The sequence below is a fragment of the Pseudomonadota bacterium genome (assembly GCA_039818985.1).
Classification (GTDB): Bacteria; Pseudomonadota; Alphaproteobacteria; order Sphingomonadales; family Sphingomonadaceae; genus Alterisphingorhabdus.
In genome coordinates this window covers 1,323,488-1,380,680 of the sequence record JBCBSU010000001.1, presented here as the reverse complement: position 1 = coordinate 1,380,680, position 57,193 = coordinate 1,323,488, and the positions used below count along the sequence as shown (strand labels likewise).

The following is a 57,193-nucleotide window of genomic DNA, read 5'->3' as shown; positions in this document are numbered from 1 at the left end:
CGGTGAAGGCGTTGCGGGAGGAGGGCTATCGCATTGTCCTCGTCAACTCCAATCCGGCGACGATCATGACCGATCCGGATATGGCGGATGCCACCTATATCGAGCCGATCACGCCGGAAATCGTCGCCAAGATTATCGCGCGCGAGCGCGCCGAGCGGCCCGATGAGAAGCTGGTGGTGCTGCCGACCATGGGCGGTCAGACCGCGCTCAACACCGCGCTGGCGCTGGATGAAGACGGCACGCTGGACAGATATGATGTCGAGCTGATCGGTGCCCGCGCCGAGGCCATCGACAAGGCGGAGGATCGCGAGAAATTCCGCGCTGCAATGGACGCCATTGGTCTGGAAAGCCCGAAATCGGGCATCGCCACCAGCATGGATGAGGCCTTTGCAGCGCTGGAGGAGATCGGCCTGCCGGCGATTATCCGCCCCGCCTTCACCATGGGCGGCACCGGCGGCGGCATTGCCTATAATCGCGAGGAATTCGAGCATTATTGCCGCACCGGCATCGATGCCTCGCCGGTCAACCAGATCCTGATTGATGAAAGTCTGTTGGGCTGGAAAGAATATGAGATGGAGGTGGTGCGCGACAAGGCGGACAATGCCATCATCATCTGCTCGATCGAGAATGTCGATCCGATGGGCGTGCACACCGGTGACAGCATCACCGTCGCCCCGGCGCTGACGCTGACCGATAAGGAATATCAGATCATGCGCAACGCCAGCATCGCGGTGCTGCGCGAGATTGGCGTCGAGACCGGCGGCTCCAATGTGCAGTTTGCGGTGAACCCCGAAAATGGCCGTCTGGTGGTGATCGAGATGAACCCGCGCGTCTCGCGTTCCTCCGCGCTGGCGTCCAAAGCCACCGGCTTCCCCATCGCCAAGGTCGCGGCCAAGCTGGCGGTGGGCTATACGCTCGACGAGATCGACAATGACATTACCGGCGTCACCCCGGCGTCGTTCGAGCCGACGATTGACTATGTCGTCACCAAAATCCCGCGCTTTGCCTTTGAGAAGTTCAAGGGCGCGGAGAATAGCCTCTCTACCGCGATGAAATCGGTGGGCGAGGTGATGGCGATTGGCCGCAATATCCAGGAATCGATGCAGAAAGCGCTGCGCGGGCTGGAGACCGGGCTGGACGGCTTTAATCGGGTGCAGCGGCTTGAGGGCGTGCACCGCGATGTGATCGTCGCCGAACTGGCCAAGCCGACGCCCGAGCGGCTGCTGGTGATTGCACAGGCGCTGCGCGAAGGGCTGTCCGAGAGTGAAGTCTGCGAGATCACCCATTATGATCCCTGGTTTGTCGCCCGCATTGCCGAAATTGTCGCTGCCGAGGCTGAGGTGATGGAACATGGCCTGCCGACTGAGGCCGAAGGCTTGCGCGCGCTTAAAGCCATGGGCTTTTCCGACCGGCGACTGGCGACATTGGCGGTGCGTTCGGTGCCAGTGGCGGGTGGTCTGGCGGAAACGCGGGCGCGTTCGCATGGGCTGCTCCATGATGCGCTGCAAGCGATGGCAGGGGCGACCAGCGCCGCCGAAGTGCGCGAGTTGCGGCACAAGCTGGGTGTGCGCCCGGTGTTCAAACGTATCGACACCTGCGCCGCGGAATTTCATGCGCGCACGCCCTATATGTATTCGACCTATGAGACGCCGATTTTCGGTGAACCCGAATGCGAGTCCGAGCCGAGCGACAAGCGCAAGATCGTCATTCTCGGCGGCGGGCCAAACCGGATCGGGCAGGGTATCGAGTTTGACTATTGCTGCTGCCATGCCTGTTTCGCGCTGGCCGATGCCGGTTATGAGACGATCATGGTCAACTGCAACCCGGAGACGGTTTCAACCGATTATGACACCTCGGACCGGCTCTATTTCGAGCCGCTGACCGCCGAAGATGTGCTGGAAATCCTCGAAGTCGAGCGCTCAAACGGCGAGCTGGTCGGTGTCATCGTGCAATTTGGCGGACAGACGCCACTTAATCTGGCGAAAGCGCTGGAAGAGGCGGGCATTCCTATTCTCGGCACCTCGCCCGATGCGATCGATCTTGCTGAAGACCGCGAGCGTTTCGCCAAGCTGGTCAACAAGCTCAAGCTGAAACAGCCCGATAACGGCATTGCCCGTAGCCGCGACGAGGCGCTCGCTGTCGCGGAGAAGATCGGTTATCCGGTGCTGATCCGGCCCAGCTATGTCCTGGGTGGCCGGGCGATGGAGATTGTCGACAGCCCGGCGCAACTGGATGACTATATCGCCACTGCGGTGCAGGTGTCGGGCGATAGTCCAGTGTTGATCGATCAGTATCTGCGCGATGCGGTAGAGGTTGATGTCGATGCGATTTGCGATGGCGAGAGCGTCACCGTCGCCGGGATTATGCAGCATATCGAGGAAGCCGGTGTCCATTCGGGTGACAGCGCCTGCACCTTGCCGCCCTATAGCCTCAGCGATGATCTGATCGCCGAAATGGAGCGGCAGGCGGATGCGCTGGCACATGGCCTGGGCGTGCGCGGGCTGATGAACATCCAGTTCGCCGTCAAAGATGGCACCGTTTATCTGATTGAGGTCAATCCGCGCGCCAGCCGTACCGTACCGTTTGTCGCCAAGGCGATTGGTGCGCCGGTGGCCAAGATTGCCGCGCGGGTGATGGCGGGCGAGAAGCTGGCAAATCTGCCCATCATCGACCGCACTATCGACCATATGGCGGTCAAAGAGGCGGTCTTCCCCTTTGCCCGCTTCCCCGGCGTCGATCCGGTGCTGTCGCCGGAGATGAAATCCACTGGCGAGGTGATGGGCATAGACCGGAGCTTCCCCATAGCCTTTGCCAAGGCGCAGCTCGCGGCCAGCCTGACCTTGCCCGAAAGCGGAACAGTGTTTGTTTCGGTCAAGGACAGTGACAAGCCACATATACTGCCGGCGGTGCGTGAGCTCGAGGCGCTTGGTTTCACCCTGATAGCCACCGGCGGCACGGCGGAGTATCTGCGTGGTGAGGGTGTTGCCGTTGAGCCGGTCAATAAGGTGGCGCAGGGAAGGCCACATATTGTTGACCGGATCAAGGATGGCGGTGTGTGCATGATCTTCAATACAACCGAGGGCTGGCAGAGCCTGAAGGACTCGCAATCGATCCGGGCTTCAGCATTGCAGACCAAGACCCCGAGCTTCACCACTGCCTCGGCCAGTGTCGCCGCAGTAGAGGCAATATCGGCGCTGCGCACCACAAGTCTTGAAGTTAAACCGCTTCAGGCCTATTATGGCTGATCTGAACGAATAATCCCGACAATAAGTTGCGATATTTCGGCGGCTCGCAAGGGCCGCCAGGAGAAACTTTTGTCGCTTTGGACTGAAATAAGGAAAAGCCGCAATGGCAGGACCAGAGAAAATGCCGATGCTGCAGGAAGGCTATGACAAGCTGTCCGCAGAATTGAAGGCGCTGAAGGAAGAACGCCCGCTGATCGTCGACGCGATCGAGGAAGCGCGCGCCCATGGCGACCTATCGGAAAATGCGGAATATCACGCTGCCAAGGAACGTCAGGGCCAGGTCGAGGCCACGATCGGCGATCTGGAGGACAAGCTCAGCCGCGCCCAGATTATCGACCCGACTACGCTTTCGGGCGATAAAATCGTCTTCGGTGCAACGGTGACTCTGCTCGACGAAGACGACAAACCGATCACCTATCAGATTGTCGGCCAGGCCGAAGCCGATGCGCGTCAGGGCCGGATCAGCTATAACAGCCCGATTGGTCGTGCGCTGATCGGTCGTCAGGTCGAGGATGAGGTCGAAGTCAGCGTCCCTGCAGGCGATAAATATTATCTCGTCGAAAAAATCGAGTTTATTTAGGGGCACGCCCTATATTGACGGGCATGGAAAAAGCCCAAAGCAGAGTAGCACGCAGTTCCGGACCTTTTACGCTGGCCTATGTGGCCGCCTGTTCCATTCTCTGGCTGGGGCTGACGCTCACCGGCCTGCAAGACGAAGCAACAGTGCACGCAGGTTTCCTGCCGTCGCGATTTTTTGATAGCGCCGGCTTCGCAGGCTATGATCTCATGGTGCCGGCAGTGCTGACGCCGCTTTCGAGCGCGCTCCTGCATGCCGATTTCACCCATTTGCTGTTCAACATGCTGATATTACTGCTCTGCGGAACCATGGTAGAGCGTGCCATCGGCACTGTCAGGACCATTATATTGACCGTTGCCGGGGCCTATGGTGCGGCACTGGTCCAGGCTTTCGATCCGTTCTCCATAGGCGCGGTAACCATCGGCGCCAGCGGCGCAATCAGTACCCTGATTGCGGCGATGATCCTGCTCAATGTCCGTATCAAGTCAAAACCGATCGGCAATCTGTCGCCTTATCAGAGCCAGTTGGCGCGGCTCGCCCTGATGTGGATCATTATCCAGCTCATGCTAGGTTTTGGCGGCTTTAGTGGCCAGTCAATCGCAGTCGGTGCCCATATTGGTGGTTTTCTGACCGGCCTTGTTCTGACTGCACCGCTATCGCGCAACCAAGTTTGAATCCGGCTATTCAGCCTGCTCGGGCAATTCCGGCTCGAGCAGGCGGTGCAGATGCACCACGACATATTTCATCTCGGCATCATCAACGGTGCGCTGGGCGCAGCCGCGCCAGGCCTCTTCGGCACTGGCATAATCGGGATAGACCCCGACCAGATCCATTTCGTCGAGATCGACGAAATCCAGCCCGCGCGGATCCTTGACCCGGCCCCCCAGAACGAGATGTAATTTGCTCATATATGTCCCTGTTGAATGATCTGTTTGCCAGTGTGACCTGATTAGCGGCCCATGCGTTCGCGTGCTGCGTCTCTGGCCGAATGTGTGGCCTCGCCGGCGCGACGCACAAGATCGCGAAAGTGCAGCTTGGCCTCGTCGACCGACAGGCCTGCATTTTCCAGCCCGGCGCGCCCGGCTTCCTGTGCTGCATGAATGGCATTTTCGGCACCCTGCCTGACCTTGCGGCCAGCATCGCCAATCAGCGATTGCTCGCGTCGGTTGTTCGGCAGCGAAGCACCGATGGCAATACCGATCAGCACAGCGCCCGTCAGGCTGGCGAGCGGGTGTTCGGTTACCGTCTGGCGGATTTTTTCCGAAGTCTCTTCAAAGCGTGTGGTGGCATTTCCGGACATGCCCATTCTCCTTCGCCCAATATCCTTAGTGATGCGTTTACCATAGCACCCAAGAATAAACCGAGCCTTTACGACGGGGGATTTCTTTTCGCCACAAGATTCTTGACCGGACGCCAGGCCAGAGCAACAACACCGAGCGCCGCACCGGCGATCAGTTTGAATTTATGCTTTCTGGCGGTCTCTCCGGCCTTCTGCGCAGCGCTTTTGGCCTTGTCTGCAGCATGCCCTGCCGCCTCCATGGCGAGATTCTCGGGGTGAAACCGCTGTTGCGCCGCTCTAGCCGAGTCACGTAGCTGCGTCTCATTCTGGTCGCGAACAGCCTTTTTCTGCCGCAGGTCACGGCGGGAGAGTTTTTCAGCCATGGCCATCCCCACCCGGCTGTTCTCCGGTATCGCTTTTGTGCCCGGTAACGCCGCCGGTCTCGGCAATCATGTCCGCGGCGTCGCGTACCCGGGCCCGGGCCTGACGCAGTGCCAGCCAGCCGAGCAAGCCCCAAAGTGGTGGTACCGTCAGCAGCGCGATCAACGGTCCGAAATAATAGATCACGGTCATGAAGATGCCGAGCAGCAATGTGATCAGCGCGCAGAGCAGCGTGACCAGACCGACACCGGTAAATATCGCCGCCAGCTTGGCGGCGCGGGTGGTATAGGCCACCCGACCTTTCTGAAAATCCAGCTCAGAATCGAGCCAGGTACGGGCATCCCCATATAGCCCGGTTGCCTGCTCGATCAGTCCGGGCTTCTCGGACGCAGTGCTGTCTGCATTTTCTTGCTGTGACGTTGCATTTGCAGCATGGGCCCCAGCATGCTCTGACACCGGCACTTCGGCTTCCGGTGCCCCGGTGGTGGGCACGGCATTGGCGTCATGTGGCTCCTGCGCCTGTGGTGATGCAGCCTTGTGCGGGGCCCGGCTTTTATCGGTCATATATGCAGGTCAGTCTCTGTCGCCGCCGCCGGATTTGAACAGTCGTGCCAGCACGAAGCCAGCAGCTGCAGCGATGCCGATCGCCAATGCCGGGCTTTTGCGAACAAATTCCCGGGTGTCGTCTGCAAGATCACCAAGATCGCTTTCATCGACTTTTTTCGCCGCGCTGGTGACATTTTCCGACGCTGTGCGCGCCATTTCGCCGAAACGGCTGCCCAGACGCTCCTCCACGACATCAGCGCTGTCACCGATCAGGCCGCCAAGATTGGCGATGGCCTCACTGATCCGGCCCTTGGCATCATTGGCCAATTCGCTGGCCCGCGCCTTGGCGTCTTCTGCAAAATTGCCCTCGGCACCATTGGCCACAGTTGCCGGGACGATCTCCGTCTTGGGGCTGGCCGCCGGCTTTTTGGCGGCCTTGGTTGCAGCGGTGGTTTTGCGTTTACGCGCCGTGGCGCCGCTAGTGGTGCGCTTGGTCGTCGTCGCCTTGCGCGCGGCAGGCTTCTTCTTTGCACTGCTGCTGGTTCTACGGGCGGTGGTTTTTGGTTTGTCGCCTTCCGAACCGCTTGCTGTCTCATCCGTCACTGGCTTGTCCTCCGTCGCCTGGTCTGCCGGGCACATTCCGTCTGTAGAGATTGACTGTGCCCATTGTCCGCCTGCCTGATATTCAATCTGCGCCTCTATAGCATGAAATCAAGCGCTTTCTCATCAATTGCGCATATCCTATCACAAAGGTTGCAATCGGAAGCGCTATGGTGGAGAGGCTCGCCAAAGTCCATCGTTCAGGAGACCGTTATGACTTCCATTATCGATATCCATGCGCGTGAAATTCTCGACAGCCGTGGCAACCCTACAGTCGAGGTCGATGTCCTGCTCGAAGATGGCAGTTTCGGTCGCGCCGCCGTGCCTTCGGGTGCCTCGACTGGCGCCTATGAGGCGGTGGAACTGCGCGATGGCGACAAGGATCGCTATGGCGGCAAGGGTGTTACCAAGGCGGTCGATGCCGTCAATGGCGAGATATTCGACACGCTTGTCGGACTCGACGCCGAGGATCAGCGCGATATCGACATGGCAATGATCGCGCTTGACGGCACTGACAACAAGGCGCGGCTTGGTGCCAATGCGATATTGGGCGTCAGCCTTGCCATGGCGCGCGCCGCTGCTGATGCACGTGGACTGCCACTTTACAGCTATATTGGCGGCGTCGGTGCCCATGTGCTGCCAGTGCCGATGATGAACATCATCAATGGCGGCGAACATGCGGATAACCCGATTGATATCCAGGAATTCATGATCATGCCGGTGGGTGCGGAATCACTGGCTGAAGGGGTGCGCTGGGGTGCCGAGATATTCCACGCATTGAAGAAGAAACTGCACGGCGATGGCCTTGCGACCGGTGTGGGCGATGAAGGTGGCTTTGCCCCGGACATCGCTTCTACACGCGCTGCGCTCGACTATATCGCTGCCGCTGTCGGTGAGGCCGGCTTTACCCTGGGCGATGATATTGTGCTGGCTCTGGATTGTGCCGCGACCGAATTCTATCAGGACGGCATATACAGACTGGCAGGTGAAAATGCCGAACTGAACTCTCAGCAGATGGCGGATTATCTTGCCAGATTATGCGCTGATTATCCGATCCGCTCGATCGAGGACGGCATGGCTGAGGATGACTGGCAGGGCTGGGCCGCGCTGACCGCTGCAGTTGGCGATACGGTGCAGCTGGTCGGTGACGACTTGTTCGTCACCAACACCGAACGCCTGGCGCGCGGTATCGGCGAAGGTGTTGCCAACAGCCTGCTCGTCAAAGTCAATCAAATCGGTACGCTGTCAGAAACGCTCGATGCGGTGCGCATGGCGCATGGCGCACGCTATACCGCGGTTATGTCGCATCGTTCGGGCGAGACCGAGGACTCGACGATTGCCGATCTGGCGGTTGCGACCAATTGCGGTCAGATCAAGACTGGCAGTCTGGCCCGCTCCGACCGCCTTGCCAAATATAACCAGCTTATCCGCATTGAAGAGGAGCTTGGTGTCAGCGCCGCTTATCCCGGTGCTGCGATTTTCGCTCGCTGAATGTCTCCGTCTGCATGTCTTTGACGCGTCAAGCGGCGCATATATCGCATTTTGGCGATTTGGTCCTTGCAACGCGGAATCAATTGTGATTCAGTGGATTGTGATGGTTCATGAGCACTCTCCCGCAGCCACTGTGCGATCCAAGCTTGGGTCTGGCCTGGCGCTATTGTGCCTATTGGGCATCGGTGCCTATGCGGTTCTGGGTCCTACTGGTGTGCTCGCCTGGGGTGACTATCAGCAGCGATTGCAGCAGCGCGAAGTCGAGTTGGCAGCGTTGCTTGCCGAAGAGGCGGCGCTGAAGAACCGCATTGGTCTGCTCGAGCCGGGCAAGGCTGATGCTGATCTGGCTGGTGAGCTGATTCGCAAGAAGCTCAACGTCATCCATCCCGACGAGATTGTCGTCCCACTGAAATAGCTTTGGGGCGGCGCTGTCCGCCTTTGAACCATCTTCCTTTGCCTGCCGGATAAGCCATTGCGCGGCACTTGATTCATGGCATATAGGCGGACACCTTCTCCCCCGGAACAAGGACGCTAAAATGGCGCAATCTTCATCCGAAAAAACCAAATCGGAAAAACCAAAACCGAAAAAACCGGTGCGCTTCAAGGCAAGCAAGGACGAGCTTCTGGAATTCTACCGCCAGATGCTGCTGATCCGGCGGTTCGAGGAGAAGGCAGGCCAGCTATACGGCCTCGGCCTGATTGGCGGTTTCTGTCACCTCTATATAGGCCAGGAAGCGGTTGCGGTTGGCCTGCAATCGGCGATGAACGAGGGCGAGGACAGCGTCATCACCGGCTATCGTGACCATGGCCATATGCTGGCCTATGGCATCGACCCCAAGGTGATCATGGCCGAGCTGACTGGCCGTGCCGCGGGTATTTCCAAGGGTAAGGGTGGATCGATGCACATGTTCAGCGTCGACCAGAAATTCTATGGCGGGCACGGTATTGTCGGAGCGCAGGTATCGCTCGGCACCGGCCTTGGTTTTGCCCATAAATATCGCGATGATGGTGGGGTATGCCTCGCCTATTTCGGCGATGGCGCCGCCAATCAGGGCCAGGTCTATGAAAGCTTCAACATGGCCGAGCTGTGGAAGTTGCCGGTGATTTTCGCGATTGAGAACAATCAATACGCCATGGGCACAAGCGTCAATCGTTCCTCGGCCGAGGACCAGCTTTACCGTCGTGGCGAAAGCTTCCGCATACCGGGACTGCAGATCAATGGCATGGATGTGCTCGAAGTGCGCGGTGCAGCGGAAACCGCGCTGGACTATGTGCGCGGCGGCAATGGTCCGATCTTGCTTGAGCTGAAAACCTATCGCTATCGCGGCCATTCCATGTCCGATCCGGCCAAATATCGCAGCCGCGACGAGGTGCAGTCGGTGCGCGAAAAATCCGACCCGATCGAAGCGGCCAAAGCCGAGCTGATCAAGAAGAAGGTCAAGGAAGAGGATTTGAAGGCGATCGACAAGGAAATCCGCAAGATTGTCAGCGAGGCTGCCGATTTCGCCGAAACTTCGCCCGAGCCGGAGCCGCATGAGCTCTATACCGACGTTCTGGTGGAGCAATATTGATGGCTATCGATCTGAAAATGCCCGCGCTTTCGCCGACAATGGAAGAGGGCACCGTCGCCAAATGGCTGGTCAAGGTAGGCGATATGGTCGAGTCCGGCGATATTCTGGCCGAAATCGAGACCGACAAGGCGACGATGGAATTCGAATCCATCGATGAAGGCGAGATTGTCGAGATACTGGTTGCCGAGGGCACCGATAATGTCGTTGTCGGCACCGTGATTGCGCGTATGGCGGGTGAGGGCGAGGAGACCGCGCCTAGCCAAGCGAGGCCAGCTGCGGAAGCTGTGCCGGTCGAAACCCCGGTGCCAAGCAAACCGGCTGCGCCCGCAGCACCGGTGGCGGCACAGCGCGCCAGCGACCCGGATATCCCCGAGGGCACCGCCATGGTCTCGCTGACCGTGCGCGAAGCATTGCGCGATGCCATGGCCGAGGAAATGCGCAGCGATGACCGCGTCTTCGTCATGGGTGAGGAGGTCGCCGAGTATCAGGGTGCCTATAAGGTCACCCAGGGCCTGCTCGATGAATTTGGCGATCGCCGGGTCATCGATACGCCGATCACCGAATATGGCTTTGCCGGTGTCGGCACTGGTGCCTCAATGGGCGGATTACGACCGATTGTCGAGTTCATGACCTTCAACTTCGCGATGCAGGCCATTGATCACATTGTCAATTCGGCGGCCAAGACCAATTATATGTCGGGCGGCCAGATGCGCTGTCCGGTGGTGTTTCGCGGCCCCAATGGTGCAGCCAGTCGTGTCGCTGCGCAGCACAGTCAGAATTACGGCCCATGGTATGCCAGCGTCCCCGGTCTGATCGTCATTGCCCCCTATGATGCGGCTGACGCCAAGGGCCTGTTAAAGGCCGCAATCCGCACCGAAGATCCCGTGGTTTTTCTGGAAAATGAACTGCTTTACGGGCGTAGCTTCGACGTTCCCGAACTGGATGACTATGTCCTGCCAATCGGCAAGGCGCGGACCATGCGAGCCGGAAGTGATGTCACCATTGTCAGCTATTCCATCGGTGTCGGCGTAGCGCTCGAAGCCGCCGATGCGCTGGCAGGGCAGGGCATCGATGCGGAGGTGATCGATCTCAGGACCTTGCGGCCGCTCGACAAACAGGCGGTGCTGGACAGTCTCGCCAAAACCAACCGCATGGTGGTTGTCGAGGAAGGCTGGCCAACCTGCTCTATCGCCAGCGAAATTGCCGCGATTGCCATGGAAGACGGGTTTGACGACCTCGATGCGCCGATATTGCGCGTCACCAATGAGGATGTGCCCTTGCCCTATGCCGCCAATCTGGAGAAACTGGCACTGGTCGATGCCGAGCGGGTTATCGCCGCGGTGCGCAAGGTATGCTATGTCGACGGCTGATACCGCTGGTCAGGATGCGGTATAGCGGTTGCAGTGCGGATTTTGCACACCGTCATTCTGTATGCCCTGGCTCAGGTTGCGGTCGTCACGGATGGTGAACGCCGCTTCATGTCTGAGTAGCTTGTTCGACACAAAGGCATCGCCGAAAAGTCCCTGATATTCATAAAATATCTCGACATACATGACGGCACTGTTCTGTTCCGCCCTGATTTCCTGTCCTGCCGGACCCATGCCGACAAATTCAGGTGTGTCACGCTCGATCGTGCCTTGCGGGCCATAGGCCGAATCATATTGTTTCACACCAATACAGCGCTGCCAGCGGATCCGTTGCCAGCGACCATTATTGGTGGTCTCGAGACTGGAGAGAATGACGCGACCATTTTCCAGCAAGTTGATATCTTCACCCTGCAGCCGGACCCCGGCGAAGACCGAGTTCACATCCGAGCGATAAATAGTCTTTGACGAGGTGCCGGTAACCGTCTGCCCCATGCGCGAGGCATTATCGGCGAGGCTGAGCGCGGCCTGACCGACATTCATGCTGGTCAGCGCCATATAGGCAACCTCGGTGCCATACATGCCAAGGCCGAGAAAAATGGGCAGGCTATAGGCGAATTCGATCAGCGCCAGACCGCTGCGATTATGGCGAAGGCGTTGCAATACCCCGGTCTTGCCCGGAGTTGCAGTTTTCTTTTTGAATATGGACAGGCTGCTCATCAACAGGGCTCCGTGCTTATATCAGGTGCGGCATCCTGGTCGCCATAGGGCTGGTTCTTCAGAACCGACTCATATTGCATCGATCCCGTTTGCGACTGACCCAGCAGGCCATAAAGCGGGAAGATGCGGGGATATTCCATGGTCACGCGATAGAGAACGATGTCGCGCGGTCCGCCAATACCAGCTTCGCCGACATCGGCATCCCAGGTGCCGTTGCCATTCTCGTCCTCGAAATTCTCACCGGCATCGCATTCACCATTGCCATCATCGTCGATTATGGTCTCGGCGCGGGCGACATCTTCGAAATCATAATAGCTAGTGCGTTCAAAGGTCAGCGATGCACTGCTGTTGATCTTCTGCATCTGCGACGTCACCACCGCATCAATGGAGCTGACGCTGCCCGGCGCGCTTTCCAGCGTCGACGCACGGGCGGCATCGGATACGGCACCGGCCAGTGTCGAGCGCAGGAAGATCGAATAGCCAAGATCGAAAGACCCCATCAGCAACAGCATGAAGGTTGGCGCGATGATGGCGAATTCGACCAGGGTCGTACCGCGTTCATCGCGCTTCAGCCGGCGGAGCAGGGCTGAAGACAAAAGACGTTTGATAGCCATCACTCGGTCAGCCTCAACTCTGCGATCTGCTCGGCAATGGCGGCAAAACGTTGTCCCAGTTCGGTGGCGTTATTGGCCACAAAGGAGCTGTTGGCGCTGGCACACTCAGTGAGATCGGTGGTCAGCGCGGTATTGAATGCAACCACCCACAGCCGGATCCCCTTGGCCTTGATGGCCTTGCACATTTCCTTGTACCGCGTGGTGCGATTGGTAGCATGCGAGGCATAGGCAGCAGAATTGGTGCCAGTGGTGACTCCAGTGATGCGACCATCATGCCGTTCAACACCGTGCGATGCATAGGCGCTGTCGCTCGGGTCCAGAACACCATCGGTCATCCAGATGAGGTGCCGCCCGACATAGCCGCTGTTCGAAGGCGCTTCGTTGACGTTGCTGGAGAATATGCCATCCGGAGACGATAGCCGCGCGCCCCATGTCAGGCCGATATCGTGATAGGTACCGCCATCAGGCGACAGATTTCCGTGATAGGTCTGAAAATCGTTGAGCGTCGTGTACTCTGCCAGCAGCTCCGAATTATAGGGGCAGTTCACCTGCGGAAACGAGGCACTGGTTGACGACGTGGTATTATAGCTGCGGCGGAACACGATCTCCGGCCAATAGGGACGCCACTTAGTTGCATCGCTGGTCGGCGCGCTGTCGATATCCAGGTCATGCAGACCGGCAGGCGAAAATGTGCTGCTGCCGGCGTTGAAGGTGATCGATGACGATCCAACGGTGTCGCGTTCCTCGATGCAGCCGGCCCAGGTGAAGTCATTGCTGGTGCGCCCCGTGGGGTCGCGTACAGGCGTACCGGTCTTGTAGACATCGGTATCATGTATGACTTCCTGGAAGCGGTTCTGCCAGAAGGAACCAAAATCATGGTCCCAGATACATCCGCCATAGCTGGCATCATAACGGCCATAGACCCGGAAGCCCGGCCAGCTGCCGTAAAAACCGGAGCAATTGGATGTGTAACGACTATCCCGGCTACGGAAATATTCCGTCACGTCTTCCTCAACCCAGACGCGTTCCATCGATTCATAGGCATGTTCGTCGACGATATAGCTTGGCGGCAACAGATAGCCGACATTCACCGTCTGCGCATAGGGCACAAAGGCGTAACGGATGCGTGCACCACTGCTGGCAGCAGCCGTATCGATGACACCATAAAAGCCGTCCATCGCATCTTTGAGCGCTTGCATGCGTGATGTCGTGGACAGGCTGCTATAGCTTCGGCCTTCGACCACGCCATGGGTATTGATATAGCCCTGACATTGTGTGGTATCGGCATTTTCCGGGCATGCCATCGAGCCGGTGGTATCCAGCACGAAGGTGATGTCAGAGTTGGAAATCTCCAGCTGTGCGGTACAGGCGACCGAGATGTTCAGATCATCAATGCTGAACATGCTCATGACAACAGTGGGCACTCTGACCGAAGCATTGCCGACAACGGTCGATCCGCCGCTCGGATTGCTTGTGGTGAATGAGCGGTTGGTGGTGTCGAGATAATCGGTCGGGAAGTTGACGTCGAAATAGTCTTCGGCAACGCCCTGGGCGGCGCTTGTATAATCACCGTCAGCCATGGCCTTGCGACCGGCCAGCACACCGGCGTCACATGCCTGTTGCAGGCGGGACTGTACCATATAGGCACGACTCATATCGACGCCGCTACCGATCATAGCGGTCAGCGGAACCAGGCCAGCCGCGACCATGGCCAGTGTGTTACCGGCTTTGCTGCGCCTCAGCCGCCGCAGGATTTCCACGACGCCTCTTGTGCAGAAGTGATTGTTTTTCATGCCTTATTCCACCTGTTTATCGCTCTTGTTCAACGAGCGAGCCAGTCCGCCCTCGACCAACAGGCTGCAGATATAGCGAAAAACTGGTAACCGGTTTCGCAAGAGACAGGGTTATCTTGCGATTAACCTTGATTTCCGGAGAGGTGCGTTGGAAGAGGCGCGGGTGGATAATCCGCTCAAACTGACGCCATGGCATCGCCTTGCTCTGGCCTATGCTCCGTCGGCGCTGCGTTCGCGACAGGAAGCATTGTTTGCCATGGACGCGATCTGCGGCGATATCTGCGACACCACTAGCGAGATGCTGATCGGCCAGATGCGCTATACCTGGTGGCGTGACGTCATGACCGGAACGCCACCCGACCGGCGTTCGGGGCATCCGCTATTGGCACTGATCACGGCAATTGACGATTTCGACTGCGATGCGCTGGTACCGGTCATTGACGCCTGGGAAGGTTATGTCGTCGATGCAGGAGGCGAGGAAGGCGGTGTGCACGCCCGCAACAGGGGCGAAGCAATGGCAAGCGCATTGCGTGCTATAGGTGTGACCGAAGCTTCACCGCTGCTGGACGATTTTTTCGGTTGTTATGCGCTTTGGGATGATATTCGCACTGGCAGATATGATGGTGAAGCAGCGACAACCGCCAAGGCCGCACTGGCCAGTCAGCTGGAACCCGTCACCGACTGGAAGCCGGATCGCAGCTTACGGATGATGGCGATCATCCGCGACATGATCGTGCGCGATGCGCTGCATGGCGGATGGGACAAGCCGGTGCTGCGGCCGTCCATGGCTGCGCGGATGGTGTTTCGCGGCCTGACAGGCTGAATGTCCCCTGCTATCATCTCGCTCAAAGGCACAGGAGGGCGGTGATGAGCAAATATCTGGTCGGCGGGGCAGGGGCGATCATGCTGCTGCTCGCCGGTTTTCTCTATATGCTGGGCAATGCGCAGGAAGAAACCTCTCCCGATGCAGAGCCGCCGCCGCAGGAGACTGCTCCTGCCGATAGCGACCTACCCGACGCTGATACAGCCGATCTGGTTGGTCCGGAGCCGCCAGAAGCCACCGAGATGACACGCGAGGAGCGTCGCTTTGCGCGCTATGACCGGGACTCCGACCGCCGCATCACCCGCAACGAGATGCTCAGCACCCGCAGCAAGGCATTCCGCAAGCTCGATGTAGACGGAAATAACCTGCTGACTTTCGAGGAATGGGCGGTGCGTACCGTGGATCGTTTCGAGGGTGCCGATGCCGATGGCGATAATGAACTGACGCCGGAAGAGTTTGCAACCACCAAGCCGCAACGCCGCAACAGGGCGCAACGATGTAAATGCTGATGACGGTGTCTGGCCTCCGGCTCAGGCCGCTTGTGACAGTCCGCCAAGCCAGTCTTGCAGATCGCGACGGGCGCGCGCGGTATACGCTTCCTTGCGCTCCTTCTTCTTGACCTTGCCCTCGAGCGGCGGGAACAGGCCGAAATTGACATTCATCGGCTGATAGTCGCTGGCATCGGCATCGCCGGTAATATGCGACAGCAGCGCACCGAGCGCCGTGGTCTGTGGCGGTGCGTCAAGTGCGTGTCCCGCCAGGTCAGCTGCAGTCATCCTTGCCGCGACCAGACCGATAGCGGCGCTTTCTACATAGCCTTCACAGCCGGTAATCTGTCCTGCAAAGCGGATATGCGGCGCGGTTTTCAGCCGCAGCGAGCGGTCGAGCAGCGTCGGTGAGTTGATAAAGGTGTTTCGGTGCAACCCGCCGAGCCTTGCAAATTCGGCATTTTCCAGTCCCGGAATGGTGCGGAACAATTCTACCTGTGCGCCATATTTCAGCTTGGTCTGAAAGCCGACCATATTCCACAATGTGCCAAGGCGATTGTCCTGGCGCAGCTGCACCACGGCATAGGGCCAGCGACCGGTGCGTGGATCGTCGAGACCGACTGGCTTCATCGGCCCATAGCGCAGCGTATCGATACCGCGCGCCGCCATGACTTCGATCGGCATGCAGCCCTCGAAATAAGGCGTGTCCTTTTCCCACTGTTTGAAATCGGTCTTCTCGCCATCCATCAGGCCCTGATGGAAGGCCAGATACTGCTCCTTGTCCATCGGACAGTTGATATAGTCCTTGCCATCGCCATCGGCGCTGCCCTTGTCCCAGCGCGACTGTTTCCAGGCAATATTCATATCGATGCTGTGATGGTGAACGATAGGGGCAATGGCATCGAAAAAGGCTAGTGCATCCGATCCGGTGGCGGTGCCAATGCTCTGCGCCAGCGATGCAGCGGTCAGCGGCCCAGTGGCAACAATGGTCGCACCATTGGCGGGAAGCGCATCCACCCGCTCGCGCAATATGGTGATATTCGGATGGTTTATGAGTCGCTTGCTGACTTCTTCTGAGAAAATATCGCGGTCTACGGCGAGCGCGGAACCGGCAGGAACCTTGGCAATTTCCGCCGCTGCCATGATGATCGAGTCGAGTGCACGCATCTCGGCATGGAGCAGACCAACAGCATTGCGCTCGGCATCATCGGAGCGAAAGCTGTTCGAGCAAACCAGTTCGGCCAGACCATCAGTCTGGTGCGCCGGGGTCATGTCCCCCGATCCACGCATCTCCGACAGGCGGACGCGAAAGCCCGCCTGCGCCAGCTGCCATGCCGCCTCGGAACCGGCGAGGCCGCCGCCGATAATGTGAACCTGATGCGATTGTGTCTCTGTCATGCGGCGCATATGGCAATTCGTTGCAAAAACGGCAATGGGGATATGCCCGCTGGTGAGGCTGGACAGCAATGGGGCCCACCCGGTAATGCGGTCCCCGATATCGCGCATCGGGCAGGGAGGCGGCACCGTGAAACAGGCATTGGTGGAGGACAGGCCCTTCCTGATTCTCAGCCTGATCTTTGCCATCGGTTTTCCGCTACTGCGCGACGGTGTCATAGGCGAGGGCCTGCTGATGCTATGGAAAGCCGGTGCAGTCACGATGCTGGCGCTCTATGCCGCGCGTCGCCTGAAAAGCGCCGATGGGTGGCTGTTATGCACAGCGCTTGCGCTGTCGGCACTCGGTGATGCGCTGATTATCATCGAACTGACATGGGGCGCGCTCGCCTTTCTGGCATCGCATGGCGTTGCCATCATCCTCTATGCCCGTAATCGGCGGCAGCAAGTGGCAGCCAGCCAGAGGCTGTTTGCGATTACCCTGTGCATTACCGTGCCATTGCTGTCGCATCTGGTCTCGTTCGGCGGTGGGGGCTGGGGGCTGATTCTCTACAGCTTGGGCCTGGCGCTGATGGCAGGGATGGCCTGGACCAGCCGTTTTCCGCGCTACCAGGTCGGTACCGGTGCTGTGCTGTTCGTCATATCGGATCTGTGCATTTTTGCGCTGATGGGCATCAGCAAGGACGCATGGCTGGTCAATCAGGCGGTGTGGCCGCTTTATTATGCCGGGCAGTTGATGATTGCCACCGGTGTGGTGCGTTTCCTGCGAGTGCGCCCTTATCTCAGCGCCTAGACGAAGCGACAGGGAATTGCGTCAGCTACAGGTTTAATGACGTGTTTCGCCGCTCTCTCGCGCAATCGCTTCTTCGGCTTGGTTTTCCGGCTCTTCATTTTCATCTATCAATGCCGCGCTGACGACATGTTCGTCCTCGGCAACATTGAATATCCTGACACCTGCCGAACCACGGCCGATCACCCTGTAACCACGATCATCAGGGACGTCATCGCCCAGCAAATGCCTGAGGTCGATGGCGATCCGGATCAGCTTGGCCTGGTCGGTGACCAGCATCAGCTGATCTCCATGTCTGACCGGGAAGCTGGCGACCACAGCGCCATTGCGTGCAATATTGTCGATATTGACCACACCCATGCCGCCGCGCTTGATCGTGCGATATTCATAGGCCGAGGATATCTTGCCATAGCCATTGGCGCAGATGGTGAGGATGAACTCTTCTTTCCCGGCCATTTCCGCCATCCGCTCGGCGGATAGCTCGGGCGCGTTCTCATTATCCTTCCACGGTGCCGCTTTCAGATAGGCCTCGCGTTCATCGACAGTGGTGCCGGTGGTGTTGAGAATCGCCAGCGAAACCACCTGGACATCGCCTTTCGGTCCCATGCCCTGCACCCCAATGCCGGTACGGCTCTTGGTTTCACGCGCATCGGTGGCGGCAAAGCGCACCGCCTTGCCGGTGCTGCTGGCAAGGAACACTTCCTGCGTCTCGTTGAGCAGTTGGACGCCGATCAGCCGATCGCCGCTATCTTCGACAAAGCCCATGGCATATTTGCCGTTGGACGGGATGTTGGTGAAGGCATCCATTGAATTGCGCCGCACCATGCCCTGTTCGGTAGCGAAGATGATGTTCAGATCAGCCCATTCATCCTCATCCTCGGGCAGTGGCAGGACATTGGTGATCACCTCAGCGTCATTAAGTGGCAGCATGTTGAGCATTGGCCGTCCTTTGGTCTGCGGCCCGCCTTCGGGCAGCTTCCACACCTTGAGCCGGTAGACCCGGCCATGGTTGGAAAAGAACAGCACCGGATTATGCGTCGAGGTGACGAACATCTCGACCACTGCGTCCTCATCCTTGGTCGCCATGCCAGCGCGACCCTTGCCGCCACGACCCTGGGCACGGAAAGTCGCCAGCGCTGTACGCTTGATATAACCGCCATGGGTGACGGTGACGATCATGTCCTCGCGCTCCATCAGGTCTTCGTCTTCCAGGCCATCCCATGCCGGCGCGATTTCGCTGATACGCGGCGTGGCAAATTCGTCGCGTACCGCTTCCAGCTCCTCGCGCATGACACCGTAGAGCTTGACCCGGTCGGTCAGGATCTCGAGATAGCCTTCGATATCGCTGGCCAGCCCCTTGAGTTCATTGCCGATTTCATCGCGTCCGAGCGCCGTCAGGCGATGCAGTCTCAGGTCGAGAATGGCTTTGACCTGCGCTTCACTGAGGCGGTAGCTGTCGCCCGAAACCTCATCGTCCAGCGCCTCGACCAGCCGGATATAGGGGGCAATCTCGCCCATAGGCCATTTACGGGCGAGCAGTTTCTCGCGTGCCTCGACCGGGCTGGCCGACCCGCGGATGATCCGCACCACCTCGTCGAGATTGGTGACCGCAACCACCAGGCCGAGCAACAGATGCGCCCGTTCGCGCGCCTTGGCGAGTTCGAATTTGGTGCGCCGCGTGATGACCTCTTCGCGGAAACGGATAAAGGCTTCGATAACATCACGCAGGTTGAGGATTTCCGGGCGGCCGCCACGAATGGCCAGCATATTGGCCGGGAAGCTCGACTGGGCAGGGGTGTGGCGCCACAGTTGGTTGAGCACGACATCGGGGGTGGCATCGCGCTTGAGCTCGATAACCACGCGCACCCCGTCACGGCTGGATTCATCGCGAATATCGGCAACACCCTCGACCCGGCTGTCCTTGGCCGCTTCGGCGATTTTCTCGACCAACCCGGCCTTGCCGACCTGGAACGGGATCGAGGTGAGGACGATGGCGCGCTTGTCGCCTCTGCCTTCCTCTATTTCGTGCCGTGCTCGCATCAGGATCGAGCCGCGTCCGGTCTGATAGGCCGAACGTGCCCCGGCCTGACCGAGGATGAGCGGTGCCGTCGGAAAATCCGGCCCTGGCACGATCGCGATCAATTCCTCGGTAGTGATTCCGGGATTGTCGATATAGGCGAGACAGGCAGCAATCACTTCGCCGAGATTGTGCGGCGGAATATTGGTCGCCATGCCGACAGCGATGCCGCCCGCGCCATTGACCAGCAGATTGGGGAAGCGCGCAGGAAGAACCTGTGGTTCTTCCATCGAACCATCGTAATTGGGCGCAAAATTGACGGTATCCTTGTCGAGGTCGTCGAGCAACGTATTGGCGACCTTGGCCAATCGCGCCTCGGTATAGCGCATCGAAGCCGGCTTGTCGGGGTCCATCGAGCCGAAATTGCCCTGGCCGTCGATCAGCGGTACCCGCATCGACCAGTCCTGCGTCATCCGAGCCAGCGCCTCGTAAATCGCGCTGTCGCCATGGGGGTGGTAATTACCCATGACGTCGCCGACAATCTTGGCCGACTTGCGATAGGGCCGTCCGGCGACAAAACCGCCTTCCTTGGAGGCGAAGAGGATGCGCCGGTGCACCGGCTTCAGGCCGTCACGCACATCGGGCAGCGCGCGGCTGACAATGACCGACATTGCATAGTCGAGATAGCTTGCCTTCATCTCATCGACGATGTCGATAGGGGCAATATCGTCCGGGTCCTGGCTGGTCTCTATCTCGCTCACGCTAACTCACTCACATACTTCACAAAACACCATCTCTGGACAGCATTTTCTGCTGCCCATATTGTGTAGAGGATCGGCGCCTGGATGACCAGTAAATCGGCCAATTCTACACCGGTTATCGACAGCTATTTCAGGGGCTGATTTCCTGGCCGTCCCACGCGAAAATCCGGCCGCTATCGGCGGGGCGCAATCCATCGAGCACATCGAGCAACTGTACTGCAGCGCGATCGGTGCTGAACAGCTGTCCTGGCGGAACATTGCCCTGAAAAGGCTGGCTCAGCGCGGTGTCGACGGTGCCGGGATGCAACGCCACGGCAATCGACCGCTCGTTGCGCCGCGACCATTCAATGGCGATGTTGCGGATCAGCATGTTCAGCGCCGCCTTGGAGGCGCGATAGCCGTGCCAGCCACCAAGACGGTTGTCCGATATACTGCCGACCCGGGCGCTGATCGCGGCGAAAATGCATCGTTCCTTGCGTGGCATCAGCGGCAGCATGTGCTTGGCCAGCAGCGCCGGACCTATGGCGTTGACCGCATAGTTGCGCATCAGCCATGCATGATCGAGGTCGCGCAGCGCTTTTTCCGGTCCCTTGTCGCCATCATGCAGAAGCCCGGTTGCACAGAGCACCAACCCTATATTACCGCTGCTTTCCGCAATATGCTGCACAGCAGCCGCAATACTGGCTTCATCCTCGAGATCGATATGGCTGTCACCGGGAGCGCTGCGCGACAGGCGATGGACCGTCGCATATTGGCCTTCCTGCTCCAGCGCATCGGCCAGCGCGCCGCCAATTCCGCTATATGCACCGATAATGACAGCCGACTGGCGGCTTGACGTCATGTCCGGGTAAACCGCAAATTTGTCTCGTCACTGGCGGCAGCATCATACCGATAGCCGTCGCCGTCAAAGTCCTTCAGCGCCGCCGGATCGGTCAGTCGGTTTTCGCAGATATAGCGTGCCATGGTGCCACGCGCGCGCTTGGCGGCAAAGCTGATAAAGCGCGGTCCGTCGGGCCCATCCTGACGGAAATCGACATTGATCACCGGCAATTTCAGATGTTTTTGCCCCGCTTCCACCGCAGCAAAATACTCCTGACTGGCCAGATTGACGATTGCCCGGGCCTCAATTGCTTCGGCATCGGTGGCAATCAGTGGTGCGACATCATCCTGCCAGTAATCGACCAGACGTTTGCGCCTTGGTGCCCAGCGAGTGCCCATTTCCAGCCGATGCGGCCGGATAGTGTCGAGCGGTCGCAGCAAGCCGTACAGGCCCGAAAGGATGCGCAGATGGTCCTGCGCAAAATCGATTGCGGCCTCGTCCATCGTCCCGGCCTCGAACCCGGTATAGACATCGCCATTATACGCATAAATCGCCTGCTTCTCGGGTTGCGAGAAGAAATCCCTGTAGCGGCCATGGTTGAGCGCGATCAGGCTGTCAGAGACCGGCATGATCGATTTCAGCTTGGGCTTGCTGAACCGCGAAAGCGCTTTCGCCAGACGCTCTGTCTTGTCGGCAAGGCGGGGCATTGACGTTTCCGACGTCCCGGCAGGGCTATCGAAATCGAGTGATTTTGCAGGAGAAATGAGTATGATCATGCCGCCTATTTAGGAAAGCGATGCGGCTTACGCCAGAGGGCAGCGACCGGCTATCAACAGAGTGTGATAATACCATGCTATTGTGAGTCCTTGCACAATGCATTTGACGCGGGCAAAATTGTTGCACATGGGGATGTTCAATTGCTGTTCAGTAGAGGTTCTGCATAACCAACAAAACTCGATCCGGTTTTCAGCTAGCCGCATATTGCGCTAATGATTGCCGGAAAAGCACCCATTCAGCATAACGATAAAATACAGTCTCAGGAGGACTTCATGCGTTCACCATCTCTCTTTTCCCTGTCCATGGCCGCCATATTGGCTGGCGCAACAGTGCTGTCGCTCGCTGTGCCGGTTGATGGTGCAACAGCGCAGAATAAGAAAAAGAAAAAATCGGAAAAGCCGGATGTCAGCCGCGAGTTTCTCGAGCCATTCAATGTCGCCAATGAAGCGATTGAAAGCCAGGATATCGCCACGGCCGAAGCAAAGCTGGCCGAGGCAGCACCCAATGCGAGGACCCCGGACGAGCAGTTCTTCCTGGGCAATGCGACAGCGCGACTTGGCGGCCTGAAGCAGGATTCACAGATGCAACGCCGCGGCCTGGAACTAATGGTCGACAGCGGCAAGGCACCGCCCGAAGCGCTCGGCAATTTCAACTATCTTGCTGGCGCCCTGGCGTATGAAGCAAAGGACTATGCCGCTGCAGAGAAGCGTTTCAAGGCCTCGATCGATACCGGCTTTTCGGAAAAGAACGTCAATCTGCTCTATGTCGACTCGGTTTTTCGTCAGAACCGGGTGACCGAGGGTCTGCAGCTGCTGCGTTCGACCATCGACCGTATGAAGGCCGCCGGGCTGGACGTCACCGAGGACTTTTACCGCAGTGGCGTTCGTGCCTCCAATAATGCCGGTATGACCGAAGAAGGCACTTATTGGTCGCAGCAATGGGTGGCGAATTATCCTTCCGAGACCAGCTGGCGCGAGGCGCTCATCCTGTTCCGCCAGAATGCCAGCTTTCCCAACGCCATCAATATCGATCTGATGCGGCTGATGCGCGCCAACAAGTCGCTGGTAAGCGAAGCCGATTATTCGGAATATATCGAAAATGCCGATCCGCGCCGCCTGCCGGGCGAGGTGCTTGCCGTAATTCAGGAAGGCAGCGCAAAAGGCGATATTTCCACCAGCAATCCGTTTTTCAGCGAAAATCTGAGCATGGCGCAGGAGCGTGTTGCCGATGACCGCAGCTCACTCGATTCAAGCGCGGCCGAAGCAAAGACGTCAAGCAACCCGGTCGTCGCTATCGGCACCGCTGATGCCTATCTTGGCTATGGCGAATATGCCAAGGCGGCCGAACTCTACACCATGGCACTGGGAAAACCCGGTGCTGACGCGGATCTGGTCAACACCCGGTTGGGCATCGCCAATGCAATGCAGGGCAATTACGCGGCAGCCAAGGACAGCTTTGCCAAGGTCAATGATGTGCGCAAACCGCTGGCCGATTTCTGGATGATCTGGATCGACCAGCAAGGCAGCTAAGCCGCAAGGCAATCGCGCAGCAATCGTTTAAAAAGCCGGAGAGGGGCCTTTGCCTTCTCCGGCTTTTCCTATTGTCTATCGGATATGACGCGCCAGCGCTGCGGTTATCCGGTTTCGAGCGGTACGCCGGGCAGGTTTTTCGCGGTGCGGATGGTTAGCGACGTTTTTACACTGGCGACATTGGGCGCTGGTGTCAGTCGCGATGTAAGAAACTCCTGAAAACTCTGAAGATCATGTGATACGATTTTGAGGATAAAGTCGATTTCGCCGTTGAGCATATGGCATTCCCGAACTTCGGGCAGGCCCATAATATGGTCCTCAAACTCCTTCAACGCGCTTTCGGCCTGGCTTTTCAGGCTGACCATGGCGAACACGGTGATGGCAAAGCCCAGCGCTGCCGGATTCACGTCGGCATGGTAGCCGTTGATGATCTTGGCTTCTTCCAGCGCGCGCACGCGGCGCAAACATGGCGGGGCGGTCAACCCGACACGTTCCGCCAGTTCGACATTGGTGATACGCCCCTGCGCCTGCAGTTCGGCCAGAAGCTTGCGATCAATCTCGTCCAAATTTGCCAACGTCATTCCCTGGTTCCCCGCAATAATCCGGTTTGACCGTCTAGCTTAACCATAATTATATTATTTAATAGCGCAATTGTCCCACTTTGCAACGACAGCAATTGTTACGTTTAATTTTTGCTAACCTTTGCTATTTTCCTTCATCGCAAACCTTTCTGTGGCGAAGAGCAAAAGTGGCCGATAACCTCTATTATGATGATCGACTGGCGACAGCGATATCGGGACCTGTTCCCGAAGCATCGCTGGCGGCGGTGCAATATCGTCAGATTATCGACCTTCTGGCAGATGCGGCTCCGGCGAACGATGAGGCCGAAGCGACGCAATTGCGGCAGCGTCACAAAGGGCGCTATTTCTCCGAAACTGATTTCGCCGCCGCACTGGTACGACTCAACGCCCTGGCCGGGAAAATGTCGCCATCGGCACAGGCCTCGGCGCTGGGCGAGTCGGCAAGGCCGTTGAAGTCGACGCCGCTGGTGCGTTTTCTGCTGGCACAGCCTGAAGCCGTGCGCGACGCTACAATGTCCAAAACGCGGCTATCGGCGGCGCAATGGCTCGAGGTGCTGCAAACCATGTCACCCGAGCAACGCGCCTGGCTGGATAGCCATGCCGGCTTTGGCGACTCTGCCGGACGCGATGACGAGGCAGATATCCGAACCGGAAACGACAGCGATGAGGCACCGTTTATCGCGCTGCCGCGTAAGGACGATGCTAGCCAGGCACTGATTGATGACAGTGTGGCACCGGCACCAGCGGCGACCGCCGATATTGGCGGGATTGTCGAGCGTATCGCCCATTTTACTGCGCAGCGCGATGCCGGGGCAGCGCCACATCTGCCGCTGGAAGAGTTCGAAACTCCAGCACTGGCAGTGGTCTCGGAGATCTGCTTTATCAGCGATGCCGGTGGTCTGGTGACCTCGACCGATCCTGATATGGAGGCCATTGGCTGTGGCCTGCCATTGTTCATCGAGGCTGAGGATAGCGGCTGTGGTTGCAACACCGACACCGCAGCGCTGGCGCGGCAATATCGCCCAATAGTGGGTGGCCGTTATAATCATCGCGGTGCGCCGGCACTGGCGGGCGCGTGGCGGATCGATGCGTGGCCGCGATTTGCCGATACTGACCAGCATTTCATCGGTTATTGTGGTCTCCTGACCCGGCTCGATACCGCTGATTCCCCGGTTGAGCCTGGACAGGATGGGCCAGAAGTGGCTGACGACGCGTCCGAGGCGACGGCGCTGGCAGAGCAGGACTATCGCCAGCTGGCGCATGAATTGCGCACCCCGGCAGGCGCGCTGAAAGGCTTTGCCGAGATTCTCCAGTCGCAACTCTTCGGACCCGTTGCTGCACCCTATCGCGATATGGCACAGGCGATCATCGAAGATACCGATCTGGTGCTGGAAGGTCTCGACGGATTACAGGCAGCACCAGCGGATCAGGCCGAATTATAAACACCCTGCGTGCTTCCTCTCTTGCCAGCCTCATATCCAAGACGATAATGGTCTGTCGTGAGAGACGCACAGACTATCGCAAACGCCCCTGGGCAATCGCCCTGGTCCATTCCGCAATGTCCGGAAAATGTTGATTATGTCGATTGGGGGCCAGATTTTGGCCGACGCTTCGTCGTCACCGTCGACACTGAAGAGGATTTTGACTGGAATAAACCGATCAGCGATTCCGGCTTTGGGCTGGAAAGCACGGCGCTGATCGAGCGGTTTCAGGCATTTTGCCGCAATCAGGGCGTCATCCCTATCTATATGGTCGACTATCCGATCATCACACATGCGCCGACGGCGGAATTTCTCAAAAGCCATGTCGCTACGGGGGAGGCCAGTGTCGGCATACAACTCCATCCCTGGGTCAACCCGCCCATCGAAGAACAGGTCAATGAGATAAACAGCTTCGCCGGCAACCTTCCGCCCGAGCTGGAACGCGCCAAGCTGCTGACTCTGACCGAGGCGATTGACAAGGCGATTGGTGTGGCCCCGATCATCTATCGTGCCGGACGCTATGGCACCGGCGCGCATACCGCCGGATTTCTCAAAGAGGCCGGGGTGATTTTCGATAGTTCGGTACGTTCAGGCTTCGATTACAGCGCCAAGGGGGGGCCCGATTATTCACGCCACCCATTGGCGCCTTATTGGCTCGACCGTCAGGCGCTGCTCGCCGAACTGCCTCTGACGACGACATTTTGGGGGCTGCTGCGTAAACAATCAAAGCTGCTTTATCCGATGATGCGGCATACACCTTTGGCGCGGTCGCTGCTGTCGCGCACCGGCATGCTCGAACGGATTGCCCTAACGCCAGAGGGCATCGGCATCGAAGAGGCGATCCGTGCCATCGATATCGCCATTGACGATGGCCTGCCATTGCTCAATTTCTCCTTCCACTCACCGTCGCTGCAGCCGGGGCATACGCCCTATGTGCGCTCCGAAGCGCATGTCGATCGGCTCTATGACTGGTGGCGCCGGGTTCTGGCTTATTGTGCCCAGCGCAATATCCGTGCGGCGTCGCTCGATGATTTGTCCGGGGGATTGCGTAAAGCGCAATAATCGCCATCACTGCGTTTGCCGCTTGCCAACGGGCCGGGCTTTCGGCTATCGGCATCGCCTCGGATGGGCCTGTAGCTCAGTTGGTTAGAGCTGGCCGCTCATAACGGCTAGGTCGGGGGTTCGAGTCCCTCCGGGCCCACCAGCCTTCGCTTCCTGTACAAGCTTCAGCTGGCTAGCCAGCCATTAGCTGACGTTGGAAGGAAAGGCTGTCCGCCGAAACCGTGGTTGAGGCGGACGCGATAGCCGCTAACGCAAGTGGCAAAAAAGCATTGCTTTCCCTGTCCGATGGACTAGGGGCAGCTACGGAAAATGTCGGGGAGTGGCGCAGCCTGGTAGCGCACCTGTTTTGGGTACAGGGGGTCGCTGGTTCGAATCCAGTCTCCCCGACCATTTTCTTCAATCCTGCAATATCGCTATTCGCCGCTTCGCGTCGCTGGTTCCGGTGCATCACCGCCGAGCGATTCGATCTCTATCGCCATCGCCTTGTCAGCGGCCTCTTCCAGGCTATCGGCCTGCCGTTCCATCTTTTCCTCTTCGCTGAGCGCTTCACCCGTCTCATCGACAGGGGCATCTGCCTCGCTGCATCCAGTAAGGGGGGGCAGCGCCAGCAGCGCAGCCACCACAGGCAAAGCTATCTGTCGACTCATGGTTTTACCGGCCTTGCCGCAATATCGGCGTCGCTATTGGCGATAATCGACAGCACTGTCACCCAGGCAGCGACATTTTGTTGCAGCGCGGCCGGGTCTATCTTGTCGAGCGTGTCATCGGGCGTATGATGCAGGTCGAAATAATCGGTACCATCCTGTTGCAGATCGATGGCGTTGACGCCCAGCGCCACCAGCGGCCCGTTATCGGGTCCGCCGCCTGCGGTGATGGTCGACATGCCAATCCCCAGCGGTGCCAGCGCATTGCCAATCTCGGTTTTCAGGGCATCATTGCCTTCGGGAAGTTTGAATTCCACGCGCCAGATGCGTTCGGCGCCAAAGTCCGACTCCATCGCTATGGCATGGCCTTGCGCGCCATATTTTTCGGCATAGGCACGGCCACCATAGATGCCGACTTCTTCCGAGCCGAACCAGACGATTCTTATCGTGCGCTTGGGCTGGCCTGCCTCTTTTACCAGCTTCGCCGCAGCGGTGGTGATCGCCACGCCAGCGCCGTCGTCAATAGCGCCGGTGCCGAGATCCCAGCTGTCGAGGTGGCCGCCTATCACGATAATCGGTGCATCGGGATCGCTGCCGGGAATCTCGGCAATGACATTCCCCGACTCCATCTCGCCCAATGTGCGCGGTGTCAGTTTCAGTTTCACCGTAACCGGCTTGCCGCGGGCGATGACCCGTTCGAGATTCTCCGCATCGGGAATGGAGATTGCGGCCGCGGGTATCGGGTTGCCATTGCGGAAATTGGTGCCGCCGGTGTGCGGATTACGGTGATAATCGGTGCCGACCGAACGGATGATGATTGCCGCCGCACCTTTTTCCGAAGCAATTCGCGGCCCGATAAAGCGTGCGCCGCCAAAGGCACCATAGCTGGAACCATCCATGGTTTTGGTCATCTTATGACTGACAAAGGCGATTTTGCCTTCAAGGCTGCCATCGGGTGCGGCGGTGAGGTCGGCCAGGGTCGGGAAATAGGCGATCTCCGCTTCGAGCCCGCCCTCGCCGGTGCTGGCGCTGTTGCCCAGTGCGGTGATGTGCATTTTGTGCGGAAAGGGAGCGGTAATATAGGCTTCTTCCTCGCCACGCACCCAGACCGGCAGGGTGAATGGTTCGACCCGGATGTTCGCAAAACCCAATTTGGCCAGCTTTTCGACGGCCCAGGCGCGCGCCCGTGCCTCATCTTCTGTTCCCGCGAGGCGATGGCCGACTTCGGTGGTCAGCCCTTCGATAATATCATAGGCGGTGTCGTCCTCAAGCGCGGCGGCCTGCAAGGCGGCGGGGTCATGTTGTGCCAGTGCGGGTGAGGCGATGGTAATAGCCCCGATCAGTGCGGCGAATCCGGTCGTCATATGTGTCATGATGCAATGTGTTTAGAGCGCACCCCGATTTTTGCCAATGGCTCCCTTGCGGCCACCCAATGGCTCGGCTAGGCACCACGTCGATATCCCCATAATTGCAGTAACAGGACACTCCGCAATGGCCGTACAATATAGCTATGTGATGAAGGGTCTGACCAAGACCTATCCCGGCGCCAACAAACCGACGCTGAACGATATTCACCTGCAATTCCTGCCCGATGCCAAGATCGGCATTGTTGGCCCCAATGGCGCGGGTAAATCGACGCTGATGAAGATCATGGCCGGGCTCGACACCGAATTTCAGGGCGAGGCCTGGGCAGGAGAGGGCATTCGTGTCGGCTATCTGGCGCAGGAACCGGAACTGGACAACAGCAAGACTGTCAAAGAAAATGTCATGGACGGTGTGCGGCCCGTTGCCGATCTGGTTGACCGGTTCAACGAGATTAGTGGCCTGATGGCCGATCCGCCCGAAGATGCCGACTTTGACGCGCTCATGGCCGAAATGGGCGATCTACAGGAAAAGATCGACGCGGTTGATGGCTGGACGCTCGATAACCAGCTGGAAATCGCCATGGAAGCCCTGCGCTGTCCGCCGGGCGATGCTTCGGTGGAAAACCTCTCCGGTGGTGAGCGCCGCCGTGTGGCGCTGTGCCGACTGTTGCTGGAAAAACCGGAAATCCTGCTGCTCGACGAGCCGACCAACCATCTCGATGCAGAGAGCGTCTCCTGGCTGGAGAATCATCTGGTCGAATATAAGGGCAATGTCATCATGGTCACCCATGATCGCTACTTCCTCGACAATGTAGTGAAATGGGTACTCGAGCTCGATCGCGGCCGTTATTTTGCCTATGAGTCCAACTATTCGGGCTATCTGGAGAAAAAGGCCAAGCGGCTTGAGCAGGAAGCGCGCGAGGACAAGGGACGCCAGAAAGCGATCAATGAAGAGCTGGACTGGATCCGCAAAAACCCCAAAGGCCGCCAGACCAAATCCAAGGCGCGTATCAAGAGCTTCGACCAACTGGTCGAGGCGCAGGAAAATCGTGATCCGGGCAAGGCGCAAATTCTTATCCAAACGCCCGAACGTCTGGGCGGCAAGGTGATCGAGGCCAAGGGCTTGACCAAGGCCTATGGCGACAAGCTGTTGTTTGAGAATCTCGAATTCACCCTGCCACCGGGCGGGATTGTCGGCGTGATCGGCCCCAATGGCGCGGGTAAATCGACATTGTTCAAGCTGATTACCGGGCAGGAACAGCCCGATAGCGGCGAGATTGAGGTCGGCTCCACAGTCAAGCTCGGCTATGTCGACCAGAGCCGCGATGACCTCGATGCCAGCAAGAATGTCTGGGAAGAGATTTCCGACGGGCTCGATTATTTCCAGCTTGGCAAGCACGAGGTGCAGACCCGCGCCTATGTCGGCGCGTTCAACTTCAAGGGTACCGACCAGCAGAAGAAAGTCGGCCAGCTATCGGGCGGTGAACGCAACCGGGTGCATATGGCCAAGATGCTCAAGGAAGGCGGCAATGTGCTGCTGCTCGACGAGCCGACCAACGACCTCGACGTCGAAACGCTGCGCGCGCTCGAAGATGCTCTCGAAAGCTTCGCCGGCTGCGCCGTGGTGATCTCGCACGACCGTTTCTTCCTCGACCGCCTGGCGACGCATATCCTGGCGTTTGAGGGTGACAGCCATGTCGAATGGTTTGAAGGCAATTTCGAGAGCTATGAGGAAGACAAGCGGCGGCGTCTGGGTGATGCCGCGGATCGGCCTACGCGATTGGCGTATAAGAAGTTGACGCGGTAAAACTCAGCGACCCGGCACGAACAGCTCATCGCCGTCCATCTCTATCAATCCGAATTTGTTGCCGGCAGGATCAAAAAACAGGCCCAGTGCCGCGATGCCCGGAACCTCGAAGCGGCCTTTTTCGATAGAACCGCCTGCCGCCACAATCTCTTCCACTGTGGCGGCAATATCGGGCACGCCGATATAGAACAGCTTTTCCGCCGGATCCGAACGGAAAGTCCCTTGCAGTGATACCGCATTGCCAGGGGCGAACGGCGCAGAGCCCTTGCAGTCCCAGCCGAAAACGTCGGCATAGAATGTACGTAGCGCCTGCTCGTCAGGGCCAGCAATATCGAAAAACATGATTGGTGCAGCAGTCATGGCCTCGCTCCATGGTGTTTTGCCCTGCTTATCATGAGGGCGTGGGATATGCACCCAAGTCCAGTATGACTGTCTCTGAATTGACGCATTGATGGCATAGAGGCGCGTGCGATGAGCGATTTTGCGCCTGTGCTGTTCGATCCTGCCGATCCGCCCGAGGATGTGTGGCGGGATGCAGACCCAGCCATTACCTCCTTTTTTCAGCAGGCGGCTGTCCTTCCTCTGGCCGAGCGTATCGCGAATACCGGAGGCATAGACCTGTGCGCCCTCCGCCACGGTCCGCACCTTCTCCCCGTCACCATCAGCCATGGCGGTATGGGTGGCAGCTATGTGGTGCAGCCGCACAGTGCCTATGTCGGTTATGCCAAGGATGAGTTGCATGAGGCCGGGCTGGGCATGGCGGCACCGTTGGTGGGTGCCGGGTTGAGCGCGATTGGCGGGTTGCTGCGCGCGGCGAATATCAATCGGGTGGCGATGCTCGATAATTTCCTGTTCGCCACCAATTTGCACGGGGGTTGGCAAGGGGAGGGGATTGCCGCGATGCGTGAGGCGGTGCTGGCGCATTATCCCGACCATATGCTGGCGATCCGCAGTGTCGATGACTGGTCCTCGCCTGCGCTCTATCAGGTGCTGTGCGATGATGGCTGGTTGATGATACCGTCGCGGCAAATCTGGGTGATTGATGATGTCGCGGCGCAGTGGCGTCCGCGCAGCCACACCAAGAGCGACCGGCGCAAATTCCGTAAATCGGGGCTGGTGGCGGAGGGCATCAGCGCCATGACGGCCAGTGACGCGGAACGGATCGCAGCGCTGTACAAGGCGCTGTATCTCGACAAATATTCTATGCTCAATCCGCAATTTACGCCTGAATGGATCAAGCTGCTTTCGGATAGCAAACTGGTCGATTTTCAGGTGGTGCGTGATGGCGAAGGGAGCATTATGGGCATCGCCGGATGCTTTGCCCGCGGCGATGTGCTGACGGTGCCGGTGCTCGGCTATGATATGACCGCCCCGCGCGAGGCTGCGCTCTATCGCATCGCCAGCCTGTTATTCGGCGATTATGCGATGGAACATGGCCTGCGGCTCAATTGTTCGGCCGGGGCGGGCAGCTTCAAAGCCGCCCGCGGCGCGCGATCACATATCGAATATATGGCCTGCTACATCGCGCATCTGCCAAAGCCGCGGCAAATGGCAATGCGCGCCATGGCGTGGGGGATGGGTGAAATTGCCATGCCGGCGCTGGTCAAACGGGGGTTATGATCAAAAATCCCTCTCCCGCTGGCGGCAGAGGAGAGGTTAGTTCAATCGTTTCACATAAATTTGGCCATTGGCGTCACGGCGGGTTTTGAAATTGGGGACTTCCTCGAACATGTCCGACAGCCGCGAAAAGCCGTAATTGCGTACGTCGAAGCTAGAGCGGTTGCCGGCAATCTTGCCGACGGCACTGAGGCTGGCATAACCTTCGGAGTCACGTTTGCTCGCCTGATAGGCATCGATCAGCAAGTGCAGAAGATCCTCATCTACACCTTTGCCGGCATCCTTGCCATTGTCCTGTTCGGCCTTCTCCGCACGGATCAGGGCATTAACGTCGATAAAGCGGGTACAGGCCTGTTTGAAGGCCTCGGGCGTCTTCTGACCGCCAAAGCCATAGACTGGTATGCCCTCCTGGCGGATGCGCATGGCCAGTGGCATGAAATCGCTGTCCGAGCTCATAATGCCGAAGCCGTCGATCCGGCCATGGAACAGCATATCCATGGCATCTATGGTCATTTTCATATCGGTAGCGTTCTTGCCCTTGGTAATGTCAAATTGCTGCTGCGGCTCGATGCCATAGCGATGCACCAGGTCGACCCAGCCCTTGAGGCTCTGCTTGCGCCAATTGCCATAGGCGCGGCGAATATTGACCGTCCCCAGTTCCGCCAGCACCGTCAGCACAGGATCAATACCGGCAGGTGAGGCGTTATCGGCGTCGATCAGCAGCGCAACATTGGGATTATCATTCTGGTTGTTCGGCATATCCGGTCTTTCGGTTAATGGGGTCAGGGCACCATCCAGTGGCCGTGCCACCTGCTATCAGCATCATGGATGAATTGTGCCCGGCGATGGCCGGTATGGGCAAGATAGAGCCATTCCATCCGGTTGATGGTCGCCAACAGCAGGGCAAAGTTATTGCGGCCATGCTCGCTGCGTTGCTGCGTTGGCTCAATACCCTCCAGGTCCGCAGGCAGTCCCGATGATGGCGTTTCGGTAAGGCTGCCTGGAGCCGGATCTGCGAGGTAACAGCGCCGCGCGAACAGGCTCGCCTTTTCCCAAGCACAATCGGGGCGCGGACCCTGTTGTTCGATTCTTGCATTGCCATGCATGCGGATCTGGATTTTCGCCCTGGCGTCATAAGCAAGGATCGAAATCGGCGAGCCATCACTAATCATATCCACCTTGGCAGCACGGGCATCGGTGTGAAAGCGCAACAGACGCTCTGCACTATCGGCCTCGCGCAACACCATGATACGCTGATGCGGCTGTCCTTCACGATCGACATTACCAATGGTCAGTTGATGGAAGCCATGGCGGCGATCCTTGGCGCCGCGGTGCAATCGTTGCCAGCAATCACTCACAATTGCATCGAGATTATCGGTATAGCCGCTGTTACTCATAGGCAGGGACATTGCCAGCGCTGGGTTGGGTTGCAAGTGATACTGCAATAATCGCCAGCATCGCCGCGACAAAGCCGGGAATGATCTCATAAATGCCGCCAAGCCCGTAAAAATCACTATCCCAGCCCATGCCAATCCAGCCGATCACCACCAACGCCCCGGTCACCAGCCCGGCAACCGCACCGACGCCAGTCATACGCGGCCAGCATAGTGACAAAAGAATGAGTGGTCCAAAGGCACCACCAAAGCCGGCCCAGGCGTTGGCGACCAGGCCGAGCACTTGGCTTTCTGGATCGAGAGCGATCAATCCCGCGGCAATCGCCACCGCTGCCACAGCCAAACGGCCGACCGTTACCAGTTCGCCCTCACTGGCATCACGACGCAGAAAACGGCGGTAAAAATCCTCGGTGAGGGAAGAAGACGACACCAGTAGCTGTGAGGAAATGGTGCTCATAATCGCCGCCAGCAGCGCTGCCAACAGGAAGCCGGTGATCAAAGGGTGAAACAACATATCGGCAAGCAGGATGAATATGGTCTCCGGATCGTCGAGCGTCAGGCTATTGGCGTTGACATAGGCACGGCCTGCCAGTGCGACGCCGATAGCACCGACCAGCGATACTCCCATCCAGCCCATACCGATTGCGCGCGCAGTGGGCAGATCATCGACACTGCGCAGTGCCATGAAGCGGACGATGATATGCGGCTGACCGAAATAACCCAGACCCCAGGCAGTGGCGGAGAGAAAGCCTGCCAGTGTCAGCCCTTCGGTGAGGCTGAGCGGGCTCGGGTCGATGGCGGCCAAAAGCGCTTCGGTCTCGCCCCATCCGCCGAGATTGATCACAGCAACCACCGGCATCAGGGCCAGCGCCACCACCATGATGCAGCCTTGGACGAAATCGGTCAGGCTGACCGCGAGAAAACCGCCGAACATGGTATAGGCAAGCACCACACCCGCCGTCAGCCAGACACCGACAAGATAATCCTGACCAAAGGCGCTGGCGAAAAGCTTGCCGCCGCCAACCAGCCCGGCAGCGGTATAGACGGTGAAAAAGACAATGATGACAATCGCCGAGATGGTGCGCAGCAATAGCGCCTTGTCGGGAAAGCGACGACCGAGAAATTGCGGGATGGTGAGGCTGTTGCCAAGCGCTTCGGTCTGTTGCCTGAGCCTCGGTGCTACGATGATCCAGTTGGCCAGCGCCCCGACGAACAGCCCGATGCCGATCCATGCTTCGACCAGCCCGCTGACATAAAGCGCGCCAGGCAGGCCGAGCAACAGCCATCCCGACATGTCGGACGCCCCGGCAGACAGTGCCGCAACAGCAGGAGACAATTGCCGCCCGCCGAGCATATAGCCTTCGATATCGCTGGTCGATTTTCTCCAGGCATAAAGACCGATGCCCAGCATGGCGATGAAATAGAGGGCGAGAGTAACGAGCGTTCCGGTTTCCATGGCGGCGGGGCCTAGACGATATGGCCTATGCGATCAATGATAGCGCGGGGAATGATAGCCGCGACCAATTGGCTTGCGGCGGTTGCTACCATTGCATCGCCAAGCTTGTATCGCTATCTGCATCCCCATGAACGACATGTCCGCAAAACCCGAACAAGCACCGCGTCCACCACGCGTCCGCAAGCCCGAATGGATCCGGGTGAAAGCGCCTGTGAGCAAGGGATTCCACGAGACCCGCAAGCTGATGCGCGATCTCAACCTCAACACCGTGTGTGAAGAGGCAGCGTGCCCCAATATCGGTGAATGCTGGACCAAGAAACATGCCACGGTTATGATCCTCGGCGATGTCTGCACCCGGGCCTGTGCCTTTTGCAACGTCAAGACCGGTATGCCGCGTCCGGTCGATCCGATGGAACCGGAAAATCTTGCGGTCGCAGCGGCCAAGATGGGCTTGCAGCATATTGTTGTCACTTCGGTCGATCGCGATGATCTGCCCGATGGTGGTGCCAGCCAGTTCGTCAAGGTGATCGAGGCACTGCGTCGCAACACGCCGGACACCACCATTGAGATTCTCACGCCCGATTTTCGCAACAAATCGGAAGCCGCGGTAGAGGCAATCGTCACCGCGCGGCCCGATGTTTATAACCATAATCTGGAAACGGTACCGCGTCTCTATCCGACCATTCGCCCTGGCGCGCGCTATTACGCTTCGATCCGTCTGCTCGAGCAGGTCAAGCGCCATGATCCGTCGATCTTCACCAAATCGGGTATCATGCTGGGACTGGGTGAGGAACGGCTCGAAGTGCATCAGGTGATGGACGACATGCGCTCGGCCGATATCGATTTCATGACTATGGGTCAGTATCTGCAACCGACGCCGAAACATGCCAAGGTCGCCGATTTCGTCACCCCCAAGGCCTTTGACGCCTATGCCGCCATTGCCCGGGCCAAGGGTTTCTTGCTGGTGGCCTCAAGCCCGTTGACCCGTTCCAGCTATCATGCCGGTGACGATTTCGAACGGCTGCGCAAGGCACGCGAGGAGCAGCTTGCCAAACAGGCTGCCCAGCGCTGAGCCTGATGCCCAGTCATAGCGAAACCCGCTATCTGCCCTATACGCCGCAACAGGTTTACGATCTGGTGGCCGATGTCGATTCCTATGAGGAATTCCTGCCATGGGTTGTCGGTACGCGCATCCGCTCGGACAGCGAGACTGAGATGGTCGCGGATATGATTGTCGGCTTCAAACAGCTGCGTGAGAAGTTCACCTCACATGTCACCAAAAAGCCGGGTGAGGCTATTATTGTCGAATATCTCGACGGGCCATTGCGCAATCTGGAAAATCGCTGGCTATTCCATCCGCATGGCAACGATCGGTGCCGGGTCGACTTTTACGTCGCCTTCAACTTTCACAATCGCTTTTTCGAGCGACTGGCGGGGCAGTATTTCGACAAGGCGTTCCGCAAGATGGTTGCCGCTTTCGAGACGCGTGCCGATGCGCTTTATGGCAGGAAAAGCTCCAGCGCGCACAACGCCGCCTGACGACGAATTTCATCACGGCTCAGATCTTCACCGAAACGCTTGAGTTCGGCTACCACTTTTTCCGGGTCATCCCCTTTTTTGATGCACGCAAAAACCACAGTGCCGACAGGTTTCTTCTCGGTGCCGCCGCCGGGGCCGGCAACACCGGTGATCGAAACCGCAATATCCGCTCCCGATTTCGCCAAGGCACCCTTGGCCATGGCCCAGGCCACGGCGATCGAAACTGCGCCAAAGGCATCGATGATATCGGGGCTGACCTCCAGTTCCTCGGTCTTGGCGGCGTTGGAATAGGTGACATAACCGCGCTCGAATACGTCCGAGCTGCCCGGCCATTCGGTCAGCGCCGCCGAAACCAGCCCGCCGGTGCAACTTTCGGCCACAGCAATGCGCCGACCCGCTTCGCGGTTGCCGTCCAGCACTTGCTGGGCGATGCTGGCAATGTCATCGGGCACCAATGCAGCCATGGCCGATCAGTCACCGGCAGCTGTGATTGGGCAAATCTTCAGCGGAGACTCTTTATCGCCCGAAATCTCGACAAGGGCAACGATCAGCGACGCACTCTGCTGCGGTGACATGGCCTTTAGCGAGGTATAAATCCGGTTGATCGAACCACAGCTTTCGGGCTTGATATCACCGGCAATCTGCTGGCCCAGAACCCCATCGAGAAGTGGCATAAGCTGGTCATAGCCAAGGCTGCGCAATTCTGCAGGCATTTCGGTCCCGCCGATTACCATGAATGTATCGAGCGCAGTCGGAAAGGCTTCGCGCGCCGCCGGTACGAGCACGGTATCGACATGGCTGGAAGATGTCGCCAGTTCCGCACCGGCAGGCAAATGCGGCTGGCACAGATCACTGACTGAACGGATGATGCCAGGCATCACCGCAATCATCAGCGCCTCTGCCTGTTCGACGGTCGCGCAGCTTGCTGCGTTGTCCTGCGCCAGAGCTGCCTGGTGCGAAGCCAGTGCCGACAGGGCCAGTGCTCCAGCGAAAAATTTTCTTGCCATTTTTACCATGATTTCTGTCCTACTCTTCAGTTTGCTGACACTATAAGCGCGCTGGCCTGTGCGGCAATCCCTTCGCGCCGTCCGGTAAAGCCCAGCGCCTCGGTTGTCGTGGCCTTGATGCTTACCGTATCGATCGAAAGCCCCAATATCTCTGCAACCCGGCTGCGCATGGTCTCGCGATGCGGCTTCACCTTGGGTGCCTCGCATATCAGCGTAATATCGACATTGCCGATTTTATAGCCCGCACGGCGCACCTGCACCGCAGCATGCTCGAGAAAGCGGTCAGACGAGGCGCCGGCCCATCGTGGGTCATTATCCGGGAAATGGTCGCCAATATCTCCTATAGCCAAGGCACCGAGCAGCGCGTCGGTCAGTGCATGCAGCCCGACATCGGCATCGCTATGGCCTTTTAGCCCGGCATTATGGCCAATTTTGACACCACATAGCCAGATATGATCCCCGGGCTCGAAACGGTGAACATCATAGCCATTGCCGATGCGGATCACGGGAAGGGGGCTAGCCGTCTTGCTCTCCATTATCTCTCCATCCCTGATAAAATCCTCGGCGAAGGTGATTTTGCCAAGCCGTTCATCACCTTCCACAGCGGCGACATTATGTCCCGCTTGCTGAACCATGCGTGCATCATCTGTTGGCACGGCGTCAGCTTCATCTGACCAGTCTTTATGCGCCTCGGCCAGAATTCCGAAGCGAAATGCCTGCGGCGTCTGCACTCTGACAAAAGCATCACGGTCAACCGCCTCGCCGAGCAATGCCCCGGCATTTTCCGTCATGCTGTCGACCATGGGCAGCACCGGAACCGCACCAGCATGATCTTCCAGCGCAGCGAGCAGACGATCAATCACTCCGTGTGACAGGCCGGGACGGGCAGCATCATGCACCAGCACCAGGCTGTTGGCATCGATGCCGGTCTTGGCCAGCGCCGCCACCCCATTGGCGACGGATGCCATGCGACTGTCGCCGCCCATGGTGATGGTGATGCGCGGATCATGGGGCAGAATGTCGCCCGCCTGCTGTTCCTGCCCGGCACCGATGACCACCACAAGATGCTGCAAGTCGTTATGCGCCAACAGGCTTTCAACGCTGTGCGCCAGCAGCGGTTGGCCGCGATAGTCGCGATATTGCTTGGGGCTGTCGCCGCCTGCGCGCGATCCGCTCCCGGCGGCAACAATGATGGCCTGAAACTCGCTCACAACATCATGCCCCATGACAAATCGATTGGCGCTTGTCCATGCGGCAGATTGCGGGATAGCTGCGCGAACGCCCATTGTCGCGCCGCAGACTTGCGGAATTGGGGAATTGCGGCTATCGGCTGCCTAAATTTTCATCACCCCATAGTCGAGTAAAATGCATGGCGCTCGCCCCGATCAAAATCGGTAATCATGAAATTGCCTGTCCGGTGATCCTGGCGCCGATGACGGGTGTTACCGATCGTCCGTTCCGCACTCTGGTGCGGCGTTTCGGCTCGGGTCTCAACGTCACCGAGATGATCGCCAGCGAAGCGATGATCCGCGAAACCCGGCAATCGCTGCAAAAGGCGGCCTGGGCACCGTCCGAAGAGCCGGTATCGATGCAGCTCGCCGGTTGTGCTCCTGAGCGCATGGCCGAAGCGGCCAGGCTCAACGAGGATCGTGGCGCGGCGATTATCGACATCAATATGGGCTGTCCGGTGAAAAAGGTGGTCAATGGCGATGCCGGTTCGGCGCTGATGCGCGACCTTCCGCTCGCGGCATCATTGATCAAGGCTACGGTTGATGCTGTCGATGTCCCGGTTACGGTGAAGATGCGTATGGGCTGGTGCCATGACAGCCTCAACGCGCCTGAACTGGCGCATATTGCCGAGGATCTGGGCGCCAAGATGATCACCGTGCATGGCCGCACGCGCAACCAGATGTACAAGGGGCATGCCGACTGGGCCTTTATCCGCAAGGTCAAGGATGCGGTGTCGATCCCGGTCATTGTCAATGGCGATATCTGCTCGATCGAGGATGCCGAAACCGCACTGGACCAAAGCGGCGCCGATGGCGTGATGATCGGTCGCGGTGCCTATGGCAAGCCTTGGCTGCTGGGGCAGGTGATGCACTGGTTCAACCAGTCGGGCGGGGATCGCACCCGCTTGCCCGATCCCGATCTGGCGACGCAATATCATGTCATTGTCGAGCATTATCGCGCCATGCTGGCGCTATATGGCGAGAATGTCGGTGTCCGCGTCGCGCGCAAGCATCTCGGCTGGTACACCAAGGGCCTGACTGGCTCTGCCGACTTCCGCAATGCGGTCAACCGTATGGAAGACCCGGAACAGGTCATCGACAGTCTGACCGCTTTTTACGAACCCTGGCTGGAACAGCGGCAGGCCGCTTGAGCCGCATGGTGGCCTGGCGTGCCTGACAGGATCGGCATTATCGACAGGAACGATACGCCTAGCCTCGCGGACACCGCTGCGGCGTTGCCGGTATCGATATTGCTGATCGCGCCCGATGGCATGATTGCCGATGCCAATGCGGCGGCGGAGACCCTTCTTGCCGCCAGTCGGTCGACGCTGGCGCGCCATGCACTCTCCGCCATATTGCATTTCGCCGATCCGCGGCTGGCACTGGCGCTGGATAATGCCGATGCGGATATCACCGTGCGCGATGCATCCTGCCGGATCAGTGGCATCGAAAAGCGTTTCAGTATCGACATGTCCCTGTCGCCCATGGCCGAATGGCCGGGTTGGCGGGTAGCGGCGATGATCCCCTCCTATGCACCCGATGGCATTGCTTCCTATAGTGATGCCGATGACGGTGCTGCGGCGTTGCGCGGGCCGGAGATATTGGCACATGAGATCAAGAACCCGCTGGCCGGGATACGTGGCGCCGCGCAGCTTCTGGCGCGCCAACAGCGAGGCAGGGATGATAATGGCGAAGGCGATCTGGTGGCACTGATAGCGCATGAGGTGGACCGCATCGCCGAACTGATCGACCGGATGCAGTTTCGTGGTCGTGCTGTTGTCGGTCAGACCGGACCGGTCAACGTCCATGAGGTACTCGACCGTGTGAAGATGCTTTGCCTTGCCGAACATGACCGGCAGATCAGGATTGTCGAACATTATGATCCCTCGCTACCTGAAATCATGGCTTCGGTGCCGGTGCTGACCCAGATTGTGCATAATCTGGTGTCCAACGCCGCCGATGCCTGCCTCAATCAGGATAATCCGGTGATCACGCTGAGCAGCCATTTCGCTCCCGGCCTGCGCATCGAAAGCCGCCGCGAGGGCAAGATGATCCGCTTGCCAGTGGAGATCCGGGTGACCGATAATGGCCCCGGTGTCGCTGACAGCATCGCGCCGCATCTGTTTACCCCCTTTGCTACCAGCAAGGTCAACGGGCAGGGGCTCGGGCTGGCATTGGTACGCCAGATGGTGACACAGATGCAGGGCCGCATTGTCTATCGCCGTGACGAGGACAAGGGAGAAACCCAGTTCCGCCTGTTCTTTGCCGCGGCGGACCAGAAGGGGCGGAACACATGACCCGCATATTGCTAGCCGAGGATGATCGCACCATCGCCCATGTGCTGACCGCGGCGCTGACCGCCGAGGGGTGGGAGGTCGATGTTGTGCAGCGTCGTGACGAACGCGACAGCCAGCTTGGCATGCATGATTATGCGCTGCTGATTACCGATGTCCTGCTCGAAGATGGTGACAGCCTCGATAGCCTTGCCAAGCTGTCGCAGCGGCTCGAACCGGAAATCCCGGTGATTGTGATGTCGGCGCAGAACACCCTCGATACCGCCGTGCGCGCCAGCGACCTCGATGCCTTTGAATATTTTCCCAAGCCGTTCGACCTCGAGGCACTGATTGCCTCAGCACAAAAAGCAGTGTCGTCGCAAAAGGCCAGGGCTAACAATGCCGCGGGTGCAGGGGAGGCGCTTGCCGAGACTTCCGAAGGCATGCAGATCATCGGTCGCAGCACCGCAATGCAGCATGTCTATCGCGCCATTGGCAAGGTACTGAAAAACGACCTTTCGGTTCTGCTGCTTGGCGAATCCGGCACCGGTAAGGAGCTGGTGGCAGAAGCGATCCACTATGCTGGCCACCGCAAACAGGGGCCGTTTGTCCCCGTCAATGTCGCTGCAATCCCGTCCGAGCTGATCGAGTCGGTACTGTTCGGTCATGAGAGGGGCGCCTTTACCGGCGCTGTAGAGCGTCAGATCGGCATGTTCGAGCAGGCCCATGGCGGCACCCTGTTTCTCGATGAAATTGGCGATATGTCGATGGCGGCACAAACGCGCCTGCTGCGCGCACTGCAGGAGGGGTATATCGTCCGTATTGGCGGCCACGAGCAGATTCGCATCAATGTCAGGATTATCGCCGCGACGCACCAGGATTTCGAGGCCCTGATAGCGGCGGGGCAATTCCGCGAAGATCTGTATTACCGGATCAATGTGTTGCCAATCACGCTGCCGCCGCTGCGGCAAAGGCGCGAGGATATACCCGATCTGGTGCGGCATTTTGCCGGCAGAGCCATGCATCAGGGGCTAGATGAAAAGCGCTTTACCAAGGGCGCTATTGCCGCGTTGCAGACGCCAGAGTGGCGCGGCAATGTCCGCGAACTGAGAAATGCGGTGATGCGGATTATCGCCATGACCAGTGGCGACACGGTGACGCAATCCATGGTCACCGAGCTGCTGGGGCCGGCCAGTGCGGCCAGCGATGACAATGCCGCATTCGAGGCGGCAGTGGATCTATTGCTGCAGCGCATCTCTGGGGATGATGGCGATATTTATGCGTCGGCCCTTTCCCTGTTGGAGAAACCACTATTGCAAAGGGTGATGAGCCGCGCCGGACACAATCAGATCCAGGCGGCGCAATTGCTCGGTATCAATCGCAACACGCTGAGGAAGAAGCTGAAGCAGCACGGCCTTTTGCCAGAGACTGCACGACAAGGCGACAAATAACGTCGACAAACTGTCCATATCCACTGACATTTGTGTTTTACTGGCAACACTAGTGCTGTATTGCATCACTAATGGCGTCGACGAGCATATTCCCCTCCATTGCCGGCTGGTTCCGCACTGCAGATAATGTTTCCAGTGCCGATAGTGACCGGCGCTACGCCTATGCCGAATGGGGCATGACGGCGTTGCTGCTCACAATGCTGGCTATTACCGTCCGGATATTGACTGCAGAGGATGCGGCCGACAGGGTATTGCCTGCAATCTGGGCATCCAGCCTGCTTCTTGCCAATCTGTTCCCGGCAATGATGATATTGGTGCTGCTGGCGCGGCGCTTTGCCAAGCGGCGCGCGGAAAGGGCGATTGCCGGTTCGTCGGGCCTTTACCATACCAGGCTTGTCGGTTTGTTCGCGATTGTCGCTGCTGTACCGACTTTGCTGGTGGTGTTCTTCGCCTCGCTATTGTTCCAATATGGTGTCGAATTCTGGTATTCCGACCGCGCCCGCAACGTGCTGGAAAACGCCAATGAACTGGCGCTGGGCTATAATGATCAGAGCGCGCGCGATGTGCGCAATGAGAGTCTCGCCATGGCCGAGGATCTCAGCGGCTATCTGCGCCAGACAACCGTCGACAACCCCGAATTCGCCGAGGCCTATTCCTATCAGGTCGTGGTACGAAAGTTCAACGAATCCGCGATATTGGAGCGCGGCGATGATGGTGTCTTGCGCACTGCGGTGATCGTCGATCCCAATGACCGCAATCTGGCGTCACGAGTGACTGCCGAGATGCTGGGTGAGCTGCGCGCGGGCAATGATGTCGCACTCGCCTTCACCGATGACCGGATCGAGGCGGTGACCATGCTCGATGGTGCCGGCGATGTGTTCCTTTATGCCTCACGTGCCTCAAGCCAGCTGGCTCTGAGCCAGTGGGAGAGAGCACGTGCCGTGCTCAACGATTATGACGCGCTTTCGGGACGAACCCGCTCGCTGCAATTGCGCTTCAATGTGGCGTTGTATCTGGTGTCGCTGCTGTTGCTGGCGATTGCACTCTGGGTCGCGGTCAAATTCGCAGACCGGATGGTGGCGCCGCTGAGCGATCTGGTAGGAGCCTCGCGCGAGGTAAGCCGCGGCAATTTCGCTGCGCGTGTCAGCGATACCGAGGCGCGCGACGAGGTCAGCATGCTCGGCCGCGCATTTAACAGCATGACCGAGAAGCTGGACGAGCAGCGCCAGGCGCTGGTTCGCGCCAATCATCAACTCGATGAGCGTCGGGTGTTCATGCAGACGGTTGTCGAGTCGGTCAGCGCCGGGATCATCTCGGTCGATGATGAAGGGATTGTGCGGCTGATGAACAGTTCGGCACAGGAGCTGCTGATTGATCAGGGACAGAGCTTTATCGACCGGCCATTATCCGAAATCGCACCCTTTCTTGCCGATGTTGCCGAGAGCGAACAGGGCCGTGCGGTGGTGCAGTTCCGTCGTGGCAATGATCTGCTGACGCTGGCAGCCCGCAGCAGTCCGGGCGGGGTAGGGCAGGTCATCACCTTTGATGACATCACCCAGCAACTGCTTGACCAGCGTCAGGCGGCCTGGTCCGATGTCGCGCGGCGCATTGCGCATGAGATCAAGAACCCGCTGACACCGATCCAGCTTGCTTCGGAACGCCTGAAACGCCGCTTTGGCGAGCGTATCGGCGATGATATGGATACCTTCAACCAGCTTACCGAGACGATCATTCGCCAGGTTGGTGACCTGCGGAATATGGTCGATGAATTCTCTTCCTTTGCGCGCATGCCAAAACCGGTTTTCCGTGAGGAGAATCTGATCGATCTGGTACGCCAGGCCGTATTCATGCAGCGTGTCGCCCATTCGGGGATAACTTTCACGACCGAGCATGATGTTGAAGAGTGCCTGTTCTCCTGCGACCGGCGGCAAATATCGCAGGCGATCATCAACCTGCTGAAAAATGCGGTTGAGGCCATTGAGGCAAAGCATGAAGCCGAAGGGCGTAATGAAGAAAATGCCAGCGGCACCATAATGGTCGAAATCCGGTCGGATGACACAAATGTCGACATCGTCATCAGCGATGATGGCATCGGGCTGCCCGAAGATCATGACCATTTGATCGAACCTTATGTGACGACCCGCGACAAAGGCACCGGCCTTGGTCTCGCGATCGTCAAGAAAATTGTCGAGGAACATTTCGGCAGCATCGCCTTTGCCACATCTGCAATGGGCGGCGCCGAGGTACGGCTGCACTTCGACACCAGCATTACCCAAGATCCAGTGAGCGAATAAGATGGCCCTCGATATACTGATTGTCGATGATGAGAGAGATATCCGTGAACTCGTAGCCGGTGTGCTCGAGGATGAAGGCTATAGCTGCCGCACCGCCGCCGATAGCGATTCTGCGCTGCAAGCGATTGATGAACGCCGGCCATCATTGCTGTTGCTCGATGTCTGGCTCAAGGGCAGCCGCCTGGACGGGCTGGAAATACTCGACGCGGTAAAGGAACGCGATCCGGAACTGCCGGTGCTGATCTTTTCCGGCCATGGCAATATCGATACAGCGGTATCGGCCGTATCGCGCGGTGCCATCGACTTTATCGAAAAGCCGTTCGAGGCGGAGCGGCTGATCCATCTGGTCGCACGCGCCACTGAAACCGACAGGTTGCGGCGCGAAAATGCCCGTTTGCGGCGCAAGCTCGGTATTGCCGAGGAGCTGAATGGCAATTCCACGGCAATAAACGGAGTGCGGGCGACGCTGAAAAAAGTGTCGACCACCGGCAGCCGGCTGCTGATCACCGGCCCGGCAGGGGTGGGCAAAGAGGTCGCGGCGCGGCTGCTGCACAGCTGGAGCCCCCGCGCCGATGCCGCCTTTGTGTCCATCAGCTCGGCGCGAATGACGCCCGAAGGGTTTGAGGAACAGCTTTTCGGCCTGGAAGATAATGGCAAGCTGATGCGCACCGGCCTGCTGGAAAGTGCGCATGGCGGCACCCTTTTCCTCGATGAGGTCGCCGATATGCCGCTGTCGACCCAGGCCAAGATTTTGCGGGTGCTTACCGATCAGAGCTTTATGCGCGTCGGCGGCACACGGCAGATAAAGGTCGATGTCCGCTTTGTTTCGGCAACCGCACGCGACCTCAACACCGAAATTCGCGAGGGGCGGTTCCGTGAAGACCTGTTCTACCGACTCAATGTCGTACCTGTAGCCATTCCGCCGCTGAGCGAACGGCGCGACGATATTCCCGCACTGGTTGAGCATTATCTCACCCGCTTGGCGGTGGAGCATGGCATCGCATCGCCCAATATCAGCAGCGAAGCCATGGCGGCACTGCAGAGCTATGACTGGCCGGGCAATGTCCGCCAGCTGCGCAACCTGGTCGAGCGCATGGTGATCCTGGCACCGCAAGGCGAGGTGGCGCAGATAGAGCTCGACATGCTGCCAACCGAAATCGTGCAGGGCGAGAGCGATCAGGGCCTGGGTGTATCGACGCTCACAGGGGTGCCGTTGCGCGAGGCGCGCGAGAATTTCGAGCGCGAATATCTCAAGGTACAGATTCGCCGCTTTTCGGGAAATATTTCAAAAACTGCGACATTTATCGGCATGGAACGCTCGGCGCTGCACCGCAAGCTGAAGCTGCTCGGCCTCAACGAACGCAAATCATAGACGACTATTCTGCTCCGGCGCGGGATTACGCTTGTGCAATGACTAGGTCCGTGATTATTGTTTGCTCTGGCGCTATTATGTGTCGGCACAAAGAAAACAAAGACCGGGGGTCAGATGACCGAAAAGGCAAAATCCTTACAGGATCTCTTCCTGAATTCACTGCGTAAAAGCCGCACACCAGTCACCATGTTTCTGGTCAAAGGTGTCAAACTGCAGGGCGTTGTCACATGGTTCGACAATTTCTCGATCCTGCTTCGCCGTGACGGGCAGTCGCAACTGGTGTATAAACACGCAATCTCGACGATCATGCCATCGCAACCGATGGATCTTGAGGTGTTTTACAACTATTCTGCCGAGACCAAGAGCAAGAACCGCAATCTGCAGGACATTTTCCTGACGGCGGTCCAGTCATCAGAAACCCCGGTGACGATGTTCCTTGTCAATGGTGTCATGCTGCAGGGCAATGTCGCCGCTTATGACCTTTTCTGCATGTTGCTGCAGCGCGATGGCATGGCGCAGCTGGCCTATAAGCATGCGGTGTCGACTGTACAGCCAGGTGGTCCGATCGATCTGACGGGTGAGTGGGAAGAGTCCCCTGCAGATGACTGACAGTAAAGTATTTTGTGAGTAACAGTTTTACCCCCACAGATGAACGTGAAGGCATTAGCCGCGGCGCGCGTGCGATCATCATCTATCCCGATATCGGCAACCACCCGGGCATAAGCCACCAAGAGCGCCTGGCCGAAGCGAAGGGGCTTGCAGAGGCGATTGCCATCAATGTCGTCGATATCAAGGCCTATAGCCTGCGTACCATCCGGCCCGCAACGCTGCTCGGCAAGGGCCAGCTTGATGAACTGGCAACGATGATCGCAGCGCACGAAGCCGAACTGCTGATTGTCGATGGCGCGCTGAGCGCAATCCAGCAACGCAATCTGGAGACCGAATTGGCGGTCAAGGTGATCGACCGGACCGGACTGATCCTCGAGGTATTCGGCGAACGCGCCGTAACCCAGGAGGGCCGGCTACAGGTCGAGTTGGCCCATCTCGACTATCAGGCGGGCCGTCTGGTGCGCAGCTGGACCCACCTTGAACGGCAACGCGGCGGCTATGGCTTTCTTGGTGGCCCGGGCGAGACCCAGATCGAGTCCGACCGCCGCATGCTCAATGAGCGTCGCGCCCGCTTGCGGCGCGAATTGCGCGAAGTTACCCGGACGCGTGGATTGCAGCGCAGCCGCCGCCAACGTCAGGGCTGGCCGCTAATTGCACTGGTGGGCTATACCAATGCCGGCAAGTCGACATTGTTCAACCGGCTGACCGACAGCGATGTCATGGCGCAGGACATGCTGTTCGCGACCCTCGACCCCACAATGCGTGCGGTCGAACTGCCGGGCATAGCAAAGTCTATTCTGTCCGACACGGTGGGGTTCGTCTCGGATCTTCCGACCCAGCTTATCGCCGCCTTTCGTGCCACGCTGGAAGAGGTATTGGCCGCCGATCTCATATTGCATGTACGCGATATCGCCGACCCGTTCAGCGCCGAACAGAAATCGGATGTCGAGGCGGTGCTGGCCGAAATTGGCGTAGTGCTACGCGGCAGAGAAGCGGGTGAGGGGACACCGGTTATCGAGGTGTGGAACAAGGCCGATCTGCTGGATATTGATGACCGGTCAGATATCGAATTGGCGATGCAGCAATCGCCTTATCCGGCGGTATTGGCCTCTGCGATGCAGGGGGAGGGTCTGGATCAGTTACGTGACGTCATGGCGGTAATGCTGCGCAGTGACGAAACTGTGGATACCGTTCGGATTCCGCTGAGTGACGGGCGCCAGATCGCCTGGCTGCACCAGCACGGCCATGTGCTGAACAGTGCGGAGCAGGGCGATTATTGCGATATCACTGTCGGCATGGCAGCGCCGGACTGGGCTCGCTTCTGGCGCATGCATCGCGCTGCTATGTCGGCTTTACCTCCGCACGCTTGACCGCCTGCCACAGGGCTTCCTGTGCTTCGAGCGACAGCGATTCAAACTCGCCCTTAGCTTCGGCCTCCATTGCCCTGAAACGTCGCTCGAACTTGCGATTGGCATCGCGCAGCGCGGTTTCGGGATCGACACCGTAATGGCGCACCAGATTAACCGCCGCGAAGAGCAGGTCACCAGCCTCTTCATGCTGTTCCTGCGGACTGTCGGCAGCGGCAAGCTCAGCGGTTTCTTCGGTCAGTTTATCGGAACAGCTCTCGGCATCGGGCCAGTCGAAACCGGTGCGCGCGGCCCGTTTCTGCAGTTTCTCGGCACGCATCAGCGCTGGTTGCGCCTGTGCGACGCCATCCAGCGCACTGGATAGGCCCTTGTCGCTGCGCTCGCGCTTCTTGATGTCTTCCCAATCCCATTGTTCGGCCGACTGATCCCCGTAAACATGCGGGTGACGCGCAATCATCTTGGCGCAGATGCCTTCTATCACCTGTTGCAGCGTGAAATGACCAGCCTCGCTGGCCATCTGGCTATGAAACACGACCTGAAGCAGCAGATCGCCCAGTTCGCCGCACAGGTCATCCATGTCCTTGCGATCAATCGCATCGGCAACCTCATAGGCTTCTTCGACCGTATAGGGCGCGATGCTGGCGAAATCCTGTTCGAGATCCCAGGGACAACCATCAATGGGATCACGCAATTGCTGCATGATGCGTGCCAGCGGTCTGATATCTGCGGAAACCGGTGCTGCGGGTTGTGAAAGGGGCTTGGTCTGCTCTGGCATCAGTGAATCCGATAATATATATTATGTTAAATTATGGATGGCATGATCCGGGGTAATGATCCATGGACCGTCCGACGCTTTCTCGTTCCCCGTTCGCGGTTCACTGCTGCTTCCTCCGACAAAGCTGCGATAAGCCGACACGGCGAGAAAAGCCGCGCCAAAAATCAGCACCCATATCGCAGCCATCTTTACTGCCTGACCAAGCGGTAACCGATAAGCCAGTAACGCGCTGCCCACCAGGACCAGTACGCCGACGCTGTGCACCAGATAGATACCATCCCATTCGCTCATAGCTCTGCCTTCCAGCCATCATAACCGACAATGGCGCGATTGCCGACTTCGGCGCACAGGCTACGATAGTCCATCGACTTGTCGAGATGAGTCAGCACCGCATGGCCGACAGCGGCGCGCTCGGCCAGATCCAGCGCCATGCCGAGATGTGCATGGGTCGGATGCGGTTCGCGGCGCAGGCAATCGGTGATGAGATAATCACAGCCTTTGTAGAACTGGACCATCTCTTCGGTTATAGCAGAAAAGTCGGTGGCATAGCCGACACTCTTGCCAGACTGTGACACCCGAAACCCCGTCGATTGCACCGGCCCATGTGGCTGATCGATAGCGGCAATTTCTACGCCGGGGAAGATGCTGACCGCATGGTCGCGCCCGGTTTTGCCGATCACCGCCATATCGGCGACGGTAACATAGCCATCCTCACCTGCAAAAATATAGCCGAAGCGGCGCTGCAGCGCATCGGCGGTATAGGGTCGACCAAAACCATGTAGCGGCTTGCCCTTGCGGCGATAGGTAAAGGGTCGAAGATCATCGATGCCGTGGCAATGATCGGCATGATCATGCGTCCACAGCACATGGCTGAGATCGCTAATGCCATGCGCAAGACATTGGTTACGCAGATCGGGCGCGGTATCGATCAGCAGGCCGATGGTCTCATCCGCCGAGGTTTCGATGGCGATATGCAGCGATACACGGCTGCGGCGGTTCTTTGGTTCATTCGGGTCGCAATCGCCCCAGTCATTGCCGATCCGCGGCACTCCGGCGGATGTGCCGCAACCGAGCAACGTCAGCTTCACGGACGCGCCTTGGTGAACAGCGCATAGAAATTCTGCGCTGTGGTTTCGAACAGCGCCTCGGGCTCTTCATTGCGCAACCCGGCGAGAAATTCGCCGGTATTGCGGACAAAGGCGGGTTCACCGCGCTTGCCGCGATGCGGCACCGGCGCCAGAAACGGCGCATCGGTCTCTATCAGCAACTTGTGTGATGGAATATCCTTGGCTACCTGCTGCAATTCACGGGCATTTTTGAAGGTCACAATGCCCGACAGCGACAGTGGAATATCCCATGCCAGCATCTGGTCGGCGAATTCCTTGCCGGCGGTGAAGCAGTGAATGAGGCAGGGGAACAGCCCCTTTTCACGCTCCTCGGCCAGGATCGCGGTCATATCGTCTTCGGCATCGCGCATATGTATGATCATCGGCAGTCCGGTCTCGCGCGCTGCAGCGATATGCAGGCGCATGCTGTCCTGCTGCCGCCCGCGATCGCTATGATCATAATAATAGTCCAGCCCGGTTTCACCGATGCCGACAACCCGCGGATGTTCCGAGGCTGCGATAAGCCGCTCCAGCGCCAGATCGGCATGATCATCAGCCTCGTGTGGATGGATGCCGACACTGGCCCAGACATCATCCTCACGCTCGGCGGTGGCGATGACGTCATCCCATTCGCTTTCGCGCGTCGAGATATTGAGCATGGCGGTGACCCCTGCTCCCCGCGCCCGCGCCAGCAATTCAGGCTGGTCTTCGGCCATGCCCTTATAGTTGAGATGACAATGCGAATCGACGAGCATCAGCCAGTATCCCCTGCTTCCTCGGCACCATCCGGCATTTCCAGTCGCGGAAAAATCGGCACTGGTTTGTCGAGGGTAAATTCGCCTGATGCGAGCGCCGCATACCAGCTTTCATCACCAAGGGCTGCAAAGTCGCGCTGATCAGCAGCAATACCCATCTGCTCAAGCAGCCTTTCTGCCGCCTCAGGTACCACCGGCTGAATGCAGATGGCCAGGTCGCGGATAGCGCGGAACAATGTCATCAGCACCATGCCCATGCGCTCCGGGTCGGTCTTTTTCAGCGCCCAGGGAGCCTGTTCATCAACATATTGGTTGCAGGCAAAGACCCCGCGACGCCAGGCATCGATAGCACCGGACAGATCGAATTGCGTAAAGGCTTGCGGGAAAGCCTTTTGCGTCGCCTCGGCGATGGTGGTCGCCAGTTCGGCATCGGCTGTATCGGCGACATAGTCCGTCACCAACCTGCCATCGAGATTCTTGTAGATCATCGAAAGCGTACGCTGCGCCAGATTGCCAAAGCTGTTGGCCAGATCAGCATTTGTCCGAGTAACAATCGCTTCTGCGGAATAGCTGCCATCTTTTCCGAAGACGACATCGGCGAGCAGAAAATAGCGCAGTTGGTCAACCCCGAAACTCTCAGCCAGCACCAAAGGGTCGACAACATTGCCCAGCGATTTCGACATTTTCTCACCGCGATTCAGCAGGAAGCCATGGCCGAAAACACGTTTTGGCAGCGGCAGACCCGCGCTCATCAGGAAAGCCGGCCAATAGACGCTGTGAAAGCGGACAATATCCTTGCCGATAATATGATTGATATCGCCATTTTCGGTCCAATAACGGGTGAAATCACCGCCGGTATAGGGGTAGCCGAGGCCGGTAAGATAATTGGTCAGCGCATCGACCCAGACATACATGACATGATTGTCGCTTCCAGGCACCTTCACGCCCCAGTCGAAACTCGTACGCGATACGCTGAGGTCTCTCAACCCGCCCTCGACAAAGCGGATCATCTCGTTGCGGCGATTGTCCGGCTGCAGAAATTCGGGATGATCGCGATAGAGATCGAGCAATGGCTGCTGATATTCTGACAGTCGGAAAAACCAGCTCTCCTCGGCGGTCCATTCGACCGGGGTGCCCTGTGGCGACAGCTTAACCGATTTGCCATCGGCATCTTCGTCTTCGATCAGTTCGCTTTCATCATAATAGGCCTCGTCGCGAACCGAATACCAGCCTTCATAACGGTCAAGATAAAGATCCCCATTGGCTTCCATCGCCTTCCAGATAGCCTGGCTGGCATCATGATGCGCCGCATCGGTGGTTCGCTGGAAAACATCATAAGAGATATTGAGCTTGTCGCACATATCCCTGAAAAGCTGGCTCATTGTATCGGCAAGCTGGCGCGGCGCAACACCCTGCTCCGCAGCTTTCTGCGCCATTTTCAGGCCATGCTCATCGGTTCCGGTCTGGAACCGGACATCGCGTCCGCGCAATCTCTGGAAGCGGGCAATGGCATCGGTCGCAATCGCCTCATAGGCATGGCCGATATGCGGCGGGCCATTGGGATAGCTGATCGCCGTCATGATGTAGAAAGGGTCCGACATGCCTCTTGCTTTCGCGCGTTACTGAATAAGCTGGTCAGCCGTCTCTAGTGGCAGCGACCGAGGCCAGCAAGCCGCCGATACGAAAAACCAGCGCCTGCGGATCATAATTATAACGCGGAAGCTCGGATGCAAGCTGCTCAATCTCGCTGCGTGCGCTGATACACGCCATGCGCTGTGCGCCCTTGCTGCGGCGCGCATGATCGGCAAGGATTTTCGGCAGGCGAGACAGAAATGCGCCGACGCGATCGACCGCCCCCTTCCCCGCCAACAGCGAGGCCAAGGTCAGGCGGTGGCGATGATCGTGATCCCCTTGATCGAGAATGGCATGCACTGCCTCAACCAAAGTCGCGACATCGGCATCGAGCAACCCGTTGATCCGTCCCGGAATGCCGCCAGCAGTATCAAGCAGGGCACGCGTCTGTTCGGCCGGTAGGTCAGGCTGCATCAGCGCTATCACCTGTTGCATTTGCTCGGGCGGTAGCGGATGGAATCGCATCATCAGGCAGCGCGAGCGGATGGTCGGCAGCAACCGGCCCGGACTGTGCGAGATTAGCAGGAAAACGGTATTCCTCGGCGGTTCTTCGAGCGACTTGAGCAGTGCATTGGCGGCATTGCGCTCGAGATCATCGACTGCATCGATGATGATCACCCGCTGGTCAGAGAGGCTAGGCCGGGTAACAAAACGCCGCTGCAGTGCCCGCACTTGGTCAATGCGGATGTTGCGACGGCATTCATAGACCTGTCCCTTTTCCTGCTTTTTGCGCTCGGTGTCGTTCTTCGCTTCGCGCTCGAGTTCGTGACAGTCGGGATGCGTTTTGGCATCAATCATTTGCCGCTGCGGTCCCGGCAATATATCGGTGTCAAACAGATCGGATTCTGGCGGCGCATTGGAGCCCAGCAATTGCGTCGCTGCATGGCGGGCAAAGAGATGCTTGCCCAGCCCCTGTGGTCCGGCAAGGATCCAGCCATGATGCATCTTGCCACTGCGGATAGCAGCGAGAAACTGGCGCTGGTTGGCATGATGTCCGATCAGTGGTGTCATGACGTCACATACCCGCGATCGTGCAATCCGGCCACTATGGCAGTATGCACATTTTCGGCGCTGTCAGCCGCATCGATCACCAGAAAACGCTCTGGTTCATTAGCAGCAAAGCGGGCAAAGGCTTCACTGACCTGGCGGTGAAAATCGGCATCACGGCGCTGAAACCGGTCATGGTCGCTGCCATCGCGCTGCTGGATGCGCGCAACAGCTTCGTGCTGGGAAATCTGCAGCAATATGGTGATATCGGGCATCAGCCCCTCACTGCCTATGCTGTGCAGCTGCATGATATCGCCATCATCCAGGCCCTGCCCTGCGCTCTGATAGGCGCGCGAACTGTCGACAAAGCGATCACATAATAGCCATTGCCCTGAAGCCATTGCCGGGCGGATCACCCGGGCGACATGATCGGCGCGCGCTGCGGCGAATAGCAGCGCCTCGCTGCGCGTGTTCCAGCGAGCATCAGCGCCGGACAGCAACAACTCGCGTATCGCTTCGGCTGCTGCCGTACCGCCGGGCTCACGGGTCACGACATGCGCGATATCAGCCATATCAAGATGCTCCGCCAGCAACCTGATCTGAGTCGATTTTCCTGCCCCTTCCCCGCCTTCGAACGCAATGAAGGGTGCGGCGCTGGTCACGCGCCGAACAATGCGGCCAGACCGTTCCAGATCCGCGCGAATATGCCCGCTTCTTCTACCGTTTCACCGGCAACAAGTGGCAGGGTCTGAGGATCCCCATCCTCTGGCGTGACAATCAGAGAGGCAATGCGATCACCGGCCTTGAACGGCGCCTTGATGGGCCCGTCATAGACAATCTTCATGCTATAGTCCGAGCCGCTGCGCGGCAGTGTCACCGCCAGATTGCGCGGTGCTACCAGCGATACGTTGCGCTCACTGCCAAGCTGCACCTCGGCATTGCCGACAATATCGCCGGCAGCAAAAAGCGTGTCCGATTTCCAGGCGCGGAAGCCCCAGTTGAGCAGCTGGACTGACTCGGCAATGCGGCCATTATAGGAATCCAGCCCTGCAACCACCATCATCAGGCGGCGGCCATTTTGTTCAGCGGTGCCGGCAAAGCCATAGCCGGCCTCTTCGGTATGGCCGGTTTTCAGTCCATCCGCGCCGCGTACCTTGCCAATCAACGGGTTGCGATTGCCCTGGGTAATGCCGTTCCAGCTAAATTCTTCCTGACCGTAAAAATCGCCATAAAGCTTGGGGAAATCACGTACCGTACGTGTACCGAGCTTCGCCAGATCGCGCGCCGTGACCTGGGTGCGCCCCTCATCGGGCCAGCCATTGCTGTTGCCGAAACGGCTGTTTGTCATGCCGATTCTGGCGGCGGCGTCGTTCATCATGTCGACAAAGGCACTTTCCGTGCCGGCAATTCCTTCTGCAAGCACGACGCACGCATCATTGCCAGACAGGGTGATAATGCCATGCAGCAAATCACCCACAGAGACCGATTGCCCTGCCTGAAGGAACATGGTCGAGCCCTGATTATTCCATTTCTGCCAGGTGCTGTCCTGCACCACAAATTCATCTTCCAGCGATATCTCGCCCTTTTCGATCATGTCGAAGGCGACATAGACCGTCATCATCTTGGCCATGGATGCCGGCGGAATCTTGCGATCGGCATCCTTATCGAGCAGGACGGCGCCCGATGACAGGTCGCTGAGATAGGCAATCGGAGCATCGCTGTCATATTGTGGCGAAGCGGCAAAGGCGGTACCAAAGAGCAACGCGCAAGACGCAGTGGTCAGCGAGAATGTACGGATCATGTTCATAATGGTTCAGAGACTCGGAAAAAGACTATCGGTCGGAGCGCAAAATTCGTGCATCCGAATAGCCATTTTGCCGCGCCCGTTGCAACCCGCTTTGCGCTTCAGTCGACGTCTTGTAGGGGCCGTAACGCACCCGCCACACACGACCATCCCGGCTTTGCGTCACCCTGGCGCCCAGCTGCTTTGCCAATGCATCGGCACGGGCCTTGGAACCGAAGGCCGCCACCTGCACGACAAAGCCGGTCGGCAAGGTTGTGCGTGCCGGGCCGGTCCAGTTTTCCGGGCGCTCAAGAAGCTGTTGGCCTCGTTTCTGGCCCTCGCCTTCGACGATGAAACGCCCGCTTCTGCTGCCACTTGCTGCCGGGGCTGCTGCTGGTGCCGGAGCCGGGGCAGCGGCCTGACGTGTTGCAGGCATTACCGGCCTGGGCAGCGGTTGCAGCTTCTTGCGCAATACGGTGAGCAGCCCTTCTGATGTCGGCGGCCGCTCAAAGGCCGGGCGGCCGCTACGCAACAGCGCACGGTCGCTCTCCGGCGGTGACACCCGCCGTACCCGGACACCTGCCACACCCTGTTCGGTAATGCCCAACTGATCAGCGGCGCCGCGCGACAGGTCTATCAACCGGTCATTGGCAAAAGGCCCGCGATCATTGACCCGCACGACGATGGTGCGTCCGGTATCCAGTGCCGTTACCTCGACATAGCTTGGCAGGGGCAAGGTCTTGTGCGCCGCGCTGATCGCTGCGGGTACGAATCTCTCGCCATTGGCCGTAGGGTTACCGGCCAGTTCTGCGCCATACCAGCTGGCATAGCCGACCTCGTCATAGTCGGTCACATCCTCGGGGATATATTGCTTGCCGCCAACATTATAAGGCTCGCCAATCTTTACCGGAATATCGCTCACCCCTGCCGACGGCGAAGCTATGGGCGGCGCCGGTTCGAGGCCATCGGGTGTCGAAGCACAGCCGGGAAGCAGGAAAACTGCGCTGAAAACCGCTATCTTCCCGGCCAGCAACGACGGCGTTGCGAATGCCCTAACTTGCGATTTCATCGGCCAGTAACCCCACTGATAATGCATAAAAATTCGAACAATTATAATCCAGAATAGCGCGATAATTGCCGGTGAGCAAATAGGCTGTCCTGCCCCGGCCATCGGGTTCCAACAAGGTCGCGAGAACATTATCGCCAAGCTGGCGCGCCGATATTGGCGCGACGCCCAGCCTGCGCCATTCACGGATAGTTTTCCACTCGCTGTGCCGGGCGAACACACGCGGGCAGCGCTGCGGCACGGTGCGGTTGGCAATGGCGTCGCGATCGAGGCTCGACGGCACCGCCACCGCCATCCCCCAGCGTTCGCCACGGCGCCATCCGGCATTGGAGAGATAGTTGGCGATCGACACCATTGCATCGGCCTCGCTGTTCCAGATATCGGCCTCACCATCACCATTGCCATCGGCGGCGAGCCGAAGATAGACCGAGGGCAGGAATTGCGGCTTGCCCATAGCGCCTGCAAAACTACCGGTCAGCCGGTCGCGGGGGACTCCCCGATCAATCATCTTCATCGCCGCGACAAATTCCTGCGAGAATAATGTACGCCTGCGACCTTCATAAGCGAGCGAGGCGAGCACACTGGGAATATCGAAATTGCCGGTATAGCCACCATAGTTGGATTCCTTGCCGTAAATGGCGAGGATGATCCCTGGTGGCACCCCGGTTTCGCGTTCGATACGATCGAAAATTGGCCGCAACTGGCGGTATTTTGACTGGCCCTGCGCCCGCTTGCCGATAATCGCCCGCTGCTCGTCCGATCCGGTAAAGGGCGGGATACGCCGATTGGGCCCTCCCCCCCCGCCTCGTGCGCGACGCTCTATGCGCAGTGCCGATTCGCTCAACCGCAACGTCGGTGCCACCCGGTCCAGCGTCACCTGTGATACGCCTTCCGCTCGCGCCTGTTGCAAGAGCTCAGGCAGATATTCGGAAAAACTGGTTGTGTTTTGCGCCGATGAGGTGGT

Annotated in this window: 56 protein-coding genes and 2 tRNA genes (2 of these 58 cut by a window edge); 26 read left to right on the top strand and 32 right to left on the bottom strand. The window is 58.6% G+C overall.

Features of this window, described 5'->3' with window-relative positions:
* The 3 genes from carB to AAFX04_06560 form a co-directional block, all read left to right on the top strand.
* Positions 1–3,245: the 3' portion of a carbamoyl-phosphate synthase large subunit gene (gene carB / locus AAFX04_06570; protein MEO1045084.1), read on the top strand. Its footprint begins 97 nt before the window's first position; only the last 3,245 of its 3,342 coding nucleotides appear in the window; its start codon lies beyond the left edge, outside the window; its stop codon occupies positions 3,243–3,245.
* 103 nt (positions 3,246–3,348) lie between these two features.
* Positions 3,349–3,825 (top strand): transcription elongation factor GreA, encoded by a 477-nt coding sequence (gene greA / locus AAFX04_06565; GenBank protein ID MEO1045083.1) that lies wholly within the window; start codon positions 3,349–3,351, stop codon positions 3,823–3,825.
* Positions 3,826–3,848: 23 nt separating this feature from the next.
* Positions 3,849–4,496, top strand: a complete 648-nt coding sequence (locus AAFX04_06560; protein MEO1045082.1) for a rhomboid family intramembrane serine protease — start codon at positions 3,849–3,851, stop codon at positions 4,494–4,496.
* A 6-nt stretch (positions 4,497–4,502) separates the two neighbouring features.
* Here the strand turns inward: AAFX04_06560 and AAFX04_06555 are convergent, their stop codons facing one another.
* The 5 genes from AAFX04_06555 to AAFX04_06535 all read right to left on the bottom strand — a co-directional run bounded on the left by AAFX04_06555 (position 4,503) and on the right by AAFX04_06535 (position 6,631).
* Entirely contained in the window at positions 4,503–4,730 is a 228-nt protein-coding gene (locus tag AAFX04_06555; GenBank protein MEO1045081.1) for a DUF4170 domain-containing protein, read from the bottom strand.
* 41 nt (positions 4,731–4,771) lie between these two features.
* Positions 4,772–5,122: a hypothetical protein gene (locus AAFX04_06550; protein ID MEO1045080.1), complete on the bottom strand. Its 351-nt coding sequence runs from the start codon at positions 5,120–5,122 to the stop codon at positions 4,772–4,774.
* Between the two features lie 68 nt (positions 5,123–5,190).
* A complete protein-coding gene (locus AAFX04_06545; GenBank protein ID MEO1045079.1) occupies positions 5,191–5,484 on the bottom strand; it encodes a hypothetical protein in 294 nt (97 codons plus the stop codon).
* Positions 5,477–6,046: a hypothetical protein gene (locus tag AAFX04_06540; protein ID MEO1045078.1), complete on the bottom strand. Its 570-nt coding sequence runs from the start codon at positions 6,044–6,046 to the stop codon at positions 5,477–5,479. The genes AAFX04_06545 and AAFX04_06540 overlap by 8 nt, the downstream gene beginning before the upstream one ends.
* Before the next feature lie 9 nt (positions 6,047–6,055).
* Positions 6,056–6,631, bottom strand: coding sequence for a hypothetical protein (locus tag AAFX04_06535; GenBank protein ID MEO1045077.1), 576 nt, complete (start codon positions 6,629–6,631; stop codon positions 6,056–6,058).
* A gap of 210 nt (positions 6,632–6,841) precedes the next feature.
* Here AAFX04_06535 and eno point away from each other — a divergent pair, with 210 nt between their 5' ends.
* The 4 genes from eno (at position 6,842) to AAFX04_06515 (ending at position 11,060) form a co-directional block, all read left to right on the top strand.
* Positions 6,842–8,119: a phosphopyruvate hydratase gene (eno, locus tag AAFX04_06530; GenBank protein MEO1045076.1), complete on the top strand. Its 1,278-nt coding sequence runs from the start codon at positions 6,842–6,844 to the stop codon at positions 8,117–8,119.
* A gap of 103 nt (positions 8,120–8,222) precedes the next feature.
* Positions 8,223–8,534 (top strand): septum formation initiator family protein, encoded by a 312-nt coding sequence (locus AAFX04_06525; GenBank protein ID MEO1045075.1) that lies wholly within the window; start codon positions 8,223–8,225, stop codon positions 8,532–8,534.
* A gap of 121 nt (positions 8,535–8,655) precedes the next feature.
* On the top strand, positions 8,656–9,690 hold the full coding sequence (gene pdhA / locus AAFX04_06520) for a pyruvate dehydrogenase (acetyl-transferring) E1 component subunit alpha (protein MEO1045074.1): 1,035 nt from the start codon (positions 8,656–8,658) through the stop codon (positions 9,688–9,690).
* The gene (locus tag AAFX04_06515) at positions 9,690–11,060 is read left to right on the top strand and encodes a pyruvate dehydrogenase complex E1 component subunit beta (GenBank protein MEO1045073.1); all 1,371 of its coding nucleotides are present in this window, start codon (positions 9,690–9,692) and stop codon (positions 11,058–11,060) included. The genes pdhA and AAFX04_06515 overlap by 1 nt, the downstream gene beginning before the upstream one ends.
* A 9-nt stretch (positions 11,061–11,069) precedes the next feature.
* On the opposite strand, the gene AAFX04_06510 is transcribed toward AAFX04_06515, so the two are convergent.
* The 3 genes from AAFX04_06510 to AAFX04_06500 are packed head-to-tail and all read right to left on the bottom strand — an operon-like array spanning position 11,070 to position 14,181.
* On the bottom strand, positions 11,070–11,774 hold the full coding sequence (locus AAFX04_06510) for a pilus assembly protein TadE (GenBank protein ID MEO1045072.1): 705 nt from the start codon (positions 11,772–11,774) through the stop codon (positions 11,070–11,072).
* Positions 11,774–12,388, bottom strand: coding sequence for a TadE family protein (locus tag AAFX04_06505; protein ID MEO1045071.1), 615 nt, complete (start codon positions 12,386–12,388; stop codon positions 11,774–11,776). The genes AAFX04_06510 and AAFX04_06505 overlap by 1 nt, the downstream gene beginning before the upstream one ends.
* On the bottom strand, positions 12,388–14,181 hold the full coding sequence (locus tag AAFX04_06500; GenBank protein ID MEO1045070.1) for a TadE/TadG family type IV pilus assembly protein: 1,794 nt from the start codon (positions 14,179–14,181) through the stop codon (positions 12,388–12,390). Before AAFX04_06500 ends, AAFX04_06505 begins: the two co-directional genes overlap by 1 nt.
* A gap of 148 nt (positions 14,182–14,329) precedes the next feature.
* Between AAFX04_06500 and AAFX04_06495 the strand changes: the two genes are divergently transcribed.
* Positions 14,330–15,004: a hypothetical protein gene (locus AAFX04_06495; GenBank protein ID MEO1045069.1), complete on the top strand. Its 675-nt coding sequence runs from the start codon at positions 14,330–14,332 to the stop codon at positions 15,002–15,004.
* A gap of 44 nt (positions 15,005–15,048) precedes the next feature.
* Positions 15,049–15,513, top strand: a complete 465-nt coding sequence (locus tag AAFX04_06490; GenBank protein ID MEO1045068.1) for an EF-hand domain-containing protein — start codon at positions 15,049–15,051, stop codon at positions 15,511–15,513.
* Between the two features lie 21 nt (positions 15,514–15,534).
* Here AAFX04_06490 and trmFO read toward each other — a convergent pair whose 3' ends face one another.
* Complete coding sequence (gene trmFO / locus AAFX04_06485; protein MEO1045067.1) at positions 15,535–16,890, bottom strand: methylenetetrahydrofolate--tRNA-(uracil(54)-C(5))-methyltransferase (FADH(2)-oxidizing) TrmFO; 1,356 nt, start codon at positions 16,888–16,890, stop codon at positions 15,535–15,537.
* Between the two features lie 127 nt (positions 16,891–17,017).
* Here trmFO and AAFX04_06480 point away from each other — a divergent pair, with 127 nt between their 5' ends.
* Positions 17,018–17,677, top strand: a complete 660-nt coding sequence (locus AAFX04_06480) for a lysoplasmalogenase family protein (protein ID MEO1045066.1) — start codon at positions 17,018–17,020, stop codon at positions 17,675–17,677.
* 33 nt (positions 17,678–17,710) lie between these two features.
* On the opposite strand, the gene gyrA is transcribed toward AAFX04_06480, so the two are convergent.
* The 3 genes from gyrA to yaaA all read right to left on the bottom strand — a co-directional run bounded on the left by gyrA (position 17,711) and on the right by yaaA (position 22,048).
* On the bottom strand, positions 17,711–20,452 hold the full coding sequence (gene gyrA / locus AAFX04_06475) for a DNA gyrase subunit A (GenBank protein ID MEO1045065.1): 2,742 nt from the start codon (positions 20,450–20,452) through the stop codon (positions 17,711–17,713).
* A 130-nt stretch (positions 20,453–20,582) separates the two neighbouring features.
* Entirely contained in the window at positions 20,583–21,293 is a 711-nt protein-coding gene (locus AAFX04_06470) for an SDR family NAD(P)-dependent oxidoreductase (GenBank protein ID MEO1045064.1), read from the bottom strand.
* Entirely contained in the window at positions 21,290–22,048 is a 759-nt protein-coding gene (gene yaaA / locus AAFX04_06465; GenBank protein ID MEO1045063.1) for a peroxide stress protein YaaA, read from the bottom strand. The genes AAFX04_06470 and yaaA overlap by 4 nt, the downstream gene beginning before the upstream one ends.
* A gap of 273 nt (positions 22,049–22,321) precedes the next feature.
* On the opposite strand from yaaA, the gene AAFX04_06460 reads away from it, so the two are divergent.
* Positions 22,322–23,578, top strand: coding sequence for a hypothetical protein (locus AAFX04_06460; protein MEO1045062.1), 1,257 nt, complete (start codon positions 22,322–22,324; stop codon positions 23,576–23,578).
* A 104-nt stretch (positions 23,579–23,682) separates the two neighbouring features.
* On the opposite strand, the gene AAFX04_06455 is transcribed toward AAFX04_06460, so the two are convergent.
* Complete coding sequence (locus AAFX04_06455) at positions 23,683–24,153, bottom strand: Lrp/AsnC family transcriptional regulator (protein ID MEO1045061.1); 471 nt, start codon at positions 24,151–24,153, stop codon at positions 23,683–23,685.
* Positions 24,154–24,326: 173 nt separating this feature from the next.
* Between AAFX04_06455 and AAFX04_06450 the strand changes: the two genes are divergently transcribed.
* From AAFX04_06450 to AAFX04_06435, 4 genes are all read left to right on the top strand, one after another.
* Positions 24,327–25,601: a hypothetical protein gene (locus AAFX04_06450; GenBank protein MEO1045060.1), complete on the top strand. Its 1,275-nt coding sequence runs from the start codon at positions 24,327–24,329 to the stop codon at positions 25,599–25,601.
* Positions 25,602–25,658: 57 nt separating this feature from the next.
* A complete protein-coding gene (locus AAFX04_06445) occupies positions 25,659–26,702 on the top strand; it encodes a polysaccharide deacetylase family protein (GenBank protein MEO1045059.1) in 1,044 nt (347 codons plus the stop codon).
* A 65-nt stretch (positions 26,703–26,767) separates the two neighbouring features.
* Positions 26,768–26,844 (top strand) — tRNA-Ile (locus AAFX04_06440).
* 171 nt (positions 26,845–27,015) lie between these two features.
* A tRNA-Pro gene (locus AAFX04_06435) sits at positions 27,016–27,092 on the top strand.
* Between the two features lie 23 nt (positions 27,093–27,115).
* On the opposite strand, the gene AAFX04_06430 is transcribed toward AAFX04_06435, so the two are convergent.
* On the bottom strand, positions 27,116–27,349 hold the full coding sequence (locus AAFX04_06430) for a hypothetical protein (GenBank protein ID MEO1045058.1): 234 nt from the start codon (positions 27,347–27,349) through the stop codon (positions 27,116–27,118).
* Positions 27,346–28,710 carry a M20/M25/M40 family metallo-hydrolase gene (locus AAFX04_06425; protein ID MEO1045057.1) on the bottom strand — a complete coding sequence of 455 codons (1,365 nt, stop codon included), beginning with the start codon at positions 28,708–28,710 and terminating at the stop codon, positions 27,346–27,348. The genes AAFX04_06430 and AAFX04_06425 overlap by 4 nt, the downstream gene beginning before the upstream one ends.
* Before the next feature lie 127 nt (positions 28,711–28,837).
* Here AAFX04_06425 and ettA point away from each other — a divergent pair, with 127 nt between their 5' ends.
* On the top strand, positions 28,838–30,517 hold the full coding sequence (ettA, locus tag AAFX04_06420) for an energy-dependent translational throttle protein EttA (GenBank protein MEO1045056.1): 1,680 nt from the start codon (positions 28,838–28,840) through the stop codon (positions 30,515–30,517).
* Between the two features lie 3 nt (positions 30,518–30,520).
* On the opposite strand, the gene AAFX04_06415 is transcribed toward ettA, so the two are convergent.
* Positions 30,521–30,877, bottom strand: coding sequence for a VOC family protein (locus AAFX04_06415; GenBank protein ID MEO1045055.1), 357 nt, complete (start codon positions 30,875–30,877; stop codon positions 30,521–30,523).
* A 111-nt stretch (positions 30,878–30,988) separates the two neighbouring features.
* Here AAFX04_06415 and AAFX04_06410 point away from each other — a divergent pair, with 111 nt between their 5' ends.
* Positions 30,989–32,137: a hypothetical protein gene (locus AAFX04_06410; protein MEO1045054.1), complete on the top strand. Its 1,149-nt coding sequence runs from the start codon at positions 30,989–30,991 to the stop codon at positions 32,135–32,137.
* A gap of 36 nt (positions 32,138–32,173) precedes the next feature.
* Here AAFX04_06410 and AAFX04_06405 read toward each other — a convergent pair whose 3' ends face one another.
* The 3 genes from AAFX04_06405 to putP are packed head-to-tail and all read right to left on the bottom strand — an operon-like array spanning position 32,174 to position 34,984.
* Positions 32,174–32,893 carry an NYN domain-containing protein gene (locus tag AAFX04_06405; protein MEO1045053.1) on the bottom strand — a complete coding sequence of 240 codons (720 nt, stop codon included), beginning with the start codon at positions 32,891–32,893 and terminating at the stop codon, positions 32,174–32,176.
* A gap of 23 nt (positions 32,894–32,916) precedes the next feature.
* Positions 32,917–33,543, bottom strand: coding sequence for a pyridoxamine 5'-phosphate oxidase family protein (locus tag AAFX04_06400; protein MEO1045052.1), 627 nt, complete (start codon positions 33,541–33,543; stop codon positions 32,917–32,919).
* Entirely contained in the window at positions 33,524–34,984 is a 1,461-nt protein-coding gene (putP, locus tag AAFX04_06395; protein ID MEO1045051.1) for a sodium/proline symporter PutP, read from the bottom strand. The genes AAFX04_06400 and putP overlap by 20 nt, the downstream gene beginning before the upstream one ends.
* Positions 34,985–35,111: 127 nt before the next feature.
* On the opposite strand from putP, the gene lipA reads away from it, so the two are divergent.
* Positions 35,112–36,056, top strand: coding sequence for a lipoyl synthase (lipA, locus tag AAFX04_06390; protein MEO1045050.1), 945 nt, complete (start codon positions 35,112–35,114; stop codon positions 36,054–36,056).
* A gap of 5 nt (positions 36,057–36,061) precedes the next feature.
* Complete coding sequence (locus AAFX04_06385) at positions 36,062–36,523, top strand: type II toxin-antitoxin system RatA family toxin (GenBank protein ID MEO1045049.1); 462 nt, start codon at positions 36,062–36,064, stop codon at positions 36,521–36,523.
* Here the strand turns inward: AAFX04_06385 and AAFX04_06380 are convergent.
* Genes AAFX04_06380 through AAFX04_06370 form a run of 3 tightly spaced genes read right to left on the bottom strand, consistent with a single transcriptional unit; the run spans position 36,484 to position 38,756 of the window.
* Positions 36,484–36,987 carry a CinA family protein gene (locus AAFX04_06380; GenBank protein ID MEO1045048.1) on the bottom strand — a complete coding sequence of 168 codons (504 nt, stop codon included), beginning with the start codon at positions 36,985–36,987 and terminating at the stop codon, positions 36,484–36,486. The two genes, AAFX04_06385 and AAFX04_06380, sit on opposite strands and share 40 nt — an antisense overlap.
* A 6-nt stretch (positions 36,988–36,993) precedes the next feature.
* Positions 36,994–37,530: a hypothetical protein gene (locus tag AAFX04_06375; GenBank protein MEO1045047.1), complete on the bottom strand. Its 537-nt coding sequence runs from the start codon at positions 37,528–37,530 to the stop codon at positions 36,994–36,996.
* 26 nt (positions 37,531–37,556) lie between these two features.
* Positions 37,557–38,756: a bifunctional 2-C-methyl-D-erythritol 4-phosphate cytidylyltransferase/2-C-methyl-D-erythritol 2,4-cyclodiphosphate synthase gene (locus AAFX04_06370; GenBank protein MEO1045046.1), complete on the bottom strand. Its 1,200-nt coding sequence runs from the start codon at positions 38,754–38,756 to the stop codon at positions 37,557–37,559.
* 143 nt (positions 38,757–38,899) lie between these two features.
* Here AAFX04_06370 and dusB point away from each other — a divergent pair, with 143 nt between their 5' ends.
* The 7 genes from dusB to hflX all read left to right on the top strand — a co-directional run bounded on the left by dusB (position 38,900) and on the right by hflX (position 48,128).
* Positions 38,900–39,910 (top strand): tRNA dihydrouridine synthase DusB, encoded by a 1,011-nt coding sequence (gene dusB / locus AAFX04_06365; protein ID MEO1045045.1) that lies wholly within the window; start codon positions 38,900–38,902, stop codon positions 39,908–39,910.
* A gap of 18 nt (positions 39,911–39,928) precedes the next feature.
* Entirely contained in the window at positions 39,929–41,056 is a 1,128-nt protein-coding gene (locus AAFX04_06360) for an ATP-binding protein (GenBank protein MEO1045044.1), read from the top strand.
* Positions 41,053–42,483, top strand: a complete 1,431-nt coding sequence (locus AAFX04_06355) for a sigma-54 dependent transcriptional regulator (GenBank protein MEO1045043.1) — start codon at positions 41,053–41,055, stop codon at positions 42,481–42,483. Before AAFX04_06360 ends, AAFX04_06355 begins: the two co-directional genes overlap by 4 nt.
* A gap of 71 nt (positions 42,484–42,554) precedes the next feature.
* Positions 42,555–44,777 (top strand): ATP-binding protein, encoded by a 2,223-nt coding sequence (locus AAFX04_06350; protein ID MEO1045042.1) that lies wholly within the window; start codon positions 42,555–42,557, stop codon positions 44,775–44,777.
* Between the two features lies 1 nt (position 44,778).
* Entirely contained in the window at positions 44,779–46,149 is a 1,371-nt protein-coding gene (locus AAFX04_06345; GenBank protein MEO1045041.1) for a sigma-54 dependent transcriptional regulator, read from the top strand.
* Positions 46,150–46,215: 66 nt separating this feature from the next.
* The gene (gene hfq / locus AAFX04_06340) at positions 46,216–46,758 is read left to right on the top strand and encodes an RNA chaperone Hfq (protein ID MEO1045040.1); all 543 of its coding nucleotides are present in this window, start codon (positions 46,216–46,218) and stop codon (positions 46,756–46,758) included.
* Positions 46,759–46,772: 14 nt separating this feature from the next.
* Positions 46,773–48,128 (top strand): GTPase HflX, encoded by a 1,356-nt coding sequence (hflX, locus tag AAFX04_06335; protein MEO1045039.1) that lies wholly within the window; start codon positions 46,773–46,775, stop codon positions 48,126–48,128.
* Here hflX and mazG read toward each other — a convergent pair.
* The 10 genes in view from mazG to AAFX04_06285 are tightly spaced (at most 34 nt apart) and all read right to left on the bottom strand, a layout consistent with a single transcriptional unit that may run on beyond the window.
* On the bottom strand, positions 48,100–48,900 hold the full coding sequence (mazG, locus tag AAFX04_06330; GenBank protein MEO1045038.1) for a nucleoside triphosphate pyrophosphohydrolase: 801 nt from the start codon (positions 48,898–48,900) through the stop codon (positions 48,100–48,102). The two genes, hflX and mazG, sit on opposite strands and share 29 nt — an antisense overlap.
* Before the next feature lie 21 nt (positions 48,901–48,921).
* A complete protein-coding gene (locus AAFX04_06325) occupies positions 48,922–49,191 on the bottom strand; it encodes a hypothetical protein (protein ID MEO1045037.1) in 270 nt (89 codons plus the stop codon).
* A complete protein-coding gene (locus tag AAFX04_06320) occupies positions 49,188–49,988 on the bottom strand; it encodes an MBL fold metallo-hydrolase (protein MEO1045036.1) in 801 nt (266 codons plus the stop codon). The genes AAFX04_06325 and AAFX04_06320 overlap by 4 nt, the downstream gene beginning before the upstream one ends.
* Positions 49,985–50,761, bottom strand: a complete 777-nt coding sequence (locus AAFX04_06315) for a TatD family hydrolase (GenBank protein ID MEO1045035.1) — start codon at positions 50,759–50,761, stop codon at positions 49,985–49,987. The genes AAFX04_06320 and AAFX04_06315 overlap by 4 nt, the downstream gene beginning before the upstream one ends.
* Positions 50,761–52,362, bottom strand: coding sequence for a methionine--tRNA ligase (gene metG / locus AAFX04_06310; GenBank protein MEO1045034.1), 1,602 nt, complete (start codon positions 52,360–52,362; stop codon positions 50,761–50,763). The genes AAFX04_06315 and metG overlap by 1 nt, the downstream gene beginning before the upstream one ends.
* A 34-nt stretch (positions 52,363–52,396) precedes the next feature.
* Positions 52,397–53,404: an AAA family ATPase gene (locus AAFX04_06305; GenBank protein ID MEO1045033.1), complete on the bottom strand. Its 1,008-nt coding sequence runs from the start codon at positions 53,402–53,404 to the stop codon at positions 52,397–52,399.
* Positions 53,401–54,042: a dTMP kinase gene (gene tmk / locus AAFX04_06300; GenBank protein ID MEO1045032.1), complete on the bottom strand. Its 642-nt coding sequence runs from the start codon at positions 54,040–54,042 to the stop codon at positions 53,401–53,403. Before tmk ends, AAFX04_06305 begins: the two co-directional genes overlap by 4 nt.
* Entirely contained in the window at positions 54,039–55,181 is a 1,143-nt protein-coding gene (locus AAFX04_06295) for a D-alanyl-D-alanine carboxypeptidase family protein (GenBank protein ID MEO1045031.1), read from the bottom strand. The genes tmk and AAFX04_06295 overlap by 4 nt, the downstream gene beginning before the upstream one ends.
* Before the next feature lie 31 nt (positions 55,182–55,212).
* Positions 55,213–56,232: a septal ring lytic transglycosylase RlpA family protein gene (locus AAFX04_06290; GenBank protein ID MEO1045030.1), complete on the bottom strand. Its 1,020-nt coding sequence runs from the start codon at positions 56,230–56,232 to the stop codon at positions 55,213–55,215.
* A protein-coding gene (locus AAFX04_06285) for a lytic murein transglycosylase (GenBank protein ID MEO1045029.1) crosses the window boundary here: on the bottom strand, positions 56,216–57,193 show its 3' portion. The gene runs 15 nt beyond the window's last position; the window shows 978 of its 993 coding nt (coding positions 16–993); its start codon lies beyond the right edge, outside the window; it ends in the stop codon at positions 56,216–56,218. The genes AAFX04_06290 and AAFX04_06285 overlap by 17 nt, the downstream gene beginning before the upstream one ends.

Bases quoted from the DNA above. Each gene is read 5' to 3' on its own strand.
- AAFX04_06525 (MEO1045075.1), top strand. From the start codon at position 8,223: ATGGTTCATGAGCACTCTCCCGCAGCCACTGTGCGATCCAAGCTTGGG.
- AAFX04_06290 (MEO1045030.1), bottom strand. From the start codon at position 56,232: ATGAAATCGCAAGTTAGGGCATTCGCAACGCCGTCGTTGCTGGCCGGG.
- AAFX04_06500 (MEO1045070.1), bottom strand. From the start codon at position 14,181: ATGAAAAACAATCACTTCTGCACAAGAGGCGTCGTGGAAATCCTGCGG.
- AAFX04_06315 (MEO1045035.1), bottom strand. From the start codon at position 50,761: ATGCTCGTCGATTCGCATTGTCATCTCAACTATAAGGGCATGGCCGAA.
- AAFX04_06355 (MEO1045043.1), top strand. From the start codon at position 41,053: ATGACCCGCATATTGCTAGCCGAGGATGATCGCACCATCGCCCATGTG.
- trmFO (MEO1045067.1), bottom strand. From the start codon at position 16,890: ATGACAGAGACACAATCGCATCAGGTTCACATTATCGGCGGCGGCCTC.
- AAFX04_06325 (MEO1045037.1), bottom strand. From the start codon at position 49,191: ATGAGCGAATGGGATGGTATCTATCTGGTGCACAGCGTCGGCGTACTG.
- AAFX04_06505 (MEO1045071.1), bottom strand. From the start codon at position 12,388: ATGGCTATCAAACGTCTTTTGTCTTCAGCCCTGCTCCGCCGGCTGAAG.
- AAFX04_06430 (MEO1045058.1), bottom strand. From the start codon at position 27,349: ATGAGTCGACAGATAGCTTTGCCTGTGGTGGCTGCGCTGCTGGCGCTG.
- dusB (MEO1045045.1), top strand. From the start codon at position 38,900: ATGGCGCTCGCCCCGATCAAAATCGGTAATCATGAAATTGCCTGTCCG.
- AAFX04_06540 (MEO1045078.1), bottom strand. From the start codon at position 6,046: ATGACCGATAAAAGCCGGGCCCCGCACAAGGCTGCATCACCACAGGCG.
- AAFX04_06510 (MEO1045072.1), bottom strand. From the start codon at position 11,774: ATGAGCAGCCTGTCCATATTCAAAAAGAAAACTGCAACTCCGGGCAAG.
- putP (MEO1045051.1), bottom strand. From the start codon at position 34,984: ATGGAAACCGGAACGCTCGTTACTCTCGCCCTCTATTTCATCGCCATG.
- AAFX04_06560 (MEO1045082.1), top strand. From the start codon at position 3,849: ATGGAAAAAGCCCAAAGCAGAGTAGCACGCAGTTCCGGACCTTTTACG.
- AAFX04_06470 (MEO1045064.1), bottom strand. From the start codon at position 21,293: ATGACGTCAAGCCGCCAGTCGGCTGTCATTATCGGTGCATATAGCGGA.
- yaaA (MEO1045063.1), bottom strand. From the start codon at position 22,048: ATGATCATACTCATTTCTCCTGCAAAATCACTCGATTTCGATAGCCCT.
- AAFX04_06350 (MEO1045042.1), top strand. From the start codon at position 42,555: ATGGCGTCGACGAGCATATTCCCCTCCATTGCCGGCTGGTTCCGCACT.
- ettA (MEO1045056.1), top strand. From the start codon at position 28,838: ATGGCCGTACAATATAGCTATGTGATGAAGGGTCTGACCAAGACCTAT.
- AAFX04_06370 (MEO1045046.1), bottom strand. From the start codon at position 38,756: ATGGGGCATGATGTTGTGAGCGAGTTTCAGGCCATCATTGTTGCCGCC.
- AAFX04_06425 (MEO1045057.1), bottom strand. From the start codon at position 28,710: ATGACGACCGGATTCGCCGCACTGATCGGGGCTATTACCATCGCCTCA.
- AAFX04_06415 (MEO1045055.1), bottom strand. From the start codon at position 30,877: ATGACTGCTGCACCAATCATGTTTTTCGATATTGCTGGCCCTGACGAG.
- metG (MEO1045034.1), bottom strand. From the start codon at position 52,362: ATGTCGGACCCTTTCTACATCATGACGGCGATCAGCTATCCCAATGGC.
- AAFX04_06460 (MEO1045062.1), top strand. From the start codon at position 22,322: ATGCGTTCACCATCTCTCTTTTCCCTGTCCATGGCCGCCATATTGGCT.
- AAFX04_06515 (MEO1045073.1), top strand. From the start codon at position 9,690: ATGGCTATCGATCTGAAAATGCCCGCGCTTTCGCCGACAATGGAAGAG.
- AAFX04_06295 (MEO1045031.1), bottom strand. From the start codon at position 55,181: ATGATCCGTACATTCTCGCTGACCACTGCGTCTTGCGCGTTGCTCTTT.
- greA (MEO1045083.1), top strand. From the start codon at position 3,349: ATGGCAGGACCAGAGAAAATGCCGATGCTGCAGGAAGGCTATGACAAG.
- AAFX04_06545 (MEO1045079.1), bottom strand. From the start codon at position 5,484: ATGGCTGAAAAACTCTCCCGCCGTGACCTGCGGCAGAAAAAGGCTGTT.
- AAFX04_06555 (MEO1045081.1), bottom strand. From the start codon at position 4,730: ATGAGCAAATTACATCTCGTTCTGGGGGGCCGGGTCAAGGATCCGCGC.
- AAFX04_06405 (MEO1045053.1), bottom strand. From the start codon at position 32,893: ATGCCGAACAACCAGAATGATAATCCCAATGTTGCGCTGCTGATCGAC.
- AAFX04_06385 (MEO1045049.1), top strand. From the start codon at position 36,062: ATGCCCAGTCATAGCGAAACCCGCTATCTGCCCTATACGCCGCAACAG.
- AAFX04_06380 (MEO1045048.1), bottom strand. From the start codon at position 36,987: ATGGCTGCATTGGTGCCCGATGACATTGCCAGCATCGCCCAGCAAGTG.
- lipA (MEO1045050.1), top strand. From the start codon at position 35,112: ATGAACGACATGTCCGCAAAACCCGAACAAGCACCGCGTCCACCACGC.
- AAFX04_06410 (MEO1045054.1), top strand. From the start codon at position 30,989: ATGAGCGATTTTGCGCCTGTGCTGTTCGATCCTGCCGATCCGCCCGAG.
- AAFX04_06375 (MEO1045047.1), bottom strand. From the start codon at position 37,530: ATGGCAAGAAAATTTTTCGCTGGAGCACTGGCCCTGTCGGCACTGGCT.
- AAFX04_06400 (MEO1045052.1), bottom strand. From the start codon at position 33,543: ATGTCCCTGCCTATGAGTAACAGCGGCTATACCGATAATCTCGATGCA.
- AAFX04_06305 (MEO1045033.1), bottom strand. From the start codon at position 53,404: ATGACACCACTGATCGGACATCATGCCAACCAGCGCCAGTTTCTCGCT.
- AAFX04_06345 (MEO1045041.1), top strand. From the start codon at position 44,779: ATGGCCCTCGATATACTGATTGTCGATGATGAGAGAGATATCCGTGAA.
- AAFX04_06490 (MEO1045068.1), top strand. From the start codon at position 15,049: ATGAGCAAATATCTGGTCGGCGGGGCAGGGGCGATCATGCTGCTGCTC.
- pdhA (MEO1045074.1), top strand. From the start codon at position 8,656: ATGGCGCAATCTTCATCCGAAAAAACCAAATCGGAAAAACCAAAACCG.
- AAFX04_06550 (MEO1045080.1), bottom strand. From the start codon at position 5,122: ATGTCCGGAAATGCCACCACACGCTTTGAAGAGACTTCGGAAAAAATC.
- mazG (MEO1045038.1), bottom strand. From the start codon at position 48,900: ATGCCAGAGCAGACCAAGCCCCTTTCACAACCCGCAGCACCGGTTTCC.
- eno (MEO1045076.1), top strand. From the start codon at position 6,842: ATGACTTCCATTATCGATATCCATGCGCGTGAAATTCTCGACAGCCGT.